This is a genomic window from Pseudomonas sp. WS 5079 (genome assembly GCF_012985465.1).
Classification (GTDB): Bacteria; Pseudomonadota; Gammaproteobacteria; order Pseudomonadales; family Pseudomonadaceae; genus Aquipseudomonas.
The window spans coordinates 115,344-173,014 of the sequence record NZ_JAAQWN010000011.1 but is presented as its reverse complement, the minus strand read 5'-3'; the positions used below and the strand labels follow the sequence as shown (position 1 = coordinate 173,014).

The 57,671-nt window shown below is 63.1% G+C and carries 46 protein-coding genes (2 of these 46 cut by a window edge); 18 read left to right on the top strand and 28 right to left on the bottom strand.

The features are described 5' to 3' along the window. The 4 genes in view from HBO05_RS25200 to HBO05_RS25185 are tightly spaced (at most 23 nt apart) and all read right to left on the bottom strand, a layout consistent with a single transcriptional unit that may run on beyond the window. On the bottom strand, positions 1-399 hold the 5' portion of the coding sequence (locus HBO05_RS25200) for an MATE family efflux transporter (RefSeq protein ID WP_172314524.1). The gene continues 993 nt to the left of window position 1, outside the view; only the first 399 of its 1,392 coding nucleotides appear in the window; it begins with the start codon at positions 397-399; the stop codon falls past the left edge of the window. Next, the gene (locus tag HBO05_RS25195) at positions 387-1,391 is read right to left on the bottom strand and encodes a hypothetical protein (protein ID WP_222932572.1); all 1,005 of its coding nucleotides are present in this window, start codon (positions 1,389-1,391) and stop codon (positions 387-389) included. The genes HBO05_RS25200 and HBO05_RS25195 overlap by 13 nt, the downstream gene beginning before the upstream one ends. Positions 1,392-1,414: 23 nt before the next feature. Next, positions 1,415-2,761, bottom strand: coding sequence for an alanine racemase (locus HBO05_RS25190; RefSeq protein ID WP_172314522.1), 1,347 nt, complete (start codon positions 2,759-2,761; stop codon positions 1,415-1,417). A gap of 4 nt (positions 2,762-2,765) precedes the next feature. Continuing rightward, a complete protein-coding gene (locus HBO05_RS25185; RefSeq protein WP_172314520.1) occupies positions 2,766-4,928 on the bottom strand; it encodes a TonB-dependent siderophore receptor in 2,163 nt (720 codons plus the stop codon). A gap of 174 nt (positions 4,929-5,102) precedes the next feature. Here HBO05_RS25185 and HBO05_RS25180 point away from each other — a divergent pair, with 174 nt between their 5' ends. After that, positions 5,103-5,471: a cupin domain-containing protein gene (locus HBO05_RS25180; protein WP_169954798.1), complete on the top strand. Its 369-nt coding sequence runs from the start codon at positions 5,103-5,105 to the stop codon at positions 5,469-5,471. On the opposite strand, the gene HBO05_RS25175 is transcribed toward HBO05_RS25180, so the two are convergent. Then, on the bottom strand, positions 5,468-6,031 hold the full coding sequence (locus tag HBO05_RS25175; protein WP_169954712.1) for an XRE family transcriptional regulator: 564 nt from the start codon (positions 6,029-6,031) through the stop codon (positions 5,468-5,470). The two genes, HBO05_RS25180 and HBO05_RS25175, sit on opposite strands and share 4 nt — an antisense overlap. Positions 6,032-6,123: 92 nt before the next feature. Here HBO05_RS25175 and HBO05_RS25170 point away from each other — a divergent pair, with 92 nt between their 5' ends. The 7 genes from HBO05_RS25170 to HBO05_RS25140 all read left to right on the top strand — a co-directional run bounded on the left by HBO05_RS25170 (position 6,124) and on the right by HBO05_RS25140 (position 13,229). Then, positions 6,124-7,023, top strand: a complete 900-nt coding sequence (locus HBO05_RS25170; RefSeq protein ID WP_170058431.1) for a DMT family transporter — start codon at positions 6,124-6,126, stop codon at positions 7,021-7,023. A gap of 130 nt (positions 7,024-7,153) precedes the next feature. After that, complete coding sequence (locus HBO05_RS25165) at positions 7,154-10,081, top strand: monovalent cation/H+ antiporter subunit A (protein WP_172314518.1); 2,928 nt, start codon at positions 7,154-7,156, stop codon at positions 10,079-10,081. Further along, complete coding sequence (locus tag HBO05_RS25160; protein ID WP_005789164.1) at positions 10,081-10,425, top strand: Na+/H+ antiporter subunit C; 345 nt, start codon at positions 10,081-10,083, stop codon at positions 10,423-10,425. Before HBO05_RS25165 ends, HBO05_RS25160 begins: the two co-directional genes overlap by 1 nt. After that, on the top strand, positions 10,422-12,104 hold the full coding sequence (locus HBO05_RS25155) for a monovalent cation/H+ antiporter subunit D (protein ID WP_169954715.1): 1,683 nt from the start codon (positions 10,422-10,424) through the stop codon (positions 12,102-12,104). Before HBO05_RS25160 ends, HBO05_RS25155 begins: the two co-directional genes overlap by 4 nt. Beyond that, on the top strand, positions 12,101-12,589 hold the full coding sequence (locus HBO05_RS25150) for a Na+/H+ antiporter subunit E (protein ID WP_170043741.1): 489 nt from the start codon (positions 12,101-12,103) through the stop codon (positions 12,587-12,589). The genes HBO05_RS25155 and HBO05_RS25150 overlap by 4 nt, the downstream gene beginning before the upstream one ends. Continuing rightward, positions 12,586-12,864, top strand: a complete 279-nt coding sequence (locus HBO05_RS25145; protein ID WP_038440496.1) for a K+/H+ antiporter subunit F — start codon at positions 12,586-12,588, stop codon at positions 12,862-12,864. The genes HBO05_RS25150 and HBO05_RS25145 overlap by 4 nt, the downstream gene beginning before the upstream one ends. Continuing rightward, complete coding sequence (locus HBO05_RS25140; protein WP_169954717.1) at positions 12,861-13,229, top strand: Na+/H+ antiporter subunit G; 369 nt, start codon at positions 12,861-12,863, stop codon at positions 13,227-13,229. Before HBO05_RS25145 ends, HBO05_RS25140 begins: the two co-directional genes overlap by 4 nt. Before the next feature lie 152 nt (positions 13,230-13,381). Here the strand turns inward: HBO05_RS25140 and HBO05_RS25135 are convergent, their stop codons facing one another. Continuing rightward, positions 13,382-13,819 (bottom strand): DUF3995 domain-containing protein, encoded by a 438-nt coding sequence (locus HBO05_RS25135; RefSeq protein WP_169954718.1) that lies wholly within the window; start codon positions 13,817-13,819, stop codon positions 13,382-13,384. 90 nt (positions 13,820-13,909) lie between these two features. Here HBO05_RS25135 and HBO05_RS25130 point away from each other — a divergent pair, with 90 nt between their 5' ends. Together HBO05_RS25130 and HBO05_RS25125 are read left to right on the top strand one after the other, a co-directional pair. Then, complete coding sequence (locus HBO05_RS25130; RefSeq protein WP_170043739.1) at positions 13,910-14,299, top strand: DUF2946 domain-containing protein; 390 nt, start codon at positions 13,910-13,912, stop codon at positions 14,297-14,299. Between the two features lie 95 nt (positions 14,300-14,394). Continuing rightward, positions 14,395-16,509: a TonB-dependent receptor gene (locus HBO05_RS25125; RefSeq protein ID WP_172314516.1), complete on the top strand. Its 2,115-nt coding sequence runs from the start codon at positions 14,395-14,397 to the stop codon at positions 16,507-16,509. A gap of 137 nt (positions 16,510-16,646) precedes the next feature. Here the strand turns inward: HBO05_RS25125 and HBO05_RS25120 are convergent, their stop codons facing one another. Both HBO05_RS25120 and HBO05_RS25115 read right to left on the bottom strand, forming a co-directional pair. Then, positions 16,647-17,663, bottom strand: a complete 1,017-nt coding sequence (locus tag HBO05_RS25120; protein WP_172314514.1) for an ABC transporter substrate-binding protein — start codon at positions 17,661-17,663, stop codon at positions 16,647-16,649. Between the two features lie 121 nt (positions 17,664-17,784). Continuing rightward, positions 17,785-18,234, bottom strand: a complete 450-nt coding sequence (locus HBO05_RS25115; RefSeq protein WP_057439059.1) for a hypothetical protein — start codon at positions 18,232-18,234, stop codon at positions 17,785-17,787. Positions 18,235-18,621: 387 nt separating this feature from the next. On the opposite strand from HBO05_RS25115, the gene HBO05_RS25110 reads away from it, so the two are divergent. Beyond that, on the top strand, positions 18,622-18,876 hold the full coding sequence (locus HBO05_RS25110; protein ID WP_169954704.1) for a hypothetical protein: 255 nt from the start codon (positions 18,622-18,624) through the stop codon (positions 18,874-18,876). A gap of 81 nt (positions 18,877-18,957) precedes the next feature. Continuing rightward, positions 18,958-19,194, top strand: a complete 237-nt coding sequence (locus tag HBO05_RS25105; RefSeq protein ID WP_169954722.1) for a DUF2789 domain-containing protein — start codon at positions 18,958-18,960, stop codon at positions 19,192-19,194. Between the two features lie 7 nt (positions 19,195-19,201). Here the strand turns inward: HBO05_RS25105 and HBO05_RS25100 are convergent, their stop codons facing one another. The 12 genes from HBO05_RS25100 to iolC all read right to left on the bottom strand — a co-directional run bounded on the left by HBO05_RS25100 (position 19,202) and on the right by iolC (position 34,019). Continuing rightward, positions 19,202-19,405: a hypothetical protein gene (locus HBO05_RS25100; RefSeq protein WP_032861075.1), complete on the bottom strand. Its 204-nt coding sequence runs from the start codon at positions 19,403-19,405 to the stop codon at positions 19,202-19,204. Positions 19,406-19,530: 125 nt separating this feature from the next. Further along, entirely contained in the window at positions 19,531-21,126 is a 1,596-nt protein-coding gene (locus tag HBO05_RS25095; RefSeq protein WP_170043736.1) for a methyl-accepting chemotaxis protein, read from the bottom strand. A 228-nt stretch (positions 21,127-21,354) separates the two neighbouring features. After that, a complete protein-coding gene (locus HBO05_RS25090) occupies positions 21,355-21,759 on the bottom strand; it encodes a TraR/DksA C4-type zinc finger protein (protein ID WP_010173153.1) in 405 nt (134 codons plus the stop codon). A gap of 416 nt (positions 21,760-22,175) precedes the next feature. Beyond that, positions 22,176-23,213, bottom strand: a complete 1,038-nt coding sequence (locus tag HBO05_RS25085) for an ABC transporter permease (RefSeq protein ID WP_169954724.1) — start codon at positions 23,211-23,213, stop codon at positions 22,176-22,178. A gap of 22 nt (positions 23,214-23,235) precedes the next feature. Next, positions 23,236-24,774: a sugar ABC transporter ATP-binding protein gene (locus tag HBO05_RS25080; RefSeq protein WP_169954725.1), complete on the bottom strand. Its 1,539-nt coding sequence runs from the start codon at positions 24,772-24,774 to the stop codon at positions 23,236-23,238. A gap of 62 nt (positions 24,775-24,836) precedes the next feature. Beyond that, positions 24,837-25,772: a sugar ABC transporter substrate-binding protein gene (locus tag HBO05_RS25075; RefSeq protein WP_169954726.1), complete on the bottom strand. Its 936-nt coding sequence runs from the start codon at positions 25,770-25,772 to the stop codon at positions 24,837-24,839. 367 nt (positions 25,773-26,139) lie between these two features. After that, a complete protein-coding gene (locus HBO05_RS25070; RefSeq protein ID WP_172314512.1) occupies positions 26,140-27,186 on the bottom strand; it encodes a Gfo/Idh/MocA family oxidoreductase in 1,047 nt (348 codons plus the stop codon). Positions 27,187-27,322: 136 nt separating this feature from the next. Further along, positions 27,323-28,333 carry a Gfo/Idh/MocA family oxidoreductase gene (locus HBO05_RS25065; RefSeq protein WP_169954728.1) on the bottom strand — a complete coding sequence of 337 codons (1,011 nt, stop codon included), beginning with the start codon at positions 28,331-28,333 and terminating at the stop codon, positions 27,323-27,325. A 19-nt stretch (positions 28,334-28,352) separates the two neighbouring features. Further along, complete coding sequence (gene iolD / locus HBO05_RS25060) at positions 28,353-30,284, bottom strand: 3D-(3,5/4)-trihydroxycyclohexane-1,2-dione acylhydrolase (decyclizing) (protein WP_172314510.1); 1,932 nt, start codon at positions 30,282-30,284, stop codon at positions 28,353-28,355. Positions 30,285-30,309: 25 nt separating this feature from the next. Next, on the bottom strand, positions 30,310-31,104 hold the full coding sequence (gene iolB / locus HBO05_RS25055; RefSeq protein ID WP_169954730.1) for a 5-deoxy-glucuronate isomerase: 795 nt from the start codon (positions 31,102-31,104) through the stop codon (positions 30,310-30,312). Next, positions 31,101-31,994: a myo-inosose-2 dehydratase gene (iolE, locus tag HBO05_RS25050; protein WP_169954731.1), complete on the bottom strand. Its 894-nt coding sequence runs from the start codon at positions 31,992-31,994 to the stop codon at positions 31,101-31,103. Before iolE ends, iolB begins: the two co-directional genes overlap by 4 nt. Positions 31,995-32,081: 87 nt before the next feature. Further along, the gene (gene iolC, locus HBO05_RS25045; protein ID WP_172314508.1) at positions 32,082-34,019 is read right to left on the bottom strand and encodes a 5-dehydro-2-deoxygluconokinase; all 1,938 of its coding nucleotides are present in this window, start codon (positions 34,017-34,019) and stop codon (positions 32,082-32,084) included. Positions 34,020-34,260: 241 nt separating this feature from the next. Here iolC and HBO05_RS25040 point away from each other — a divergent pair, with 241 nt between their 5' ends. Then, positions 34,261-35,166: a MurR/RpiR family transcriptional regulator gene (locus HBO05_RS25040; protein ID WP_169954733.1), complete on the top strand. Its 906-nt coding sequence runs from the start codon at positions 34,261-34,263 to the stop codon at positions 35,164-35,166. Between the two features lie 144 nt (positions 35,167-35,310). On the opposite strand, the gene HBO05_RS25035 is transcribed toward HBO05_RS25040, so the two are convergent. Then, positions 35,311-36,198, bottom strand: coding sequence for a hypothetical protein (locus HBO05_RS25035; protein WP_169954734.1), 888 nt, complete (start codon positions 36,196-36,198; stop codon positions 35,311-35,313). A gap of 394 nt (positions 36,199-36,592) precedes the next feature. Between HBO05_RS25035 and HBO05_RS25030 the strand changes: the two genes are divergently transcribed. Then, positions 36,593-37,276 (top strand): response regulator transcription factor, encoded by a 684-nt coding sequence (locus HBO05_RS25030; protein WP_169954735.1) that lies wholly within the window; start codon positions 36,593-36,595, stop codon positions 37,274-37,276. After that, positions 37,254-38,642, top strand: a complete 1,389-nt coding sequence (locus HBO05_RS25025) for a HAMP domain-containing sensor histidine kinase (protein WP_172314506.1) — start codon at positions 37,254-37,256, stop codon at positions 38,640-38,642. Before HBO05_RS25030 ends, HBO05_RS25025 begins: the two co-directional genes overlap by 23 nt. Positions 38,643-38,670: 28 nt before the next feature. Here HBO05_RS25025 and HBO05_RS25020 read toward each other — a convergent pair whose 3' ends face one another. The 4 genes from HBO05_RS25020 to HBO05_RS25005 all read right to left on the bottom strand — a co-directional run bounded on the left by HBO05_RS25020 (position 38,671) and on the right by HBO05_RS25005 (position 40,364). Then, entirely contained in the window at positions 38,671-39,087 is a 417-nt protein-coding gene (locus HBO05_RS25020; RefSeq protein WP_172314504.1) for an SRPBCC family protein, read from the bottom strand. A gap of 70 nt (positions 39,088-39,157) precedes the next feature. Continuing rightward, the gene (locus tag HBO05_RS25015; RefSeq protein ID WP_169954738.1) at positions 39,158-39,328 is read right to left on the bottom strand and encodes a metallothionein; all 171 of its coding nucleotides are present in this window, start codon (positions 39,326-39,328) and stop codon (positions 39,158-39,160) included. A gap of 90 nt (positions 39,329-39,418) precedes the next feature. Then, positions 39,419-39,874, bottom strand: coding sequence for a DMT family transporter (locus tag HBO05_RS25010; RefSeq protein WP_169954739.1), 456 nt, complete (start codon positions 39,872-39,874; stop codon positions 39,419-39,421). Between the two features lie 4 nt (positions 39,875-39,878). Continuing rightward, a complete protein-coding gene (locus HBO05_RS25005) occupies positions 39,879-40,364 on the bottom strand; it encodes a DMT family transporter (RefSeq protein WP_169954740.1) in 486 nt (161 codons plus the stop codon). Positions 40,365-40,479: 115 nt separating this feature from the next. Here HBO05_RS25005 and HBO05_RS25000 point away from each other — a divergent pair, with 115 nt between their 5' ends. Next, positions 40,480-41,412 (top strand): LysR family transcriptional regulator, encoded by a 933-nt coding sequence (locus HBO05_RS25000; protein WP_170043730.1) that lies wholly within the window; start codon positions 40,480-40,482, stop codon positions 41,410-41,412. 1 nt (position 41,413) lies between these two features. Here HBO05_RS25000 and HBO05_RS24995 read toward each other — a convergent pair whose 3' ends face one another. The 3 genes from HBO05_RS24995 to HBO05_RS24985 all read right to left on the bottom strand — a co-directional run bounded on the left by HBO05_RS24995 (position 41,414) and on the right by HBO05_RS24985 (position 55,357). Then, the gene (locus HBO05_RS24995) at positions 41,414-42,733 is read right to left on the bottom strand and encodes an Nramp family divalent metal transporter (protein ID WP_172314502.1); all 1,320 of its coding nucleotides are present in this window, start codon (positions 42,731-42,733) and stop codon (positions 41,414-41,416) included. A 38-nt stretch (positions 42,734-42,771) separates the two neighbouring features. Continuing rightward, positions 42,772-44,328: a DUF726 domain-containing protein gene (locus tag HBO05_RS24990; RefSeq protein WP_172314500.1), complete on the bottom strand. Its 1,557-nt coding sequence runs from the start codon at positions 44,326-44,328 to the stop codon at positions 42,772-42,774. Positions 44,329-44,464: 136 nt separating this feature from the next. Continuing rightward, positions 44,465-55,357 (bottom strand): autotransporter-associated beta strand repeat-containing protein, encoded by a 10,893-nt coding sequence (locus tag HBO05_RS24985; RefSeq protein ID WP_346343166.1) that lies wholly within the window; start codon positions 55,355-55,357, stop codon positions 44,465-44,467. A 317-nt stretch (positions 55,358-55,674) separates the two neighbouring features. Here HBO05_RS24985 and HBO05_RS24980 point away from each other — a divergent pair, with 317 nt between their 5' ends. Together HBO05_RS24980 and HBO05_RS24975 are read left to right on the top strand one after the other, a co-directional pair. Next, the gene (locus HBO05_RS24980; protein ID WP_169954745.1) at positions 55,675-57,483 is read left to right on the top strand and encodes a monovalent cation:proton antiporter-2 (CPA2) family protein; all 1,809 of its coding nucleotides are present in this window, start codon (positions 55,675-55,677) and stop codon (positions 57,481-57,483) included. Between the two features lie 73 nt (positions 57,484-57,556). After that, positions 57,557-57,671 carry the start of a hypothetical protein gene (locus tag HBO05_RS24975; RefSeq protein WP_169954746.1) on the top strand. It continues 470 nt past the right edge of the window, so 115 of the gene's 585 nt are visible here — the first part of the coding sequence; it begins with the start codon at positions 57,557-57,559; its stop codon lies beyond the right edge, outside the window.

The window sequence follows — 57,671 nt, the reverse complement described above, 5'->3', positions numbered from 1 at the left end:
ATTGGCTACCACGCTGGCATCCTGGCCCAGCCAGGTCAGCGGCTGGCGCAACCCCAGCAACACCCCCATAAACACCAGGCCACTGACGGTCGCCCAGAACAGCCCCGCCACCAACAGCGCCCGCACCCGGGCTTCATCGCCCTGGGCATTGGCCTGGGCCACCAGGTTGCTGACGCCGGTGACCAGGCCGGTGCCGGTGGTGCGCAACTGGTTGAACAGCGCGATGGCCAGGCCACCGGCGGCCAGCTCCTTGGCACCCAGCATGCCGAGCACCACGATGTCGATGGTGGTCAGGGCCACGTAGGCCAGGTTGGTCAGGATCAGCGGCAACGCCAGCAACAGCAGGGCCCGGCTGTCGGCGCGCCAGGCGCCGGGTTGTGCGGCAGTCAGGCCGACCATAGTTGGACCCTCTGCCCACGGTTCTGCGCCAGGGCGCGGTCGGCCATCAGGCGGCCGAGGGCGACGTCAGTCACCACCATGCCGCTGTTGTAGGCGAACACCACATCGCTTGGATCGCGACGTGCGGGCGCCAGGCCCAGGAGAATGTCCGGCAGTTCGGCGTCTACCTCGGGCAGGCTGCCGTCGGCGGCGGCCAGGTCGGCGCTGGTGACTTGCATCTGCGCGGTGTCGGTGGCGATTAGGTAATCGGCGCCGTGCAGCACGTCGGCGTCGATGCCATAGCCGACCAGCACCGCCACGGCGCCCGGCTTGAGCCACGCCCGCTGCACTTGCTGGCGTGCCGAAAGCCCGGCCACGCCAAGGATGATATCGGCCTCGCCCGCCGCCGCCGGCAGGTCATCGACCACGATCACCTCGCGCAGCGGGTAGTGTTTGCGCAGGGTGTCCTGCACCGCGCGCAGGCCCTCGGCGTAGTGCCCGTAGACATACAAACGCTCCAGGTCCGGCATGGCCGCGAGCAACATGGGCAACGCCACCTGGCCCTGCACGCCGGTACCGACCACCAGGGCACTGCGGGCATCCGGGCAGGCGGCCCGGGCCATCAGCGCCGAGGTGGCCGAGGTGCGCAGCGGGCCGAGCTTGACCACGTCCATCAAGGCAATCGGGCGGCCGGTGCGGTCATCACACAGGAAGATAAACGAGTGGAACTGATAGGCGTCGCGAGCGCGCTGCGGGTCATGCTCGTAGACCACCTTGAAGCCCACGGTGTGGCTGGCGCCATCGCGGCCGACCATCGAGTAGCTGATGGAGTGGCGGTCCGCAGGTTCGACAATGGTCTTGAGCGGGTTCTGCGAGTCGCCGCTGCGCAAGGCCTTGTACGCCTGCTCGACCACCTGCAGCACTTCACGGTAACTCACCCCCAGGTCTTCGAGCGCAGCCTGGGGCAGCACCCATAGGTCGGCGGGGGCTGCGGGTTTATTCAAACTGTTCACTCGGGGCTCCTTGTTGAATGCGCTCAAGCCAGGCTGTCCAGCTTCCAGCGCAGGTAGGGGTTACGCAGCTCCAGCACCACTTTGTGTGGCAATGGCGCTTCGTGAAACGGCGACTCGTTGGAATCCATCTGATAGCCGGCGGTATTGAGGTAGATAAGCAAGTCACCCGCCTGGATCGGGTAGTCGAAGGCGACTTTGCGCCAGGTCAGCATGTCCGACTCCAGGCAGGTGGACCCGCCAATACACGCGACAAACGGCGACCGCGGCCGTGGCGAGGCCGGCACCAGCAGCGGGTCGGGCAAGAATTCGCTGTTGAACCACTGCTCGGAGAGGTTGAAGCTGCTGCCCTGCACGGTGACCTGGGCATAGCCGTCGCAGGCCGTGCGGTCCTTGACGCCCTGCACGCGGAACACGCTGATACCGGCCTGGTCGAGCAAGGCGCGGCCGGGTTCGATGATCAGCCGCACGCCCTGTTCGATGACCTTTTGCGCCAGGCTCAGGCCGGGGCCCACGGGCGTGGCGAGGACATCGTCAAGGGCCTCGGCGCCGGCGCGTGGCGCACCATAGGGATAGAAGCCGGCGAAGCCCTTGTCGCTGTGGTAGCGCTCGGCGCAGTCCTCGGCCATAAACGCCTGCCACTGCGCCGGGTCGACATAGCGCACGGCAAAGCCACCGCCCAGGTTGACCGTGCGGCAGTCGTCCAGCTCACTGGCCTGGCACAGGTCGACCAAGTGGCTGGCGACGTGCGCACGCTGCGCGGTGTCGTAGCCACCAAGGTGAAAGGAAAAGCCTTGCAGATCCAGGTTCGCCACATGCTTGCGGCAAAACACCAGGGCCTGGTCACACTCCCGTGGATTAAGGCCGAAGCGGCTGTGGAGCTGGCTGGCAGGGCAATAGCGCAACAACAGGCGCGCCCGTTGGCGCAGGGATAACGCCAATTGCTGGATACGCAGCAACTCCTCCAGCGAATCCACCGCCAGCAGGCACTGGTGACTCAAACTCAACCCAAGCAATTGATCGCTTTTACGCGGCCCGGACACGCCGATCTCACGGCCGGCCACCCCGCCCGCCAGGGCCTTTTGCAGCTCGCCGACGCTGGCCACATCCAAGCCAATCGCACATTGCGCGCAGGCCTGGGTAAAGCAGTTGGCCTTGTTGGCCTTTTTGGCAAACAGCAGGCTGCCGCGCACCTGGGCCTGGGTAAAGCTGTGCTGGAAGGCTTCGACATTGGCGTGAAATACCTGCGGGCACAGCAAGTGCAGCGGCGAGCCAAGGCCATCGACCAACTCGGTCAAGGTACCCGCGTGCCGCTCAAGCAGGCGCTCGACCCACAGGTGGCGCAGGCCGGGCAATGAGCTGGAATACGTCATGGTTCTAGAACTCGAACTTGGCCGACAGGAATACTTCGCGCTCGCGCCCCACATCCAGCCCGCCCTGGTAATAGGCGCTGGCGTAGTAGTACTTGTTGGTCAGGTTCTTGCCGTGCAGGCGGTAGATCACCGGGGTATCCGCCAGTTTCGAGCGGTAGCTGATACCGGCGTCGAGCAAGGTGTAGCTGGGGATGTAGCCGCTGTTCTGCGCATCCACCGGGCGGCTGCCGACGTAGCTGACGGTGCTGTCCAACGACAGGCCGGGCACAGCGGCCACGGTGTACAAGGCACCGACCGCGCCTTTCCACTTGGGCACGCTTTCGGTGCGTTTGCCGTCCACGGTGACGTCATCCACATCTTCCATGCGCGTGGCCAGGTAGGCGGCGTTGGCGCTGAGGGTCAGGGCGTCGGTGACGCGATTGGACAGGGTCAGCTCGGCGCCACGGTGGTGGAATTCACCGTTGCTCACATAAGTGTTGCTGGTGTTCAGGTAACTGGCCTTGCGCCGGATATCGAACACCGCCAGGCCCAGGTTCAGGCGATCATTGAGGTCCAGCTTCAGGCCCACCTCGTATTGCTGGGACTCGATGGCGTCGGTGGGCTGGTTGGCGTTGGTCGCGTTATAGGGGGCGTAGTCACCTTTTTCAAAGCCTTTGGAGTAGCTGACGTAAGTCATCACGCTGTCCCAGGGCCGGTAGATCAGCGCAGCGCTGGGCACGAATACGTTATGGCTTTGCGAAGGTGCGATGGCCGAGAGTTGATCCGCGCGGTACCAGATATAACGCCCGCCGAGCATCACCTGGAATTGCTCGGTGAGGGAAATCAGGTCGCTGGCAAAGACCGAGGTTTCCTTGATGGAAGACACAAAATCGGTGGGCCGTTCCGGGCCGAAATGCCACTTGGGCGGATTGACCGGGTGGCGGATATTGCCCACCGATACATCACCGATGCCGATGCCGGGAGTGCCGCTGTCCACCGAATCCCAGAACGGGCTGACGTCCTTGAACTGCTTGTAGCCGGTGCCGAAGAACACGTCGTGATAGATGTTGCCGGTGGCGAATTTGCCGGCCAGGTACGACTGCAGCGACCAGGTGCTGAACACTTCGCCACGGGACACGTAAAAGTCGGCCGAGCCGATATCGCCGTTGGGCTTGATCCCGAACAGGTCGTTATAGCCGCCGTGGCGCTCGACCCGCGAGTAGTTGCCCTGGGTCACGGAGGTCCAGTTGTCGTCCAGTTCGTACTCGAACTTGGCGTCGAGGTTAGCGCCTTCGGTCTGGTGGCGGAACCAGGAGCCGGTCAACAGATCGCGGCGATTGACCTTGGGCGGCAGCACATAGCTGGACGGGTCCAGCGGGTTGGCGCGACCACTCTGGTCGGCACGCAGCAACGGGTCGGAGACCGTGGACTTGCGCGACCAGTCGGCATTCAGTTGCAACAACGCGCGGTCGCTCAGACGCAAGTCGGTGGCCAGGCCGATAAACTTGCGCTCCATGTCGCGGGCATGGTCGAAGTCGCCGTTTTTCTCGTAGCCGGCATTCAGGCGATAACCAAAGGCGCCATCGTTGAACGAGTCGCTGGTATCAATCGCCACGTAGCGGCCGAGCAACGAGGAGCCTTGCACGCTGACATTGAGCAGCGGCTCCAGGGTCGGGCGCTTGAGGATGTAGTTGATGGTGCCGCCCGGTGAATTGAAACCGTAGAGGAAACCCGACGGGCCCTTGAGCACGTCGATGCGCTCGACGTTTTCCAGGGGCACGTCGTGGTGCGGGGCCAGGGTCAGGCCATCGCGGCGGATGGTGTTGAAGTTGTCCATGGCAAAGCCGCGCAGGCGGAAGTTGTCAAAGCCGCTGCCGCCCGACGAACTGAGCACCGAAGGGTCGAGGCTCAGCACATCCACGGCGGTGCGTGCGGAGCTGTCGACGATGGTCTTGCTGGAGTAGCTCTGGATGGCCAGGGGGATCTCCATGGCATCCTTGGCGCCGAAGCCACCGGCGTTGACTTCCAGGGCCTTGTTCAGCGGCGCACTGACCCGCGTGGCTTCAAGCTCGGTGACCGACTCTTCACGTTCCAGCGCCGCGACGGCGGGCAAGCCGGTGAGCGAGGACATCAGGCCTACTGCCAACAACGTCGAAAACCCTGGAGCTACACCGTGCAACTGGTTCATCTGCAATCCCTTGAGCCGAAAAAAAACGTATCGACCTCAAGCCCGGCAACACTTGAGAATCGATCTCAAGGGATACAATATAACGTTTCTTTTAACCTGACAATCGCACGATCATTCAATACCCGCTCTCACGTGGCACTTAATGTCAGGCTTCGATCACCTGAGATGACTGCCATGCCCTCCTACACCGCCATCAACTTTGCGCAAAAATACAGCCTGTTCAGCGAGCAATGGACACCCAAGGTCATCGCGCAGATGAACGACTACCAATTCAAGGTGGTGAAGATCGAGGGGGATTTTATCTGGCACAGCCACGCGGACACCGACGAGACCTTTATCGTCCTCGAAGGCGCGCTGCGCATTGATTTTCGCGATGGCGCGGTACAGATCGGCACCGGCGAGATGTTTGTGGTGCCCAGGGGCGTCGAGCACAAACCGTATGCCGACGGCGAGGTGAAGTTGCTGCTGGTCGAACCCTGCGGCGTGTTGAACACCGGCAATCAGGGCGGCGAGCGGACCCAGCAGAATGATGTGTGGATCTAGATCACCACGTTGCGGATAAAGCGCACCGCCACTGGGCCCTCATTGCGATAGGCATGGGGCTGGTGGCTGGGAAACATAAAGAACTCGCCGGCGGCGATGGTGGTTTCGACGTCATCCACTACCAGGGTCAGGCTGCCCTCGAACACGAACAACTGCTCGCTCCAGCCTTCCAGGTCTGGGTCCGGGCAATAGCGATCGCCCGGTTCCAGGCGCCATTCCCATAGCTCCACCTCACGCCGGGCGGTGGCCTTGGCCAGCAATACGGCCTTGCTGCCATCGATCTCACCGGCCCAGGCCAGTTCGTTGATGCGGCTGTGGTCACGGGCGTCGGGGGCCTGGATCAGGTCGCTGAAGGCCACGTCCAGGGCTTCGGCCACGCGGTCGAGGGTGGACAGGCTGACGTTCTTTTCACCCGCCTCGATGGCCACCAGCATGCGCCGGCTGACCCCGGACTTTTCTGCCAGGGCTGTCTGGCTCAGTTCGGCGGCGTGGCGCAGGCGTCGAACGTTCTGGCTGACGTGCTGCAGGACCGAGGCCCGTTGCGGATTTTCTTTGTGCACTATATTGCTCACTTGGTGGGGTTGCGCAGTATACTGCCCAGCTGCGGCGCATTGTGCGTTCCGCGCCCTTCCTGTGCAAGACCAGAGCCGCCATGACCACCTCGACCGCCTCCCCATTGTTTTCCCGCTTCAGCAAAGCCGAATGCGTGCTGGTGCTGATCACCATGATCTGGGGCGGCACGTTTATCCTGGTGCAACATGCCATGACCGTCAGCGGGCCGATGTTCTTCGTCGGCTTGCGCTTTGCCGCGGCGGCACTGGTGGTCGGCTTGTTTTCCCTGCGCAACCTGTGTGGCCTGACACGTTTTGAGCTCAAGGCCGGCGTGTTTATCGGCACCGCGATCATGTTTGGCTACGGCCTGCAAACCATTGGCCTGCAGACCATCCTCAGCAGCCAGTCGGCGTTTATCACCGCGCTCTACGTGCCCTTTGTACCGCTGCTGCAATGGCTGGTGCTGGGACGGCGCCCGGGGTTGATGCCGAGCATTGGCATCATGCTGGCCTTCGCCGGCCTGATGCTTTTGACCGGACCGGCCGGCGCATCGTTGAATTTCAGCCCCGGCGAAATCGCCACCTTGATCGGTGCTATCGCAATTGCCGCCGAAATCATCCTGATCAGCGCCTATGCCGGCCAGGTGGATGTGCGCCGGGTGACCGTGGTGCAACTGGCCACCGCCTCGTTGCTGTCGTTCCTGCTGGTAGTGCCCACGGGCGAGGCATTGCCGGACTTTTCCTGGGTACTGCTGTTCAGCGCCGTGGGCCTGGGCCTGACCAGCGCGGTGATTCAACTGGCGATGAACTGGGCGCAGAAAAGCGTCTCGCCCACCCGCGCCACCCTGATCTATGCCGGTGAACCGGTGTGGGCCGGGATAATCGGGCGGATTGCCGGCGAGCGTTTCCCGCCGATTGCCATGCTCGGCGCGGTGTTGATTGTGGCGGCGGTGATTGTCAGCGAGATAAAGACGCGGGAGCAAAAGCCCGTTTCCCTATAGGAGCCGGCTCCTACAGCGCGACAGATAGGGGTTTTCGGTCCATCTTGTAGGATCCTGCCACAGGTTGCCGTTTGGTAATCCGGTTTCCGGCACGTATGATGCATCCCAAACCACCGCAGATTAGAAGCCTATGTCCCTGATAGTTCTACTGCTTCTGCCTTTCATCGGCAGCTGTCTGGCGGCCTTGCTGCCGCATAACGCACGTAATACTGAATCCCTGCTGGCCGGCCTTGTGGCTCTGGTCGGTACCGTACAAGTCGCCCTGCTCTACCCCCAGATCGCCGACGGTGGCGTGATCCGCGAAGAATTTTCCTGGCTGCCCAGCCTGGGCCTGGACTTTGTGTTGCGCATGGATGGCTTTGCCTGGCTGTTCTCGATGCTGGTACTGGGCATCGGTAGCCTGGTGTCTTTGTACGCCCGCTATTACATGTCGCCGGATGATCCGGTGCCGCGTTTCTTCGCGTTTTTTCTGGCGTTCATGGGCGCGATGCTCGGGTTGGTGATCTCCGGCAACCTGATCCAGATCGTGTTTTTCTGGGAACTGACCAGCCTGTTCTCGTTCCTGTTGATCGGCTATTGGCACCACCGCTCCGATGCGCGCCGGGGGGCCTATATGGCGCTGATGGTCACCGGTGCAGGCGGGTTGTGCCTGCTGGCGGGGGTCATGCTGCTCGGCCATGTCGTCGGCAGTTACGATCTGGACCAGGTGCTCGCCGCCGGTGACCAGATCCGTGCCCACTCCCTCTACCCCATCCTGCTGACGCTGATCCTGATCGGTGCCCTGAGCAAAAGCGCGCAATTCCCCTTCCACTTCTGGCTCCCCCACGCCATGGCCGCACCGACACCCGTGTCGGCCTACCTGCACTCGGCCACGATGGTGAAGGCCGGCGTGTTCCTGCTGGCCCGCCTGTGGCCCTCGTTGTCGGGCAGCGAAGAGTGGTTCTGGATGGTCGGCGGTGCCGGCGCCCTGACCCTGTTGCTCGGCGCGTATTGCGCGATGTTCCAGAACGATCTCAAGGGCCTGCTGGCCTACTCCACTATCAGTCACCTGGGCCTGATCACCCTGCTGCTGGGCCTCAACAGCCCGCTGGCCGCCGTCGCCGCCGTGTTCCATATCCTCAACCACGCTACGTTCAAGGCCTCGCTGTTCATGGCCGCGGGCATCATCGACCACGAAAGCGGCACCCGCGATATCCGCAAGCTCAGCGGCCTGGTGCGCCTGATCCCGTTTACCGCGACCCTGGCCATGGTCGCCAGCGCCTCCATGGCCGGGGTGCCGTTGCTCAACGGCTTCCTGTCCAAGGAAATGTTCTTCGCCGAGACGGTATTCATCTCCTCGACCCAGTGGGTGGAAATCGCCCTGCCGGTGATCGCGACCATCGCCGGCACCTTCAGCGTGGCCTATGCCTTGCGCTTCACCGTGGATGTGTTCTTCGGCCCGGCCGCCACCGACCTGCCGCACACGCCCCACGAACCGCCACGCTGGATGCGCGCACCGGTCGAGTTGCTGGTGTTTACCTGCCTGCTGGTGGGGATCTTCCCGGCCCAGGTGGTCGGTTCGATCCTCGCCGCTGCCGCCCTGCCGGTGGTCGGCGGCGTGTTGCCCCAGTACAGCCTGGCGATCTGGCACGGCTGGAACGCCCCGATGATCATGAGCCTGGTGGCCATGACCGGCGGCGTGGTCCTGTACCTGCTGCTGCGCAAGCAACTCAAGCGCGGACGCTTCAAGTACCCGCCGATCATCAGCTACTTCAACGGCAAGCGCATGTTCGAGCGCTGCCTGGTGGTGATGATGCGTGGCGTGCGCAAGGTCGAGAAACGCATCAGCACCAAGCGCCTGCAGACCCAATTGTTCCTGCTGGTGCTGGTGGCGGTGATCGCCGGGATGATCCCCATGTTGGGCACCAGCCTGAGCTGGGGCGACCGGCCGAAGATCCCTGGCTCCATCGTGTTCGTCACCCTGTGGCTGCTGGCGATTGCCTGCGCCCTGGGCGCCGCCTGGCAAGCCAAGTACCACCGGCTGGCGGCCCTGACCATGGTCAGCGTGTGCGGCCTGATGACCTGCGTGACTTTTGTCTGGTTCTCCGCGCCGGACCTGGCGCTGACGCAACTGGTGGTCGAGGTGGTGACGACGGTATTGATCCTGCTGGGCCTGCGCTGGCTGCCACGGCGGATCGAAGAGGTCTCGCCACTCCCCAGTTCGTTGCGCAAGGCGCGCATTCGCCGCTTGCGCGACTTGCTGCTGTCGACCGTGGTCGGTGGCGGCATGGCGCTGTTGTCCTATGCGATGCTCACCCGCCAGACCCCCAACGATATTTCCTCGTTCTACCTCAGCCGCGCCCTGCCTGAAGGCGGCGGCAGCAATGTGGTGAATGTGATGCTCGTGGACTTCCGGGGCTTCGATACCCTGGGCGAAATCACCGTGCTCGGCGCCGTGGCCTTGACGGTGTATGCGCTGCTACGGCGCTTCCGCCCGCCCAAGGAAAGCGAGCAACTGCCCGCGCAACAGCGGCTGTTGGCGCCGGACGTGGACACCGACCTGGTCAACCCACGCCAGGCCAGCGACACCGCCCTGGGCTTTATGATGGTGCCCGCGGTGCTGGTGCGCCTGCTGCTGCCGATTGCCCTGGTGGTGTCGTTCTACCTGTTCATGCGCGGCCACAATCAGCCGGGCGGCGGTTTTGTCGCCGGGCTGGTGATGTCGGTGGCGTTTATCCTGCAATACATGGTCGCCGGTACCCAGTGGGTCGAGGCGCAGATGAACCTGCGGCCGATGCGCTGGATGGGCTTCGGCCTGTTGTCGGCAACCTTGACCGGGCTTGGCGCGCTGTTCTTCGGCTACCCGTTCCTCACCACCAGCACCCTGCACCTCAGCTTGCCGGTGCTGGGCGACATCCATATCGCCAGCGCGCTGTTTTTTGACGTGGGTGTGTACGCCATGGTGGTCGGCTCGACCCTGCTGATGCTCACCGCCCTTGGCCACCAATCGGTGCGGGCCCATAAACCCGGCAACCAGGCGAAAGCCGCCGCCACGCCACCACAAGGAGCTGCTGCCTGATGGAAGAAGTCATCGCAATTGCCATTGGGGTCCTGGCGGCCTCCGGCGTCTGGCTGGTGCTGCGGCCACGGACGTTCCAGGTGGTGATGGGCCTGTGCCTGTTGTCCTATGGGGTCAACCTGTTCATCTTCAGCATGGGGAGCCTGTTTATCGGCAAGGAACCGATCATCAAGGACGGTGTGCCCCAGGACCTGCTCAATTACACCGATCCCCTGCCCCAGGCCCTGGTGCTGACGGCGATTGTGATCAGCTTCGCCATGACCGCGCTGTTCCTGGTGGTGCTGCTGGCGTCCCGGGGACTGACCGGCACTGACCATGTGGACGGCCGGGAGCCCAAGGAATGAGCTGGATGAACCAACTGATCATCGCGCCGATCCTGCTGCCGTTGCTGACCGCTGCGCTGATGATGATGCTGGGCGAGAAACACCGCCCGCTCAAGGCCAAGATCAACCTGCTGTCGAGCATGACCGGCCTGGGCATCGCGATGTTGATGCTGTACTGGACGCAACAAGGCGGCCCCGCCTCCATCGGCGTCTACCTGCCGGGCAACTGGCAGGTGCCGTTCGGCATCGTGCTGGTGGTGGATCAACTGTCGGCCCTGATGCTGGTGCTCACCGGGATCATCGGCGTCAGCGCCCTGCTGTTCGCCATGGCCCGCTGGGACCGCGCCGGCACCAGTTTCCATGCGCTGTTCCAGATCCAGTTGATGGGCCTCTACGGTGCCTTCCTCACCGCCGACCTGTTCAACCTGTTCGTGTTCTTCGAGGTGCTGCTGGCCGCGTCCTACGGCTTGATGTTGCACGGTTCGGGCCGGGCGCGGGTGTCGTCGGGGCTGCATTACATCTCGATCAACCTGCTGGCTTCGTCGCTGTTCCTGATTGGTGCGGCGCTGATCTACGGGGTCACCGGCACCCTGAATTTCGCTGACCTGGCGCTCAAGATCCCGCTGGTCCCGCAAGCCGATCGCGGCCTGCTGCATGCCGGCGCGGCGATCCTCGCCACCGCGTTCCTGGCCAAGGCCGGCATGTGGCCTTTGAACTTCTGGCTGGCGCCGGCCTACTCCTCGGCCAGCGCGCCGGTAGCGGCGATGTTTGCGATCATGACCAAGGTCGGCGTGTACACCGTGTTGCGCCTGTGGACCCTACTGTTTTCCGGGCAAGCCGGCGCCTCGGCGCTGTTTGGCGGCGACTGGCTGGTGTACGGCGGCATGGCCACCATCCTCTGCGCCGCCCTGGCGATGCTCGCCGCCCAGCGCCTGGAGCGCATGGCGAGCCTGAGCATCCTGGTCTCGGCGGGCATCCTGCTGTCGGCGGTAGGCTTCGCCCAGCCCAGCCTGACGGCCGGCGCGCTGTTCTATCTGGTCAGCTCGACCCTGGCGTTGAGCGCGCTGTTCCTGCTGGCCGAACTGGTCGAACGCTCGCGCTCGGCCAACGAGCTGCCCCTGGACGATGAAATCGAAGTGTTGCCACGGCCAGTCGAATCCCTGCACCCGCCCAAGGGCACCAACCTGGACGATGAGCAAAAGGCCGTGGTCGGCCAGGTCATCCCGTGGACCATGGCGTTCCTGGGCCTGAGCTTTATTGCCTGCGCCCTGCTGATCATCGGCATGCCGCCGCTGTCGGGGTTTATCGGCAAGCTCAGCCTGCTCAGCGCGCTGATCAACCCGCTGGGCCTGGGCCAGGCCGTGGATGCGCCGATTCGCCCGGCAGCCTGGGGCCTGGTGGCGTTGTTGATCTTCTCGGGCCTGGCCTCGCTGATCGCTTTTGCGCGCCTGGGCATCCAGCGCTTCTGGACCCCAGAAGAGCGGCCCTCGCCGCTGCTGCGCCGCTTTGAGTGCATCCCGATCTTCGTCTTGCTTGGCCTGGCGATTGGCCTGACCTTCAAGGCAGAAATGCTCATGCGCTTTACCCAGGACACTGCCGCCAGCCTGAACAACCCCGAGCACTACGTCATGGCCGTCATGGCCACGCGCCCGGTGCTCAGCCCGCAAGCCCAGGCCGCCGCCGTGGAGGTGCAGCCATGAAGCGCCTGTTCCCTGCCCCGTTACTGTCATTGGCGTTGTGGGTGCTGTGGCTGGTGCTGAACCTGTCGATCAGCCCCGGCAACCTGCTGCTGGGGGCGCTCCTGGGCCTGCTCGCGCCGCTGATGATGGCGCCGCTGCGCCCACTGCCGGTGCGTATCCGCCGCCCCGGGGTGATCATTGGCCTGTTCTTCCTGGTCGGGCGCGATGTGATCATCTCCAACCTGCACGTGGCGTGGGGCGTCTTGACCTGCGGTACACGGCCGCCGCGCTCGCGCTTTGTCAAAATCCCCCTGGACCTGCGTGACGCCAACGGCCTGGCGGTGCTGTCGATGATCACCAGCGTGACCCCCGGCACCGTGTGGTCGGAACTGGCCCTGGACCGCAGCATCCTGTTGCTGCACGTGTTCGACCTGGATGACGAAGCGCAGTTTATCGAGCACTTCAAGCAGGCCTACGAACGGCCCCTGATGGAGATCTTCGAATGAGTGCCCTGCTCGCCAATGCGATCCTGTTGAGCCTGTTCCTGTTTTCCCTGGCCATGGTCCTGACCCTGGTGCGCCTGTTCAAGGGCCCCTCGGCCCAGGACCGGGTCCTGGCCCTGGACTACCTGTATATCCTGGCGATGCTGATGATGCTGGTGCTGGGCATTCGCTATGCCAGTGATACCTACTTCGAGGCGGCGCTGCTGATTGCGCTGTTCGGCTTTGTCGGCTCGTTTGCCTTGGCCAAATTCCTGCTGCGTGGTGAGGTGATCGAATGATCAATGTCAGTGAACTGCCACTGTGGGTGGAAATTATCGTGGCGATCCTGCTGCTGCTCAGCAGCCTGTTTGCGTTGATTGGTGCGCTCGGGCTGTTGCGGATGAAGGATTTTTTCCAGCGCATGCACCCACCGGCGCTGGCTTCGACCCTCGGCGCGTGGTGCGTGGCGCTGGCGTCGATTATCTACTTCTCGACCCTCAAGTCCGGGCCGGTGCTGCATGGCTGGTTGATCCCGATTTTGCTGTCGATCACCGTGCCGGTAACCACCCTGTTGCTGGCGCGCACGTCGTTGTTTCGCAAGCGCATGGCGGGGGAAAATGTACCGGCCGAGGTCAGCAGCCGCAGGGCTGACAGCGGTAGCTGATCCCTCTGAATGTACGCGGTAAACAATGTGGGAGCGGGCTTGCTCGCGAAAGCCGTGGGTCAGTCAACATCAATGTTTGCTGGGTCGACGTCTTCGCGGCGATGCGGCGATCCGACAAGCCCGCTCCCACATTTGGCCCTGCATACCGTCAGTCAGGTCCAGGCGACGACCAGCAACCCCGTCCCCAACACCAGGCACAGTGGCGAATAGAAAAACGTATCCAACCGCGCGAACCGTGACCCGCCGACTTTCTTGAAAAACCCCACCAGCTCCGAATCACCAATCGCCCGCCCAAACATGATCAGGGCAATCGCGCTGATCCCCCATTGCAGGGCCTGATGCCCCACCGGCTGGAAGAACAGCCCCGCCCGCAGGCACACCAACACGGCAATCAGCACCAGCCCCACGGCCACCAGGAACGTACCCAGCGCCGACGCCTTGAACGCCGGCCGTGGCCCGCTGGCGAATTCGCCGGGCAGTTGCGGGATCGCTACGCTGCTGCCCAGCTTGCCGCCTGCGGCCCAGTACACATGGATCATGCTGATAAACGCAAATACCCCGACGACCCACCTCGCAATGACAAAGCTCATGGTTGGATACCCCTGGAAAAGTGCGAAAGAGGATAGTCCTTTTCAGATTTTTTGCAGGCATTTAGTCGTCTGGTGATAAAGTGCCGCCCCATGAAACTCGCCCGTGCCGACCGCTCGTTGATTGCCTGGATGCTCTATGGCTGCGTCCTGTTCAACGTGTTCGCCTGCAGTATTGGCCATGGGCAAATGGTCGGCATGCAGCTCAACGGCATTGGCGGCCAGTTCTGTACCGTAGACCCCCGCACCCAGGCGCCAGCCCCCGTAAACACCGGCGATCAGTCGCTGCCCACGCTGTCCAAGGCCTTCGGTTGCCCGCTGTGCTCCACCGGCGGCATGGGCCCGGCGCTCAACTCCAGCCTTAACGTTGCGGTACTGCCCCAGCCTCACGCACCACCGCCGGCGGTGGTACTCACCGCTGACATTCCCACCCGCTTCACCTGGCCTGCGGCTAATCCGCGCGCCCCGCCTACCTACGCCTGATACCTGCGCTTTTTGATCCGCACACCGCGCGGCTTCCCCAGGGAAGCGCGGGCGGCTGTGCGTTGCTTTCAAGCCCTGCTTTTCAGGATTTATCGATGAAACATTTACCTCTATTGGCGGGCCTGTTCGGCTGCCTGCCTTTTTGCGCCTGGGCCCTTGAGCTGGCCCCCACCACCATCGACGGCGCCGCCGCCAACGAGCCGGGCCTGGCCCTGGACCAATTCAGCGGCATGGCCTCGCGCCTGGGCCTGAGCGTGCGGGAAACCCCGGCCTCGGTCAGCATCGCCGACCGCCACGATATCGAGCGCCGTGGCGCCAAGACCTTCCAGGATGCGGCCAACACCCTGCCCGGGGTCAACGCCAGTGCGCCGCCGGGGTTTGGCGGGTTTATTTCCTATCGGGGCTTTACTAGCAGCCAGATCACCCAGATGTTCAATGGCATCAACGTCGCCGGTGGCCTGGCACGGCCCGTGGACGCATGGATTTATGACCGGGTGGAGCTGGTGGGCGGTCCCTCCTCGTTGATCAACGGCGCCGGCTCCGTGGGCGGCTCGCTGAACTACGTGACCAAGCTGGCCACCCGCGAGGAGCAGGCCGTCGAAGGCCAGATCAACTACGGCAGCTACGACACCACCGGCATCGCCCTGGGCCTCAACCACGCCCTGACCGAGCCCGGTGCCGAGGTCCAGCACTACGCGCGCCTGGATGTCAGCCGCAACACCAACCATACCCATATCGACCGCCAGCAACGCGATGCCTGGAGCGTGGCCTTTTCCCTGCTCAGCGACCTCACGCCCAACCTGTCCCATACCCTGGCCCTGGAGTACCAGGACGAACACGAGGACAGCCCATACTGGGGCACCCCGGTGCTCAATCCCAAGGCCGGCGAGCTGAAAATCGACAGGCACAACCGCTTCAACAACTACAACGTCGCCGATGGCCGCTACGAACAACGCACGATCTGGGCCCGGTCGATCATCGATTACCGGATCAACGACAGCACCACCCTGCGCAACACCCTCTATCACCTGGACAGCCAGCGCGACTACCGCAACCTGGAGACCTACCAGTACAACGCCGATAACAGCCTGGTGAACCGTTCGACGGCCTATCAGGTGCGCCATCAGGGCGAGCAGGACGGCAACCAGTTCGAGCTGCGCCATGACAGCAGCGTGTTCGGCCTGGCCAGCACCTGGTCCGGCGGTTTCGAATACAAGGTCAACAGCACCACCGCCAGCCCGCTGAACGTGTCGGCCAAGAACGCAGTGGACCCCAACCACTACGATCCGGGGCATTTCTACGACCTGCCAGGCACCAAGCCGGGATTTATCAAGGACAAGACCACCGAAGTGACGACCAAGGCGCTGTTTGTCGAGAACCGCCTGGGCCTGACCGACAAGCTGTCGCTGCTGAGCGGCCTGCGTTATGACGCCATCGACCTGGACGTGACCAGCCACCGCGACAACCTGGGTAACGTCAAGCGCCGTTGGGAGCCGGTGACCGGGCGCGTGGGCCTGACCTATCAGTTCATCCCGGCGGCCAATGTCTATGTGCAATACAGCACCGCAGCCGAACAGCCCACCAGCACCACCCAGGTGTTTGATGTCTCCACCGGCAAGCAATGGGAAGTGGGCAGCAAGTTCGATTACCTGGACGGGCGCGGTTCAGCCACCGTGGCCGCCTACCACATCGAGCGCAAGGACTTTGCCGTGACCGACCCACAAGACCCCACCCGCAGTATTGCGGTGGGTGCGCAGTCGTCCAAGGGCATCGAGCTGGCCAGCTCGTTGCGCATTACCCCCAGGCTGTTGGCCGAAGGCAATTTCGCCTGGGTCGATGCGCAATACGATGATTTCAACGAGAAAATCGCCAGCGGCGCAGTGGTATCGCGCAAGGGCAACACGCCGACCAACGTGCCCAAGCGCGTAGGCAACCTGTGGCTGACTTATGACATCGCCCCGGCCTGGCAAGGTGGCGTGGATGCGCGGTATGTGGCGCAGGTGTACGCCGATAATGCCAACACGCTGACAGTGCCGGCGTACACCTTGTTTGGCACGTTCCTGACCTACAAGGTCGATCAACACACCTCGGTCACGGGCCGGGTGCGTAACCTGACCAACGAGGTATATGCGCAGTTTGCCCATGTGTCGCCGGCGTATTACCTGGGGTCGCCGCGTACCTTTGAATTGGCGGTGCAAACCAAGTTTTAAGGGGAGCGCAATCAAAACTGTGGGAGCGGGCTTGCCCGCGATGGCGGTGTATCAGGTTAGAAATACTTGACTGACACACCGCTATCGCGGGCAAGCCCGCTCCCACAGTTGGATCGTCGTTTGCAGTGACGGCGTGGCTATTTCAGGCTGGCTTGGACCTTTGTAGCCACATCCTCCGTCAACCAGGCCTTCCACACTTGCGGATGCTCTTTGAGAAACGCCTGTGCCACTTCGCGCGGCGAGGTGTGCTTTTCGCTCATGGTTGCCAGGGCTTCGTTCAACGGTCCAATTGGAAACTCGACCTTTTCGAAGAACCCGGCAATCTGCGGATATTCCTTCTGGAACGGCGTGGACACGCCAATGCTCAGTTTGGACGCCAACGAACGCGTCGGCTTGGGGTTGGGGTTGTCGGCATCCGTCAGGGTCTTCCAGGCCTCGGCGTCGAAGGCAGGTTCCTCCAACTGGATCAACTTGTAGCGCCCCATCAGTGGGGTCGGCGACCAGTAGTAAAACAGGATTGGCTTGCCACGGCGGATCGACGAGGCTATCTCGGCATCCAGCGCCGCGCCCGAACCGCTACGAAAGTTGACGTAGCTGTCCTCCAGGCCATAAGCCTTGAGCTTCTGCTTATTGACCACCTCCGAAGTCCAGCCGATAGGGCTGTTGAGGAACCGTCCCTTGCCGGGGGCCTCCGGGTCCTTGAACACATCTTTATAGCGCGCCAGGTCCTGTACGCTGCGCAGCTCAGGGGCCAGTGGCTTGATCCCTTTGTCCGGGTCGCCCTTGATCACGTATTCCGGGACCCACCAGCCTTCGGTCGCGCCCTTGACGGTATCGCCCAGGCCAACCACCTTGCCTTCAGCCTCAGCCTTGACCCACACCGGGCTGCGGCCCGCCCATTCCTCGCCGATCACCTGGATATCATTCTTGGCCAGGGCGGTTTCCAGGGTGATGGTGGTACCGGGCAGGGTATCGGTGGGCAAGTCGTAGCCCTTCTCGACAATAAAGCGCAGTACTTCGGTGATCAGGCTGCCACTTTCCCAATTCAGGTCGGCAAAATGAATGGGCGCCTGGGCAGCCGCTACCGGTGCGGCCGCCATCGACAGGCCCAAGGTGGTAAGGGAAGCTGCCAACAGCGCTCGTATTGCTTTCATGCCTTTGAACCTCGCGTTTACACAGCCATGGCGGATGGCTTTGCTGTCATGCGAAAGCCCTGAATAATTAAGTCCACCCAACTGTAGTAGAGGTTCAACCGATTGCCGGTGCGCTCGCTTATTACTCGCTGGCCTTGAAAGTCACCAGTTCACCCTTGCGCCACTTGGCGGCCTTGCCGGTCACGGCCTTGAGGGTCTTGCTCAGGCCTTCTTGCAGTTGTTCATTGGCGGCGAACACCAGCATCACGCTGTGACCTTCCTTGAACACAATGCCCTCGCCCTGCGCCGTGGAAACAAACGCGTAGTCACCCAGGCCATAGACCGTCAACTTGATATCGCGAAACTTCAGCTCGAACTTGCCACCTTCACGGCTGGGCAGGACTGCGGCGCGAAAGTGATCGCCGACCTTGAGCTCCAGGCGAGGTTTGTCATCGACCACCAACGCTGTTTCGGTATCGATTTCAGCAATGTAAATGCCTTCCGGGGTTTGTTCCGTGATGTAAACAAACCGCGACTGAAACTGCTTAACCAACTTCGCGCGCAAATCACCCAGCACGAACAATGCGTGCATATCCAGATTACTAACTGCCAAGGAAACGCCCCCACATCTAAAAAAGCGCCGCCCGCCCAGGGCAGACAGCACAAAAAAGGCCGATACGGCACGGTACATTAAAAAACTGAAGTTGATTCCCGCCAGACTCGTACAGCCGTGCCTGACAGCCCTTGTACAAGGTCGTCAGGCGGTGCAGGAAATCACAGGTTTATCGGCCAGAGAATACTGGACGCCCCACTTCAGAGAATACCCCATTTGAAAGGGTGGTTTTCCGACAGCCAAAAACCAAGGAAAAACGTTGGATGGAACCGAACGCGGGCTGCCGACAACAATATTAGAACAGCAACGCGGCTTAAAACCACCCGAAATGCTGCAAGCAGGTCAACAGATCAACAGGAGCTCGCCATGCAAAGACTTCATCGCGAACCGACACTGACTCGCGACACCTTATCGCGCAAGGATAGCGCGCTATTCTACAGCGTGTACGCCCACAACGCGTGCCCGGATTTCGCCCTGTATCGGGTCGTCCCGGCGGGCAAGAATTTTTTCCATATCCTGGAAGTGCCCAGCGGTCGGATCAAGGGCTTTCGCAGTGACCATAACAAGGCCTGCGCCCTGGCCAAGGAGTTGGAAGCTCTCCTGTGCATCAATGCCCGTTGACACGCGACTCAAGCAAAATCGAACTATGCGCGCTGGCACGCCTCCCATGGGAGTAGAGACTTAACTATCGTGGAGAATGACATGGACGCGCCAACGCATACCTTGCAAGACCTGTTCGAACAGTTGGGGTTGGAGGCCTCGCCTGCTGCCATCGACACGTTTATCGGTGAACATCCCCTGGCAGAGACTGTGAAGCTGATCGACGCGCCCTTCTGGACCCCGCAACAGGCGCAGTTCCTCAAGGAAGAACTGCGCGAAGACGCGGACTGGGCGATTGCCGTGGATGAGCTGAACCAGCGCCTGCACCAGAGCGTATAACCTGCAGTCAGTGCAGGCGGTCTGAGCGCTCCAGGTCCAGCAGCGCCTGCCAGGCCGCGCGGCATTCCTGGGCTTCGTCGCGACTGGCGAAGGCCGTGCCGCGCTGTTCACCGTTGAGCAACACCACCCAGCAGGCCCTCAGGCCCAGCGCACGCAGGGTCTGTGGCACACCGCTGCCAATCATCACCGCTACATCGACTTTGCTTTGCATGGAAGTTCTCCGCAGGATTAGTTAGCTAGCTAACAATGTGCAGCATCTTAAGCTGTTCCTCACGCCGGAAAAAGCTATCGGCGTAAAAGCTTCCTTGCATAACACGCAACAATCCGTGCCTGGGCCTAGTGCGCGCCAGCCTGCCCCTCAGGCTTATAGCCCAGGCGCAAGCCGCCCCAATGCCGGCCGCTGACCATGATCGGCACGGACAGATCGTGCATCAACTCGCCGGTATCACGGGTATAGGTCTGCAACAGCACAGCCTGCTGGTGGCTGCCGCAGCGGATGCCGGTGCGGTCTTCAAACTTGCGCTTGGTGCGATTGTTCACCGCGTCCACCTGAACATCGCCGGTAAGCGCCTGGGAAAACACCTTGTTGTGCGTCGGCACATAGCCCTGTGGCGTGCAGGCAATCGCGAACACCAGGCCTTCGTGCCGGGGCAGCAAGGCTTCCTGGATAGCGGGCAATACCTGGTCGGTGTAGCCGTCGAAACGGCTGTGGTACTTGGTCGGCTGGCTGTTGGCAATCGGTGTGTAGCTGCGATTGAACAAGTCATCGAGGCTGATGCGGTTCTGCTGGACATCCGCCTCGAACTGCGCGGCGATGCGGCTCGCGCCTTCGCGGGCGAGGTCGTAGATGCGCTGGTGATAATCGTCCAGGCCGACTTCGGCCAGGCGCTCGCTGATCGTTTCGGCCTGCCCTTCCATTTGTATGGCGGCCTCGGCCAACTGCTGGGTCTGCTGGTCGCTGACGGTCAGGTCGCTGCGCATCTGCTCCACCGCATGGAACAGACTGTCGAGCTGCACCCGATTGGTCTCGGTGCCCTGGGCAATCGCATTGACCTGGCCTTCCACCCCCGCCGCCAACGTGGCAATGCTCTCCAGTTGCTCGCCGGCGTGCTCCACTTGCTCGACGCCGGCCTGCAGATCCACGGACAACTGGCGGATTTGCTCCACCACCTGGGCGGTACGCTGCTGGATGTCCGCCACCATCACCCCGACTTCGTCGGTGGCAGTCGCCGTACGGCCGGCCAGGCCGCGCACCTCATCGGCCACCACGGCGAACCCGCGCCCATGCTCACCGGCCCGGGCGGCTTCAATGGCGGCATTCAAGGCCAGCAGGTTGGTCTGGCTGGCAATCGACTGAATCACCAGGGTCACGCGCTGGATCTCTTCGCTGCGCTGGCTCAGGGCCTCGATCAATTGCCGGCTGTCGCTGGCGCGCTGGCTGAGTTGATGCATGCGGCTGATGGACTCCCCGAGCACCGCGCGCCCCTCGGTGCTGCGCTGATGGGCCTGGCCCGCCGCGCCGAGGGCTTCACGACTGAGCTGGGACGTCAGTTGCTCAGTGCCAATCATCACTTCGGCACTGCTGACGATTTGCTGGGCGGCGCCCAATTGCGATTGCAGGCGGGCCGCCAGTTGCTTGACCGAATAGGCCACGCCGGCGGCTGACAGCGCGTTATGGCTGGTGGTGTAGGACAGGTCGCGGGTCAACGCGCCAATGGCATCCTCGACGACAGCCGGCGCAAGGCTGCGGGCCGGCTTTTTCAGCAGCGGTAGCCAGACCAGCAACAGGGCCACGGGCACGCAGAGGTACATCGACAGGTCGGCAAACGCCAGGCCCGACAATACCAGCACCAGGGCGATGCTTTGCAGGAACGGTGTGACCCAGCCAGGCAGTTGGCGGCTCACCGCGTGCGGCACCACGGCGGCGCCCATCAGAGATCCATCCCCAGCCATGCTTGTTACCCCACTGCTTGTCATTATTGTCTCTGCATTAAACGCCACTAATTGGCCATTATCTATGGGCCTTTGGTGTTAGGGCTTGCAGCAGATCAATAGACGGGGGGATGACACGCGCAGGATCACTGCAGGAGCCAGCTTGCTGGCGATAGCGGTGTTGATCGACCGCCTTCGCCAAGCCAGCTCCCTACACAATCAAACAGATCAGGCTTGGCGCTGATGCTTGTCGATTTGCTCGTGGCGCTCTTGCGCTTCGATGCAGTACTTGGTGGTCGGGCTGATCAGCAGGCGCTTGAGGCCGATAGGCTCGCCGCTGTCATCACACCAGCCAAAGGAATCTTCCTTGATACGGCCCAGGGCCTGTTCAAGTTGCGGCAGCATGCGCTGGTCGCGGTCGATGGCGTTGACCAGCCAGGTGCGCTCTTCTTCTACCGAAGCAGCGTCAGCAGGGTCAGCCGGGGTGTCCAGGCTTTCAATGGCGATGCGGTTCTGCTCAATGCGCTCGTGGTGCTCGACTTTCATGTCTTGCAACAACTGCTCGAAAAAAGCGTGCTGCTCGGCATTCATGTAGTCATCCGCCGGCATGGCCAGCAACTTTTCCTTTGTCATTGATTTCTCTATAAAAAATACGTGCATTAAGGCGAATAAGGGAGCGTTCCGGCCAACCTCTGCAGGTCGGGGAAAGACGCCGTCCATTCCAAGCGCCACCCGGCACTCAATTTACGAGGGGCGGCAGTCTACGGCTGACTTGAGGGCGCAGCAACTGAAATGACAGGCAATTTGTCCGACATTCCCCCAAAAGGCACCAGGACGGGCTCGGCAGGTGGTTATCGGAGTGCGTTTATAGCAAGAAATTCAGTGTTGTGGAGCTATATAGAAGACAAACGGTTGGCGGTGCACAAATGTAGGAGCGGGCTTGCCCGCGATAGCGGTGGGTCAGTTGATAGATATTTGACTGACCCATCGCTATCGCGGGCAAGCCCGCTCCCACCCAAACAAGCCCCACTTTTTGATTCAACTCTCGCTCAGCGCTTAAGCTTGCGCTTATTGCGATACTGGTCGATCACCACCGCCACCACGATGATCAGGCCCTTGATGATGTCCTGGATGTACGCATCCACCCCCACGAAGGTAAACCCGCTGGCCATCACCCCGAGGATCAGCGCGCCAATCACCGTGCCGGTGATGCGCCCTACCCCGCCCGCCAGGCTGGTGCCGCCGATCACCGCAGCGGCAATCGCGTCCAGCTCATAAGACATGCCCATCCCCGCCTGCCCGGTAGCCGCCCGAGCCGAGGCAACCACACCCGCCAACCCGGCCAGCAGCCCGGCAATGCTGTAGACGATGATCAGGTGCCGCTTGACGTTGATCCCCGAAGTGCGCGCCGCCTGCATATTGCCGCCGATGGCGTAGGTGTACTTGCCGTACTTGGTGTAGCGCAGGGCAATGTGGAAGATCACCGCCACCACCAGAAAGATGATCACCGGCATCGCGCCATGGCCGATGGCCGTGTAGGAATCCGAGAGCATGCTCACCGGCTGGCCTTCGGTGTAATAACGCGCCAGGCCACGGGCCGAGACCATCATGCCGAGGGTCGCAATAAACGGCGGGATGCCGGTAATGGCGATGATGCTGCCGTTGATCGCCCCCGCCAGCAGGCCCACGCCCAGGCCGGCCACCACCGGGATCCACACCGGCAAGTCCGTCAGCGATGGAAACACCGCGCGGGAAAAGTCCGAGGTTTGCGCCAGGCTCGCGGCAATCATTGCCGACAACGCCAGCACCGAGCCCGACGACAGGTCGATCCCCGTGGTAATGATCACCTGGGTCACGCCAATCGCCAGCAAGCCGATGATCGACACCTGCAGGATCATCAGCACCAGGCGCTGGGAGTTCATCAAAAAGCTCTGGTCACGCACGATCCAGCCAAACACTTCGAACACCAGGCCGATACCGATCAGCACCAGGAAAATGCTCAGCTCGGTAGGAAACCGCCGCCGGCTCTTGACCGGTGCCGCAGCGGGCTTTTTTTCCTCGGGTTTGCTTTCCAGTATTGCGTTCATTACCCGTCACCTTTTTTATTCGTTAGTGGACTGCCGTCATACCGGAAGCCAACTGCATGACTTTTTCCTGGGTGGCCTCGGCCCGGTCCAGGGTGCCCATCAACTCGCCTTCGTGCATCACCATCACCCGGTCACTCATGCCCAGCACTTCCGGCAGTTCCGAAGAGATCATGATCACCGCCATGCCCTCGCTGGCCAGAAAGGCAATCAGGCGATAGATCTCGGCCTTGGCCCCGACATCGATGCCACGGGTCGGCTCATCGAGGATCAACAGCCGTGGCTGGGTCATCAACCAACGGGCCAACAGGGCCTTTTGCTGATTGCCGCCCGACAGGGTGTCGATGCACTGCTCAAGGGAGGGGGTTTTTACCCGCAGCTTCTTGCACATGTCCTCGCACAAGGCCCGCAGGGCTTTTTGCTGGATAAAGCCCTTGCCCGAGTAATGGGGCAGCACGGCCATTTCCATGTTTTCCAGGACTGACAGGCACGGGAACAGGCCACTGAGCTTGCGGTCCTCGGTCAACAGCGCAAATCCCTGCTTGATCGCCATGTGCGGGTCGCTGATGCGCAGCACCTGGCCGTCGAGGCGGATCTCGCCGCCGTCGCTTGGGGTAATGCCGAAAATCGTTTCCGCCACATTGGTGCGGCCCGAGCCCATCAGCCCGGCAATGCCGAGGATCTCGCCGGCATGCAGGTCAAAGGACACGCCCTGGAACACGCCGTCCAGGCGCAGGTCGCGCACCGACAGCAGCAACTCGCCGATGGGTTTGTCGCGCACCGGGAACAGTTGGCTCAATTCGCGCCCGACCATCATCGAGATCAGGCTGTCGCTGTCCATGCTGTCGGCTCGCTGCAGGCCGATATAGGCGCCATCGCGAAACACCGCCACCTCATCGGCAATGGCAAACACTTCATTCATTTTATGGGTGATATAGATGATGCCTTTGCCCTGGGCCTTGAGGTCGGCAATGATCGAAAACAGGTGGGCCACTTCCTTGTCGGTAATCGCCGACGTCGGCTCATCCATGATCAGGATGTCGGAGTCGTAGGACACCGCCTTGGCAATCTCCACCATCTGCCGCTCGGCAATGCTCAAGTTGCCAACCTGCTCCTCGGGGTCAAGGTTGATCCGCAGCCGCGCCAGCAACTGCGCAGTGCAACGGTGCATGGCCCGGTGATTGACCAGGCGCAGGCCATTGAGCTGCTCGCGGCCGATCCAGATGTTCTCGGCGATGCTCATATGGGGCATCAGGTTGAGTTCCTGGTGGATCATCGCGATGCCCGACTGCAAGGCGGCCAGGGGTGTATCAAACACCACCGGCTTGCCCCGTAGGCGGATTTGGCCGGCGTCGGGCTGGTAGATGCCGGCGATGATTTTCATCAGCGTCGACTTGCCGGCACCGTTTTCTCCCATCAGCGCCAGGACCGAGCCGGGGCGCACCCGCAGTTGCACATCGTCCAGGGCCACGACGCCGGGAAAACCTTTGCTGATATGGGCGATTTCCAGCAGGTAAGGCTCTTCTAGACCTGCGGGCTGCAAAGCAGTCGCTTGAGCGAGCATATCGGGGCTCCATCGGCAGGGCGATTGCGACCGCCCTGCGGGCTTATTGTTGTTATTGAACGCTACTTGAACGACGCGACATTGTCCGGGGTGATCAACTGGAACGGCACCACGACGTTTTGCTCGACCGCCTCGCCCCTGGCCATTTTCACCGCCGCCTCCACCGAACCGACCGCCTGCCCCTTGGCATCCTGGAACACCGAGAGCGCCATCTCGCCCTTGGTAATCGCATTCAAGCCGTCGGGCGTGCCATCGACGCCGCCAATCAACACGCTGCCCGGTTTGACGCCCGCGGTTTTCAAGGCCATGGCCGCGCCAATCGCCATTTCGTCATTGTTGGCCACGACCGCATTGAACTCGCGGCCCTGGGTCAGCCAATCGTTCACCAGGGTCATGCCCTTGTCCCGCAGCCAGATCCCGGTCTGCTCCTGTTCAATCTTGATGTCCGGGTATTTGCCGAGGACCTCCTTGACGCCCTTGGTGCGATTGGTCGTCGAGTTGTTGGCCAGGTCACCCAGCAGAATCACGATTTTGCCTTTGCCGCCCAGTTTCTCGGCCAGGTACTGCATTTGCAGTTTGCCGGCCTCGACGTCATTGGACGTCACCGTCACCACCCCTTTGGGCAGGTCGGTCTGATCCGGGCGGCGGTTGACGTAGACCAGCGGGATACCGGCTGCCACCGCGGCCTTGGTAATGCGTGCGGTGGAGGCGGTGTCCACCGGGTTGACCACCATGGCATCGACTTTCTGGCTGATAAAGTTCTCGACCTGGCTCAGTTGCTTGACCACGTCGGCGCGGGCATCTTCGAACTGCAGTTGCACGCCGTCGCCCTTGGGGTAGGACTTGGCTTGCTTGTCCATATCCTCACGCAGGTAGGTGAGGAAGGTGTCGTCGAACTGCGACATGCTGACGCCAATCTTGATATCGGCGGCCGCGGCCACGCCGCTGGCAAGCAGCATCGACAAGGCCAGCGAGGCGAAACGGATCTGGGTCTTCATGAACGGTCTGTCTCCACTTTCTTGTTGGTTTTCTGGACGTAGCGTTTATCAGAGCGATGAGTTGGCAGCAGGCAGCCGTACCACGGGCGCCCCCGGAATGCAGCACACCAGGGCGCCCTTGCTTTCGATGCAAAGGACATTGAGAAAAGAGAAATAGAAGGGCCGTGCGCGGGGTGGGAAGGCAGTACGTAACACTCGCAGTACAGCGTTGAAGATTTTCATCTGACGGTACCTGGTTGTTTTTTTATCTTGTTTTTGTTGAGCCCACCGCGTCCTTTATAAAGGAAGGCCGGGACAGACTTTCAGCAACCTGGAAATGACTTTATTGGAAAATAATTTCCATATCAACTCATTTTAGAATTTTATTCTATTTCCACTCTACCCCTTCCAGCGTGGCCATCTCCACCACTTGCCGGCGCTCGGCGCTGAGCCTGGCGGCATCCAGCACGCAGGTGGCTTCCCAGGCATCCCTGGCCTGCACCGGCAGTTCGCCCTGGCCCTGGACTGCGCTTTGCAATTGGCGATAGAACTGGTTCCAGGCGCCCTTTTGCGAAGGGATCCGCTCGCGTTCCGCGCCTTGTTCGAACCAGCCCCAGCGGCGATGATCTTCGGCGCCCCAGTGTTCACCTTCGGTCTTCGGATTCTTGCCGGCCAGCAGCGCCTGTTCCTGGCCATCCAGGCCTTCGACGGTGTAGCAGCCCGCCGTGCCGTTCACTCGAAAACGCGGGGCCTGGCTGTTTTGCAGGGCGCTGCCCCACAGGTGGGAAATCACCCCGTTGGCGTGGGTCAGGCAGACAAAGAAGCCATGATCGACCGTGGGATGCTCGGCGCTGTACTGCAATTGCGCATACACCAGCTCTACCGGACCGAACAGCTGCAAGGCCTGGTCCACCAGATGGCTGCCCAGATCCCGCAGGAACCCGCCGCCGCTGGCGTTGCCCACCGCTTGCGGGCTGTAGCGCTCTACCCTGGATTCAAAGCGGGTGATAGTACCCAGGGCGCCAGCCTCGATCAGCTTGCGCAGGGTCAGGTAGTCCGAATCCCAGCGCCGGTTCTGGTAGACGCTGAGTTTTACCCCTTCACGTTCGGCGGCGCTAATCAGCGCCCGCGCCTGCTCGGCATTGGCGGCGAAGGGTTTGTCGCTGACCACCGCCACACCATATTCAATGGCCTCCAGCACCAGGGCCGGGCGGCCCTTGAGGGTGGTGGAGATCACCAGCACCTCCACCCCGGCTTCGACGATCTGCGCGATGCTGTCGAATGCCGGCACCCCGGGATGCTCCGTCGCCAGTTGCTGGCGGCGCTCGGGGGCGCGGGTCACCACGCCAACGAAGATTGCCCCGGGCAAAGTGGCGATCAGCGGGGCATGAAAAAAACGGCCACCGTGGCCGTATCCAACCAGTCCGATTCGCATGAACCAACTCCTCTCGTGATCTGCAAACCCAATCAAAATGTAGGAGCTGGCTTGCCTGCGATAGCGGTAGATCAGTCAAGTATTTCTAACCTGAACCACCGCCATCGCAGGCAAGCCAGCTCCTACATTGACCGCGCTAGCCGTAGAATGCCGGGCGCTGCGGCAAGCTGACCGCAACGATCTGCCCACTGCCCTGGGCCTCGATACACGCATCCGCCGCCACCGCCGCCGCAAAACCATCCCAGGCCGAAGGTCCCCCCACCTGACCGGCGCGCACGCCATCGATAAAGGCCTGCAACTCCACGTCATAAGCGCCAATAAAACGGTCTTTCCAATCCATCAGAATTGCATTCGATAGCTTGGCGCCGCTGCGCAGTTGCACCTGGGACGGTTCTGGCAATTTGGCAATGCCCGTCTCCCCCACCACTTCACACTGGATGTCGTAGCCGTACTGGCAGTTCACAAACACTTCCACATCGATCCGCGTACCCCTGGCGGTTTCCAGCAGCACGATCTGCGGGTCGCGCAAATGGCTCAGGGCCTTGCTGGTTTTACGCGGGAACACCACCTGCACTGACACATAGTCATCGGCCAGCAGCCAGCGCAGCACGTCCAGCTCGTGGATCAAAGTGTCGGTGATGGCCATGCCGGTGTTGTAGTTTTCCCCCACCGTCGGGTTGCGGTGGGCGCAGTGCAGCATCAACGGCTCGCCGATCTGGCCGCTGTCGATCACCGCCTTGAGCGCCTGGTAGCCCTGGTCATACGGGCGCATGAAACCGACCTGAACCAGGCGCTTGCCGTGGGCCACTTCCGCCTCGACGATCTTGCGACAGCCTTGGGCCGTGACAGCCAGGGGTTTTTCACAGAACACCGGTTTGCCAGCTGCGATAGCCGCCAGCACAAATTCCTCATGGCTGGGGCCCCAGGAGGTGACCAGCACCGCCTCGACCTGCGCCGAATGGATCAGCGCATGACCGTCGGCGTACACCTCGGCGTTCAGTTGCAGGTCAGCCACCACCTGGGCCGCCTGCTCAAGGTTGATATCGGTGACCGCCACCACCTGGCTGTTGAGCAAGGTCTGGCTGCACCGGCGGATATGGTCCCGGCCGATGGCGCCCGTACCGATCACACCCAGCTTCAAAGACATGGCAACGCTCCTCTTATGGTCAGTACTGCCGGGCCTTGGCCAGGCGTTCATTGAGTTGTCTGGCGCAGGCATTGGTGCGTTCGCTGGTGGACACCTGCGCCACGCCAACCCGCCACCACGACAGGTAGCCGTGGATCATGGTCTTGGGCAGCACCTTGATATCGATCAGCGTCGACACGCTCTGCGCGCGTGCATCGGCCAGCGCGGCGTGCAGCTGCGCAACCGTCGTGACCTTGTAGGTCTTGCAACCATAGGCCGCCGCGCTCATGGCGAAATCCACCGGCACCAGGCCGCCATCGAGCTTGCCGCTATCGGGGTTGCGGAAGCGGAACTCGGTGCCGAAGCTGTCCATGCCATTGCCCATCTGCAGGTTGTTGATGCAACCGAAGGCCATGTTGTCCAGCAGCAGCACGTTGATCTTGCGCCGCTCCTGGATCGAGGTAGCCAGCTCCGAATGCAGCATCATGTAGGAGCCATCGCCCACCAGGGCGTAGACCTCGCGCGCAGGCTCGGCCAGCTTCACCCCCAGGGCTGCGTTGATCTCGTAGCCCATGCACGAATAACCGTACTCGACGTGGTAGGTGTTGACCCCCTTGCTGCGCCAACTGCGCTGCAAATCCCCCGGCAGGCTGCCGGCGGCGGCCACAATCACCGCGTCGTCGGCCAGGGTCGCGTTAAGCACACCCAGTACCTGGCTCTGGGTCAGGCAGGAGCCGGTCAGCTCGATGAATTCGCGTAGCACCGCCGCATCCATGTGGTCGTTGATCTCGGGGCTGAAGTCGGCGTCGGTGTAGCGCGCCTGATAGACCCGGTCCACTTCGGCATCCCCCTGTGCACGGGCCTGGCGGGGCTGCTCGCCCCATTGCGTGGCGTAATCGCCCAGCGCGTCGGCCAATGCCAGCAGCCCGACCTTGGCATCTGCCAGCACCTGGACACCGTCGAGCTTCAGCACATCGCCAGGGCTGATATTGAGGTTGAGAAACTGCACCTCGGGATGTTGGAACAGCGATTTCGACGAGGTGGTGAAGTCGCTGTAGCGCGTGCCGATGCCGATGATCAGGTCGGCGTCCCGGGCCAGCAGGTTGGCGGCCAGGCAGCCGGTTTCACCGATGCCGCCGACATTCAGCGGGTGGCTGGAGACGATGGCGCTCTTGCCGGCCTGGGTCTCGGCAAAGGGGATCTGAAAGCGCTCGGCAAACGCCTGCAGCGCGGCATTCGCGCCGGAGTACTTGACCCCGCCCCCGCAGATAATCAGCGGTTTGCGCTTGGACTTGAGCAGCGCGGCAGCGTCGCGCAGCATCGCTTCGGTGGCCGGGCGTCGGTCCAGGCGGTGCACGCGTTTTTGCAGGAAGTAATCGGGGTAATCCCAGGCCTCGGCCTGCACGTCCTGGGGCAAGGCCAGGGTCACGGCGCCGGTTTCGGCCGGGTCGGTCAGTACGCGCATGGCGTGGATCGCCGCACTCATCAACTGTTCAGGGCGGTTGATGCGATCCCAGTATTTGCTCACGGCGCGAAACGCATCGTTGGTGCTGATGCTCAGGTCATGGAATTGCTCGATCTGCTGCAACACCGGGTCGGGCTGGCGACAGGCATACACATCGCCGGGCAGCAGCAACAGCGGGATGCGGTTGGCGGTGGCGGTTGCCGCGGCGGTCAGCATATTCGCCGCGCCGGGGCCGACCGAAGCGCTGCAGGCGTAGACCTTGCGCCGCAGGTGCTGCTTGGCAAACCCAATCGCGGCATGGGCCATGCCCTGCTCGTTGCGGCCCTGATGCACCACGAGCTCGCCACTGTCTTGCTCCAGGGCCTGGCCCAGGCCCAGCACATTGCCGTGGCCAAAGATGGTGAACACGCCGGCGACAAACTTGCTCTGCACGCCATCGACTTCGATGTACTGGTTATCCAGGAACTTCACCAGGGCCTGGGCCATGGTCAATCGGGTTGTGCTCATGTTTGGCCCCCTCGGCGCCTACGGGTTAAAGATCCAGCAACCAACTGTGCTGCGGGTCATTGTGAAAGTGCCAGGCGCGCTTGGGGCCGGCCATCACGTTCAGGTAATACGATTCGTAGCCATAGGGCACGCTGACCGGGTGATAACCCTTGGGCACCACCACCAGGTCGTGGTTTTCCACGGCCATGGCCTGGTCGATGCTGCGGTCGTCGGTGTACACCCGCTGGAACACAAAGCCCTGGGAGGGGTTGATCTGGTGGTAATAGGTCTCTTCAAGAAAGCTCTGGTGCGGCAGATCATCGGTATCGTGCTTGTGCGGCGGGTAGCTCGATGAGTGCCCGGACGGCGTACGCACCTCCACCACCAGCAGCGAATGGGCCGGCTCGCTGTCGGGCAGGATGTCGCAGACGTAGCGGGTGTTGGCGCCCTTGCCGCGCACACTGCGCCGGCACTGCTCGGGGCGGATCAGCCGGGGCGCGAGACCGGCGGCAAGGGCGCCGGGCGCGGCGCAGACGGCGATCTGCACATCGCTCAGGGCTGTCACCTGGGCCCGCGTGCTGGGCGGCAGATAAGCTGCGAACGGCGACTTATCCTCGAACACCGACTGGCGATCCCCGAGGTTCTGCCAGCTGAAGCCCTCGCCTTCGATGGTCACCCGGCCGCTGAGCAGCACCAGGCACAGCTCGTCGTCGTTGGCGCTGACCGGCAGTGTTTGCCCCAGGCTCAGGCGGTAAGCGGCAAACCCTACATATTCCAGGCGCCCCTCTGGCAGCGCGACCATGGTTGGCCCGCGCGGGGTGCTTTTGACCAGCAGGCTCATTGTGCAGCCCTCGCATCCAGCAGCGCGCGCAAGGTATCAAAGCCTTTTTTTGCATAGATATAGCTGGGGGCCACGGCCGGGTCCTGCTCAGCCTCCACCACCAACCAGCCGCTGTAGCCAGCGCCCAGCAACACGTCCAGCAACTGGGCGAAGTCGATATCGCCATCGCCCGGCACCGTGAAGGTGCCGTTGACGATACAGTCGGGAAAGCTCCACAGCTGGTTGCGCGCCAGTTGCACCACCGGTTTGCGCACATCCTTGAAGTGCACATGGCAGATGCGGTCCAGATGCTTGCGCAGCACCTCGACCGGCTCGCCACCGCCCATGTAACAGTGCCCCGAATCGAACAACAGGCCGACCTCCGGGCCAGTGAGGCGCATCAGGGTGTCGATGTCCTCCGGGGACTCGACGTACGCGCCCATATGATGGTGGTAGGCCAGGCGCACGCCCTGGGACAGGGTAAAACGCGCAAGCTCAGTGAGCTTGTCGGCGTAGGCCTGCCATGCCTGTTCGCTGTGAAAGCGCGGGCGCTCGATCAGGCGGATCGGCGAGCCCTGGATCGAGTCGGCCACTTCACCGTAGACCAATACCGTGGCGCCGTTCTCGCGCAGCAGTTGCACATGGCTGGCGATGGCGTCGATTTCCTCGGCCACCGAGCGCCGGGCCAGGCGGCTGGAGTACCAGCCGGAGACCAGCGCCAGGTCGTAGGGGCGCAACACATCACCCACGCCCTTGGCGTCCTTGGGGAATTTGCCGTTGAGTTCGAAACCTTCGTAGCCGATGGCCTTGCCTTCGCTGAGCGCGGTGCTCAACGGCGTCTCGCCGCCCAGGGCCGGCAGGTCGTCGTTACTCCAGGAGATGGGGTTGATGCCAATACGGATTGCGGGCATGGCTGCACCTTTTATTGTTTTAACCTTGAGGCTGCTGAAATCTGCTTGTGTGGGAGCGGGCTTGCCGGCGCCCACATTTGAGCGTGTTTAAACTCTCGAGCTGCGCCAGGCCTGGATCAGTTGTTCGAAGGTCTGCTGTACCTGCTGGATCAGCGTTTCATCGTCGATTTCCCCTGCCATCCACGCCCTGCTCGGCTCCTGGAAGATCGTGCGGCCCACGGCAAACCCGCGGCAGGTCCGGCTCTGGCTGGCCTGCTGGAAGCCCTCGGCCAAAGATTGCGCCGGCGCATTCAGGCCCAGCAATACCACGCCCCGGCAATAGGGGTCGCGTTCCTCGATCAGTTCATCGAGCTGGTGCCACTGCTCGGCCGACTGCGCCTCAATCTTCCACCACGCCGGGTAGATACCCAGGTTGTACAGGCGCTTGAGGCTGCGATAGAGCACATCCGGGTAGGTCGAAGGGTGATCCTTGGGCGGCACCACTTCCAGCAGCAGTTCGTGGCCGCTGGCTTGCGCGGCTTGATACAGGCCCTTGAGCTGCGCTTCCTGTTCCAGGCGCAACAAGGGCTCGTCGTCGGGGTGAAACTGCACCAGGCACTTGATGATCTGCTCCTGGGGCCAGCCGATCAGGTTACTGCCGATCGAGCGCCCGTGTTCGAACGCCAGCGGCCGCGAACCCTGGACCTCTACCGGGCGCGCGACCCACCAGCCACGGCCGGTGGCGGCGTTCAGCGCGTCCTGGCCAAAGCGCTGGTCGGCCAAAATACCCACATCGGCCTCCACACCCTGCTCGTGCAGTTTGCCTTCTACGCGTTCTACCGCCTGGATAAACAGTTGCTTGATCGCACTGATCCGCGCCGGGTCCTGGCCGCCTTTTTGCGCCAGCTCCAGCAGTTGCCAGCGATGGTCGAAAGCAAACACAAACAGCTGCTTCCAGGCCTTGCGCGGCACGCTGACCTGATGCAAGCGCTGTAATACCGGGTCCTGGTCCGGGCGAGTGATGGGCACCGGGCTGCTGAACAGGTAGTGGAGTTCTGCAAGCGTCGGCATCGCCGGGGCGCAGGCATGGCGCGACACCACCAACCCGCCGCAGGCATTGGCCAGCTGGCAGCAGCGCGGGTCATCGGCCTCGTTCAACCAACCACTGAGAAAGCCGGCCATAAACGCATCGCCGGCCCCCAGCACGTTAAGCACCTCGACCCGCACCCCGGGATAGATCGCGCCGTCTTCCAGGCGCGCCGGGATCGCCCCGTGAATCACCGTGCAACCCTGCGGGCCGAGCTTGACCACCAGGGTCGCCGCCGTCAGTTGGCGCACCGTGCGCAAGGCGCTTTGCAGATCGTGGCTGGCGCCGGCAATCAGGAACTCTTCCTCGGTGCCGACAATCAGGTCAAAGCGCGGCAGGATCCCTTGCAGGTGCTGGCTGACGCTCTGGTCGGCGACAAAACGGGTCTCGCCGTCAGCCTTGCCCGCCAGGCCCCAGAGCACCGGGCGGTAGTCAATATCGAGCACGCGCTTGACCCCGTGTTGCTCGGCGTAATCCAGGGCCTGGAGGCTGGCCTGGTACACGCCGTCGGTGGAAAAGTGAGTGCCGGTGATCAGCAGCGCCTTGCTGCTGGCAATAAAGGCTTCGCTGATATCGGCGGCACACAGGGCCATATCGGCGCAGTTTTCGCGGTAGAACACCAGGGGGAAGGTTTCGCGGTCCTTGAGGCCCAGCAGCACCATGGCGGTCAGGCGCTGTGGGTCGACGGTGATGCCACTGACATCACAGCCCTCGCGCACCAGCGACTCCACCAGAAAGCGCCCCATGTGATCGTCACCGACCCGGCTCAACATCGCCGACTTGAGCCCCAACCGCGCAGTGCCGAAGGCGATGTTGGCGGAGGAGCCGCCCAGGTACTTGGCAAAACTGGCGACATCTTCCAGGCGCGCCCCGACTTGCTGCGCATAGAGATCGACGCCCAGGCGCCCAAGACAAATCAGATCCAATTGACGCCCACTGGCAAAACGAGTCTGGCCCATGCTGGCTCCTGTTATTTTTATCAGCCCGCGCCTGCCGTCGTGACGGCGACGCTCTTGGTGGATGCAGACTAGGACGTCCGGCGCCAGCAATCAATATTTATTCTATAAATATTTTATGTGGAATATATTTTCCATTAAGATATTTTTTGCCGCCTTCCCTGTAGACTTGCGCCCATCGACCTATTGTCATGGGCGAGGTGCGCCTCACCTGCCCTGTAAGAACAAGCCAAAAGGATTGCCTATGTCCCGCTCCGATCAGCAGGCTCCCGCCGAGATGCTCGCCAGCCCTCCGATCAATGCCGAGCGTCTGTTGCAGCTGATCACCGATGAATACGAAAGCCTGCCCCGCCAGCTCAAGCGCATCGCCAGCTACATGAGCCAGCAGAGCGATCGGATCATGGTCGACCGCATCAGCGACATCGCCCGGGAATGCGAAGTCCATCCTTCGGCCATCGTGCGGTTTTCCCAGCGCTTTGGGTTCAGCGGGTTCAGTGAGATGCAGGCGCTGTTTCGCGAGGCGTATACCCACAAGACCACGCCGGTGCAGAACTACCAGCAGCGCATCCGCAGCATGATCGCCAACAAGTCGCAGAAAGCCAGCGCTGGCGACCTCGCCCGTGAATGCGTGAATGCCACACTGTCCGGCATCGAGCGCTTGGGCCTGGAACTGGACGACGCAGCCTTCGAGAAAGCCGTGGACCTGGTGGTCAACGCCGACAATATCTACGTGGTCGGGGTGCGCCGCTCTTTTGCGGTGGCCGACTACCTGGTCTACAACCTGCAGCACACCAACAAGCGCATCCACCTGGTCTCGGGCCTGGGTGGCAGCTATCGCGAGCAGATGCGCAGCGTGCGCGCCAATGACCTGGTGATCGCCATCAGCTTCACGCCCTACGGCAAGGAAACCCAACACTGCCTGCGTATCGCCCAGCATCACCAGGCCAAGACGCTGATCATCACCGACAGCAACCTGTCACCGCTGGCCAAGCGCGCCAACACGGTGTTGCTGGTCAATGAAGGTTCCTCGTTTGCGTTCCGCTCGCTCAGTGCCACGCTGTGCCTGTGCCAGGCGCTGTTTATTGCGGTGGCGTACCGGCTGGAGTTGAAGGTCGATGAGATTCACGAACAGGTGGGGTTTGACGACTGATAAAAAGGCCGCCCCTGCCATGCAGGAGCGGCCTTGATCAAGCGGGTACGCGGGTTAGTGCATGAAGATCGCGATCAGGATAATGACCGGGATCGGCACACCGAGGAACCACAGCAGTAATGAGCGCATGACGTTCTCCTTGAATTAACGAATGGTTTCCAGATACACCACGGCATCCCGGCGGCGACCGCCGAAGGTCGCGGCGAAACTGGCGAAGAAGGCACCGAGCAACAGCGCGACGAAGGTCCACAGCGAGGTCACCGCGGCGATCTTGCTGGCGGTATCGGCGGCCTGTTTGGCCTTCAACTTGGCATCTTCCAGGGCTTTGCGGGCATCACCGTAGACCTGGTCGACACGCCGCTCGGCATCGGCCTGGCTGAGGTTGGTGCGCTGGCTGATCAACTGCGCCAGGTAAGTACGGTCTTGCGGCGCCAACTGGCCGTCGTTGCCCAGGGTGCGGGCGAAAATCCGCGCCACCACGCCATGCACCGCATCGTCACTGGCAGCGGCCGGGCGATCATCGCGGAACAGGCTGTCGACGTAGTAGCCGAAGTCATCGCCATTGGCCGCGTTGCCGGCAGCCTGGGTCAAGCCGCTGGCGGCACCCGAAACCACGCTCGCACCGGCCTGCACACCGCCGCCGACAATGCTGCTGACCGAGCCGACCACCAGGGTCGCGGTCACCAGCGTGGCCACGGCCCAGGACAGAAAGCCGTGGGCGGTGTCGCGAAAGTACACCTCATCGCCATGCATATTGGCCCATTTGACCCGCAGCCGGCCGGCGATATATCCGCCCAGCCCCGCCGCGACAATCTGGGTAAAGGCCAGCCAGACAATCGTGGAAATGCCCAGGCCCTTGGCGCTGATGCCGCTGTCGGCCCACGGCGACACCGCCGAAAACCCCAGGCCGAAGCCCAGCAACACCAGGACCAGGGATAACGCAGCGGCAGCTGCGGCCCCGGCAAAGATCGCCCCCCAGGAAACCCCGGAGAGCGTGCTCGACTCTTGCAAAGTGGATGAGGATGTCATCATTGTTGTTGTGCTCCAGGCATTGAAAAATGGTGTTACATCTGTCGGAAAGGACAGTGCAGGCGGCGTGCCAGTCGCCGTTAAAATAAAAACCTATTAATTTCAATGAGATAAGTAAGTTGAACTTCCTAGGATCATGCAACTTGCAAGAACGCAGGTTAAGTGGCGGGCGTTATGCATTCCCACGCCATCCGCCACCCATGTGGGAGCGGGCTTGCTCGCGAAGACGTCAGCCCAGCAAACATTGATGTTGACTGACCCACCGCTTTCGCGGCGATGCGGCGATCCGACAAGCCCGCTCCCACATTGACCGAGGCCTACATGAATTTTCTTTTAGAAACCTCGCTATCATTTCTTGGCAAAATGCCCCCCACTCCCGTGTGACCAGGTAACCCTTATGACCCGCATTTTGACTATCGAAGACGACGCCGTGACGGCTCGCGAGATCGTCGCCGAGCTGAGCAGTCATGGACTGGACGTGGACTGGGTCGACAACGGCCGCGAAGGCCTGACGCGGGCAGTCAGTGGCGACTACGACCTGATCACCCTCGACCGTATGCTCCCGGAGCTCGATGGCCTGGCCATCGTCACCACCTTGCGCACCCTCGGCGTGTCGACGCCGATCCTGATGATCAGCGCCCTCTCCGACGTGGATGAACGGGTGCGCGGCCTGCGGGCCGGTGGCGATGATTACTTGACCAAACCCTTTGCCTCCGACGAGATGGCCGCGCGGGTCGAGGTGCTGCTGCGCCGTAACAATGCGCTCAAGGCCGCGCAAACCGCGCTGCGCGTGGCCGACCTGGAACTGAACCTGATCAGTCGCGAAGCCAGTCGCGCCGACCAACCCCTGAGCCTGCTGCCCACCGAGTACAAGCTGCTGGAATTCCTGATGCGCAACACCGGGCAAATCCTCTCGCGGATGATGATCTTCGAGGAAGTCTGGGGTTATCACTTCGACCCGGGCACCAACCTGATCGACGTGCACATTGGCCGCCTGCGCAAAAAAATCGACCCGCCGGGCCTGACGCCACTGATCCGCACGGTACGAGGTTCGGGCTATGTCATTGCTGAACCCGTCTAACGGCTGGCGCTCGTCCAGCAGCCGCCTGCTGGCCCTGTACAGTTCGCTGTTCGTGGCCTGGAGTTGCATCCTCATGGGGGTGCTGTACTACGAAGTCTCGGGTTACCTGGGCGACCTGTCGCGCCATTCGCTGATGCAGCGCCAGCATCTGTTCCAGCGCTTCGAGGGCGCGCAACTGGATGAAGCCCTGGCCACCAGCATGACCTTCGATATGAAGGGCATTGACGCCTATGGCTTGTTCGATGGCCAACAGCGCCCCCTCAGCGGCCCGCTCCAGCAAATCCCCCCAGGCCTGCCCTTGGACGGGCGCATCCATGCCTTGGCCAACTGCATCGAATCGGATGACCCGAAACTGCCCCGGGGCAGTTGCGACGCGGTGGCGACCCATACCCAGGATGGCCGCTGGCTGGTGCTGGTGCGCGATAACGGTTCATTGCTGGGCGTGACAAGGATCATCCTGCAGGCCCTGCTCTGGGCAATCTCCCTGACCATCATCCCCGGCGTCGCCGGCTGGCATCTGCTACGCCGGCGCCCGTTGCGGCGGATTCGCGGGATCCAGGCCAGCGCCGAAGCCATCGTCGCCGGCGACCTGACCCACCGCCTGCCGCTGTCCAACCGCCGCGACGAACTGGACATGCTCGCCGCCATCGTCAACGCCATGCTTGAGCGCATTGAAAAACTGATGAACGAGGTCAAGGGCGTGTGCGACAACATTGCCCACGACCTGCGCACCCCACTGACCCGCTTGCGCGCGCAGTTGTACCGGATCAAGCAACAGGCCAGCGAGGAGTCCCCCCTGGCCCTGCAGCTCGATACAGTGATCAGCGAGACCGACACGCTGATGGCGCGTTTTCGCGGTTTGCTGCGTATTTCCGAGCTGGAGGACCGTCAACGACGCTCCGGCTTCCTGGTCTTCGATCCCCTGCCGTTGCTCCAGGAACTCCATGACTTCTACCTGCCCCTGGCGGAAGAAGGTCAGTTGGAACTGCTGCTGCAAGTCCCCGAAGCATTGCCACCGATTACCGGTGACCGGGCACTGCTGTTCGAGGCCCTGGCCAACCTGCTGAGTAATTCGATCAAGTTCACCCCGCCGGGCGGCGAGGTGATTCTGCGCGGGATCGACGTTGCTGGCAGCACGCGCATCGAAGTCCTGGACAGCGGCCCCGGGATTCCCGAAGCGGAACGGGCGGCGGTGTTCCAGCGTTTCTACCGGGTCGATGAGGTTAACCAACAGGGCAGCTTTGGCCTGGGCCTGTCGATTGTGGCGGCGATCATCAACCTGCATGGCTTCCGTCTGGAAGTTGGCAGCAGCGAGCGTGGGGGCGCGCGACTGACCCTGGACTGCCGCACACACACCCCACTGTAGGCGCCGGCTGGCCGGCGATAGTGGCCGATCAGGCCGGGAAGTTCTTGCGCAGCGCCTCGACGCCGCCGGTGTAGACGCCGCTGAACAGCTCTTCAACCTCGGCATCCGTCACGCCCGCAACCGGAGTGAACACACCCGACCAGGTGACCTTGGCCGAATGCTCATCCAGCGCTTCAACCTGCAATGTCGCCAGATACGCACTGACCGGAAACGGCGATTCGCTGAGGGTGTAGCTGTAGGTGCGCGCAACGTTATCGAAGGTCTGCAAGTGCTCGACCACCACCGCGCCATCCACGGTTTGCAGGTGACGCACGCGCCCGCCTTCGCCCGGCTCGCTCTTGGCAATCAGCGGCAGCCAATCGGGCAACGAGTTGAACCCACCGACCAGTTGCCAGACTTGATCGGCCGACACCGGGATTTCAATGACAGCAGCAGCTTTGGCCACGATATAACTCCACGACTGGAAAAAAGTCAGGCAGCTTACGCTGCCTGGCGGTGTTGGCGCTATTGGCCGCTCAGCCGTGGGCCGACTTGGCACACTCGCAGCCGGTGGCCGACTCGCACGGTTCACCATGGGCATGGTGATCGGCACAACCCTGGCAGCAATAGCCCTTGCCGTCTTTGGTCACAGCGTTCTGCCCCAGTACACATTTGCAATGCGGGCAGGCACAGGTTGGATCTGGCATGATCAGACTCCTTTTTTTTGGTCGTCCCGGTGCAGCGAATGCCGGCACCTTTAGCAGTGACTGCGGGCCGCTGCCCTTGGTTCAGCGCCGTTAATCAGCCTGGCGCGTGCTGCTGCGATACATGAACACCAGGGCCAGCACCAGGCACAGCATCGCCAGCACCCGGCTGCCGGACAGTTCGATGGCCGTGTTGCCCATCCAGCCGAAGTTGTCGATCAACATGCCCATGGCCAATTGGCCGACGATCACCGCCACCGTCGCCACCGCCGTGCCCACGATCGGCACCGCACCGACCATCACCATCATGTACACCACACCGAACAGCGCCCCGGTCAGCTGCCACTTGGGCACCTCGAGCAGGCTGACGGCCTGGGCCGGCTCAAAAAACAGGATCAGCAGGCCGGTCACCAGCGTGCCCACCGAGAACGTCACCAGGCTGCTGCGCAGCACGCCGACGGTTTGCCCCAGGCGCCCATTGATCGCCGCTTGCACACTCAACACCGCGCCGGCGGCAACCACCAGCACCAACAATGCAATCAGATTCATCGCCTTAACCTCGCGCAATCAAAACAAGGGCTATCACAATCAACAGCAGGGCAACCCAGCGTTCGCCATTGACCCGCTTGCGGGCGGTGCCGAACCAACCGAAGTGGTCGATCAGCACGCTCTTGCCGACCTGGCCGCAGAGGATCGCGATCATGGTCATGGCAATGCCGATATGGGGCGTGGCCAGGGTCAGCACCACCACATACATCGGCCCCAGGAAGCCCCCGATCAACTGCCAGCGCGGCAGTTCATTGAGGGCCGGACCTTTTTGCGGGCCGCTGAACAGCAGGAGCAGCAGCAAGATTGCCGTGCCCACCGCGAAGATGCTCAAGGTCGCCCATAAGTGCCCCACCTGGGCGCCCAGCGGCCCCAACAGGCCCGCCTCCACCGACAGGCCCATGCCTGCCAGGATCACCAGCGGCAACAGCAGCAGCCCCAGGCGGTTTTTCGGCCGGGCCTGGGCCGCGGCCTCGAGAGAAGAAGTTTGCATACACCACCTACACGTCAGATTAAACAATGACGCGCATTATCCGCTGGCCCATTTGTGCGATAAATGGGATCATGCAGACAACACCTTTGCGCAAATCGCACAGCACGGAGGGCTCATGCAGGGCTTCAATGAGTTGAGTTTCAAGGCGCTGCGCCTGTTCGTGGCGGTGCTGGACCACGGCAGTTTCTCCGAGGTCGCACGCCGTGAGGGCCTGGCGCCCTCTTCCATCTCCCGGCAGATCCAGTTGATGGAACAGGCCCTGAGCCAGCAATTGCTCTATCGACACACCCGCGCCGTCAGCCCCACGGAAGCCGGGCGCCTGCTCGGGCATCATGCGCGCCTGATGCTGCAACAACTGGAAGAGGCCGGGCAGGCCCTGCAAGAACAGGAAAGCGAACCCAGCGGCCTGGTGCGCATCAATGCGCCCATGGTGTTCGGCCAACGGCACCTATCGCCCTGGCTGGCCGAGTTGTGCCAGCGATACCCCAAGCTGCAACTGGACATCCAGCAGACCGACACCTACGTCGACCCCTTGCAGGAAGGCGCCGACCTGCTGTTCCGGATCGGTGTGCTCAACGATTCGGGAATGCAGGCGCGCATTTTCGCGCCCCAGCGCTACCGCATCGCCGCCAGCCCCGAGTACCTGGCGCGCTTTGGCACGCCGCGCCATCCCGATGAGCTGCGCAATCATCAGTGCCTGGCGTACAAGGGCGTGAACGGCCAGCAGCGTTGGTTCTTCCGCCGCGCCCAGGACGACTGGACGCCCTATACAGTCAAGGGCCCGATCACCGGCAACCACGCCGACACCCTGGCACGCGCCGCCGAACAAGGCCTGGGGTTCGTGGTGTTCCCCTCCTGGCTGATCGGCGACAGCCTGCGCGCCGGGCGCTTACAGGCGGTACTGAGCGATTACGAAGTGGCGACCACCCTGGAGCCGCAGCAGATTGCCGCGCTGTGGCCCGGCAGCCGGCGGTTGTCGGTGAAGGTGCGCACGGTCATCGACTTTTTTGTCGAGCGTTTTGGCAGCGTGCCCTACTGGGACCGCTGACTCAGAACAGCCACTGGCCGATCAGCCAGGCGTTGGCGCCGCTGATCACGGTGAACAGGCTCCAGGCCAGGATCCTGGTGGGCAGGCGATTGACGAATGACCCCATCAATTGCCGGTCGCCGGTCATGCGGATCAGCGGGTACAGGGCAAACGGCAGCTGCAGGCTGAGCACCACCTGGCTGAGGATCAGCAACTTGCCAATGGCCTGGTCACCCATCAACCACACCCCGAGGAACGCCGGGATCAGCGCCAGGCCACGGGTGATCAGGCGGCGTTGCCAGCAGGGAATGCGCAGGTTGAGGTAACCCTCCATGATCACCTGGCCGGCGATGGTACCGGTGAAGGTCGAGCTTTGCCCGGACGCCAGCAAGGCAATGCCGAACAGGATACTGGCGAAGGCACCGCCCACCAGCGGGTCCAGCAGGTGGTAGGCGTCCTGGATTTCCACGACCTCGGTATGACCGCTCTGGTGGAATGCCGCGGCGGCCAGCACCAGGATCGCGGCGTTGACCAGCAAGGCCAGGGCCAGGGAGCCGATGGTGTCGATACGCGCCAGCTTGACCGCGTCCTGGCGGCTGGCCAGGTCCTTGCCGAACAAGCGGGTCTGCACGATGGACGTGTGCAGGTACAGGTTATGCGGCATCACGGTGGCCCCGAGGATGCCGATGGCCAGGTACAGCGGCGCGGCATCGCTGATCGCCGAGAGCGACGGCGTGAAACCGCGCAAGACGTCTGGCCAATACGGTTTGATCAACACCAGCTCGACAAAAAAACACACACCGATGGTCGCCACCAGCGCCAGCATGATCGCTTCCAGGCGCCGGAAGCCGCGGTTTTGCAGGGCCAGGATCAGCAGCGTGTCAAACGCGGTGATGACAATCCCGGTGGTCAGCGATACCCCCAGCAGCAGATGGAACGCCAGGGCGCAGCCGAGGACTTCGGCGAGGTCGGTGGCAATGATCGAGATTTCCGCCAGCACCCATTGCGTGCGCGCTGAACGCCGGCTGTAGCGTTCGCGGCACAACTGCGCCAGGTCCTTGCCAGTGGCGATGCCCAGGCGCGAACACAGGCACTGCACCGCCATCCCCGCCAGGCTGGCGAGCAACACCACAAACAACAGGCTATAGCCATAGCGCGACCCGGCCTCGATGGCCGTGGCCCAGTTGCCGGGGTCCATGTAGCCGATGGAAATCAGCAGGCCGGGGCCGGCAAACTGCACGACCCGTTTGAAGAACGATGCGCGGGGATCGACGGGGATAGTGCCCGCCACTTCCGGTGGGCAGAACGGCGCGGTAGCAATTTTCGGCAGGCTGAATTTCACGCGGGGTACCAGGCAGACACACAGGACAAGCCCGCAGCTTAGCAGTCAGGCGAGACCGTGCGCATCAGCGTTTCACGGGGCAGATCGAACGCCTCGACCACCTGCACCACCAGGTCCATTTCCTGATTCAGCGCCTCGCGTTCCATGCGCTGGCGAATCACCCCCAGCACCAGCACCGCCAGGGTCGTGATGGAATACGCCGGCCCGGAAAACGCGCGCACCCCGCTCACCAGCAACATCGCCGCCGCCAACGCCTGCCCCACCACCGGAATCGCCGTGGCCGCGCCGCGCCGCACGATAAACCCGGTCAACCCGGCCAGCGCTGTACCGCTCAAGGCGGTGGTGGCCGAACGGCCGACATCGAAACGGTGGAAAAACCCCTGCTCCTTTTGCGCCGCCGCCCGCAGTTCAGCCTCGAACACCTGGCGGTCGGCCAGGCTGAGTTTGTCCTTGTACTGCTCGATCAGGGTCTCGGCGACCCGTTCTTCCAGGCTCACCAGGGCCACGCTGTCGAGGGGCTGGTCAAACTTGATGCCGACGCGCAAGGCCACGTCCTGGGCCAATTGGCGATAACTCACACCGTGCCCACGGGCCAGGTTCATGAAGCTGTCACCGCCCATGCGCTGCAACTCGATGGCCAACTGCAATGGGTCACGTACATCCGCAGCGATGGTCGCACTGCGCTTGGCGGCCATCAACTCGGCGAGGAACTGCAACTCCGGCGCCCGTGCCTGGAGCAGCACCGGGAACAGGTCCACGTCCTCTTCGGCAAAGCGCACCTCGGCACTGCGCTGGTCCGCACGGATCATGCCCCGGCGCTCGTGCAGCAAGTCGGTGTACTGCACCACCGTCTGCAACTGCGGCCAGTAGGCGGCGTGGTCGAAGGTGACCAGATGCACGTTGGTCACCTTGCCCTTGAGCGATGGGGTCAGGGGAATGGCATAGCGGCCGATGCAGCGTTCGGTATCCGGCTTGAGCGCCAGGGCCCAGTCCTTGCTGGAGTGGCAGTTGATCACCCGCCCCTTGAGCGGTGCCGACACCTGCACCCAGGGGCTGGACGTGCAAATCGCGCCGCCCATCAACAACAGGTGATTGAGCGGCAGCTCCCGGGCCAGCTCCGGGCTGGCCAGCAGGCTCTTGACCAGCAGGCGAGCGCCCAGGGAATGGCCGATCAGGTTGATCTGGCGCACCTCGATCGACTCGGCATGCAGGTAGTTGGCCAATTCCGCCAACAGCGTCCTGGCCACTTCGTCCACCCGCGCCTCGACACTTTTGTAGTGATCGAGAAAATAGCCCACCGCCTTGCCCAGGCCCACGGTCGCCGCGCCCAGGGTCCCGCCGCCGAGCATAGAGGCGATGATGTCCTTGAAGGGGGCGAACAGGTTTTCCAGGAAGTGCCCGGCCGGCCAGAACAGCATCACGTTGGTCGAACCGTCGATCCCCGCCAGTTGCGCCTGGAAATTGGCCAGTTGTTGCGGGTTGAAAAACGCAGAATAACCATGGACATAGAGATTGAGCACCGGCCCCTGGGGCGCGCCGCACAGTACGAACGAAGGCTTGCGGGTACGGTGCATTTGGTCCCACTGGTGTTGCATGAGGCGCTGGCTCCTGGTGAAAACGCAGCGCGATAGTAGCAAGAATCGGCGCGAGGCCGCGGGGGTCATGGGCACACACCCAGGTTTAATGCAAAAAAAACCGCCCTCGCGGGCGGCTTGAAGAACCCGGCCTTGATCAGAAGCCGAGGGAGAAACTGATGGTCATCCCATGGTCCTTGTCGTTGCGTGACAACTGGCCCGAGTAGCCCAGTCCCAGTTTGCCGTTAGGGCTGATCTGGTAATCGACGCCCGCCTCCACCACCGCGCTGTCCTTGGCAATCGGCACGCCTTGAGTGCTGAAGGACGCGCCGCCATTGATAAAGCTCAGGTCGGCATCCGGCTGGGTGTCACCAAAGGCATGGCGCCAACCGATGCTGCCCCGTGGGGTGATGCTCGAACCGTTGCCCAGGGCGATGGTTTTACCCAGGCGCACGCCAAGGGTGGAGAACGTGATGTCCTGGTCGGCATCCCCTTTGAGGGCGGCCGAACCGCCTTTTTCCTTGAGGGTGTCGCTTGCGTAGTTGACGTAGGCCAGGCCTGCGAACGGTTCCACGGCCAGGCCGCCGGCCTCCACGGTGTACCCGACTTCACCGAACACTTGCGCACTGCGCGCCTTGTAGTCGGCTTTCAGGCGCTGACCCTCGGTGCCCACGGCCACGTCACGTTTGCTTTCGATGTCGTGCCAGGTGTAACCCATGCCCATGCGTGCGGCGAAGGCCTCCTGCTGATACGCGGTGTAGGCCATCAGGTGGTAGCTGTCGATGTCGGCACTGGCGTTGCGGCGCTTGGCGTCCAGGTCACTGCGGGTATAGCCAGCAGCGATACCGGCGCGCCAGGCATCATCCAGTTGCTTGTCGGTGCCCAGCAGGAAGCCGCTGAGGTTGCGATCCAGGCGCGCGGTGTTGCTGTCGCCGCCCAGGTGGCCCCAGGTGCCGAGGACGCGCATCCAGCCGACCATTTCGCCGTGGCACCCGGCGCTGCTCAGGCGGTTTTCGCTGGGTGCCAGGCTGTTGCGTGGATCGTCCTGGCGGTAGCAGCCCGGTTGGCGCATGCGCTCGTTGACCGCGTCACGCACGTAGCGCGAATCCTCGAGCAAGGCGCTGGCGGTGCTGGCGTGGATTTCCCCCGACAGGCTGTCGAACGCTGCGCGGGCATTGGCTGCATCGCCGGTGAGCAAGGCGTTTTGTACGGCACTGCCGGCCACTGCCACGCCGCCGCCCAAGGCCGTGGCCACGGCCCGCTGGTTGCCGGTGGCCGCCACGCTGGCGAAGCTGGTGGTGTTGCGGCTCACGGCCAACGCTACCTGGTTCGGGCTGTAGTTGAGGGCCGTATCGAGGAACGCCAGGTTCTGCAGGTTGGTGTTGGTAAAGGTGCCGGTCACGCCACCGCCAGCCGTCAACAGGGTGTAGGTGGTGGGCCCGGTGTAGGGCACCAGGTTGAGCACATTCAGGCTGCCCGCCAGGTTCGCGCTACCGCCGACCGCCAGGGAACTGGCCACCGATGGGGTGATCACCAGGTTGAGAGTGCCGTCGGCAGCGTTGGTGAAGTTCCCAGCGACGCTGAGTTTGCCGCTGTCGGGAGTGACCACGCCATGGTTGACCAGCGAGCCGACACTGCCGTTGCCACTCAGGCCCGCGCCATTGGCCACAGTCACCTGGCCGCCGAGCACAGTCCCCGGGTTGCTGGCATTGCCCACTTGCAGCAGGCCCTGGTTGACGGCCACTGCACCGCTCAACGGCTGGTTGCCGGTCAGCAACAGGCTGCCGCTGCCCTGTTTGACCACAGTGCCGGTACCGGTCAGCGTGCCGTTGAACTGGCCATTGCTGTCTTGCTGGAACAGCAGGTTGGCGTTGTTGGTGATTGCCCCTTGCAGGCTGCCGGTGTTCCCGGCCAGCGTCCCCCCGCTGACGGTGGTCCCGCCGCTGTAGGTGTTGGCGCCGGTCAGCAACAAGGTGCCCGCGTCGGTTTTGTTGATCCCACCGCTACCCACCAGGGGCGCCGAGACCTCGGTGGTCACGCCGGCATTGATACGCACCGTCGCCTGGCTGCCGTCTGCGGCATTGGTGGGGCTGAGGCTGCCGCCCGTGCCGGCGACCAGCGTGTAGCCACTGTCCAACACTTGCAGGCCGGTGAAGCTCTGATTGCCCGCCACGGTGACGGTCCCGCCCTGCCCGCCGAACACGGCAAACTGATTGTTCGAGGCCTGGCCTTGGGTGCCGGTCGGGTCGGTCCAGTTGGTGCCGGGGCCCCAGGTGCCGCTACCGCCATGTACCGTGCCGTCAGGGCTGGTGGTGGTGCCGTTCCAGAACTGGATCTGCCCTGGCGCGGTTTGCACCAGCAGGTTGAGCTGGTTGGCCAGCGCCGTTTGCAGGCTCAGCGCGCCCGGCACAATCGCGCCTGGCAAGCTGCCCAGCAGCAGGCCGTTATCGGTCAGACTGCCACCGTAGCGGAACAGTTGGTAGACGCCAACGCCGAACCCTCCTGCGTCGCTGATGTTAAGGGTGCCATCCAGGGTCAGGTTGCCGGCCACGTTGACCACCGTGGTCGATGCGCCCGGTGCGCCGAGGGCGAAGTCCAGGCTGGTCCCCGCTGACAAGGCCAGGGCACCCACGGACAGCGGCGTCGCAGTTCCGGCCGTGAGGGTCGAGCCGTCAGCCATGCTCACCGCCCCCGCCAATTGCCCGCTACCGCCCAGGGAGGCGCCGCTGGCGACCTGGACGGCGGCACTGTTCAAGGTGCCGTTGACCAGCAGGCCACCGGCCGTGACGTTGGTGCTACCGGTGAAGCTGTTGTTGCCGGTCAGCAGCAGATCACCGCTGCCGGTCTTGGTCAGCGAGCCGCTACCAGTGAGGTTGCCGGTGTAGGTGCCATCGGCATTTTGCTCGAAGGTCAGCGCCGCGTTATTGGCTATCGCCCCTTGCAGGCTGCTGGTGCTGCCGGTGGTGCTGCCGCCATTGAGAATTGTCCCGCCGCCATAGCTGTTGCTGCCGGTGAGCAACAGCGCACCGTTGCCGTTTTTCACCAGGCTGGCGGTGCCGCTGAGCGCGCCACTCAAGGTCAGGTCATGGCTGCCCAACAGCGTCAACTGACCACCCAGGGCAATGGCATTGGCCAGTTGCAGGGCGCTGCTGCCATCCAACTGCGCCGCGCCGCCCACGCTCAGGGCGCCACTGCCCAGTGCCGCATTGTTGCCCAGCGTCAGTTGCCCGGCATTGAGGCTGGTGCCGCCGCTGTAGGTGTTGACGCCATTGAGGGTCAGGCTGGATGCGCCGGTTTTCACCAGGCTGCCATTGCCGCTGACCACGCCATCCAGGGTCAAGGCACTGGCCCCGCCCACGGTCATCGCACCGTTGAGCAGCGCGTTATTGCCCAGGGTCACAGCACTGTTGCTGGCCAGGGTGGTGCCGTTGGCGGCGGTCAATACGCCGCTGCCCAGGGCATTGTTGTTGCCCACCACCAGGGTGCCGCCGTTCAGAGCGGTACCCCCGGTGTAGCCATTGGCGGCGTTGAGCACCAGGGTGCCGCTGTCCAGTTTGGCCAGGGTGCCACTGCCATTGAGGCTTACACCGAGGGTGGCAGTGACGTTGGGGTCGACCCGCACGGCGGTGTTGCCAGTGCCGCCGTTCACCAGGTTCAACTGGCCAGAGGTACCGGCCACCAGGTTGTAACCGTCGCTGACGAACTGCATGCCCGTCAGGCTTTGGCTGCCGTCCACCGTGACCGTGCCAGCCGCGCCCTGGAACACCGCAAACTTGTCGTTCCAGCTCTGGTTGAGGCTGCCGTCGACATTCGCCCAATTGGTGCCGTTGCCCCAGGTGCCGTTGCCGCCGTCGATGGCGCCGTTGCCGATCAATTGGCCGCCGTCCCAGAACTGCACGGTGGTGTTGGGCGCGATGACCACCAGGTTGACCTTGTTGCTGATCGCGGTTTGCAGTTGCAGGTCATCGGCAGTCACGCTTGAGGGCAGAGTCCCGAGGGTCAGGCCGTTATTGGTCAGGGCCCCGGCGTAGTTGATGAGGTTGTAGACCCCAGTGCCGAAACCGCCGAGATCACTGACATTGAGGTTGCCATCCAGGACCAGGTCACCGCCGACATTCAGCAGCCCGCTGCCGCCACCGACTACCGGTACGCCAAGGCCGACGTCCAGGTTGGCATTGCCCCCCAGCACCAGCGAACCCACGGTCAGCGCACTGGCGCTGCTCAGGCCCAGGTGGCCGCCATCGGCCACCGTCACCGCACCGGCCAAGCTGCCGCCGCCGCTCAAGGTCGCGCCGTTGTTGACCGTCACGCTGCTGCTGGCCAGGCTGCCCGCCACGTTGAGCGTGCCGCCCGTGACGCTGGTAGCGCCGGTCAGGCCGCTGTTGCCGGTGAGGTTGAGGGTGCCGGTGCCGACTTTATCCAGGGCACCGCTGCCGCCCAGGCTACCGCCGAAGGTGTTAGTGCCGCCGACGGTCAGCGTATTGCCCGCCGCCACTTGCAGTGCACCGTTGCCGGCCAAGGTGTTGAGTGTGGCGCTGCTGCCCAGGTTGAGGGTGGCGCCGCTGCCCACGGTGACCCCAGAGGTGTTGCCCAAGGCGCCGGAGCCGACGGTGGTCAGGCTGCCCCCCAGCACCGTCAACGGGCCGCTCAGCAGGTTATTGCCGCTGAGGGTCAGGCCCGCCGTGCCGTTTTTGATCAGTGCGCCATTGCCGGCCACTACGCCGGCCAGATTCAGGTCGTGGCTACCGGCGACGGTGAGGTCGGCATTGAGGTCAATGGCATTGGCCAGCACCAGCGGTGCGCTGTTATCCAGGGTGGCCGCACCGCCCACGCTCAGGGTACCGCTGCCCAGCGCAGTGTTGCTGCCGAGGGTGAGCGTACCGGCGTTGAGCAACGTACCGCCGCCGTAGCTGTTGGCCCCATTGAGGCTGAGGTTGGCCCCGCCGTTCTTGATCAACTGCGCGGCGCCGTCGACGATCCCGCCGAGGGTCAGGCCGTTGCTGCCGGCCACTGTCAGCGCGCTATTGAGGGTCAGCGCATTGCCCAGGGTCACATTCGCGCTGCTGTCCAGGGTCGCCGGGCCGTTGACCAGCAAGGCGCCTGCGCCCAGGGCGCTGCCCGTACCGACGGTCAGGCTGCCGGCGTTGAGTTGGGTACCGCCGACATAGCTGTTGCCGCCGGCGAGGGTCAGGTTGCCGCTACCGCTTTTGATCAGCCCGCCGGCACCGTTGACCGGGCCATTGAGGGTCAGGTCCGACGTGCCGAGGATACCCAGGTTGCCGCTCAGGTTCAGAGCATTGGCGAGGGTCACTGCAGCGGTGGTGTCGAGGGTGGTCCCGGCGCTGCTGTTCAACGCGCCTGCGCCCAGGGCGCTGCTGGAGGCCAGGATCAAACCGCCGGCATTCAGGGTGGTAGGCCCCTGGTAGGTATTACTGCCACTCAAGGTCAGGCTGGCGATGCCGTTTTTGATCAGGCTGCCGGCGCCGCTGACAGTGCCCGCCAGGGTCAGGGCATTGCTGCCGCCAATGGCCAGGCTGCCATTGAGAACCACGTCATTGGTCAGCGCGAGCGCTGTGTTGCTGTCCAGGGTGGTGCCGTTGGCGGCAGTCAATACGCCGCTGCCCAGGGCATTGTTGTTGCCCACCACCAGGCTGCCGCCGTTCAGCGCCGTGCCGCCGGTGAAGGTGTTGCTGCCATTGAGCACCAGGGTGCCGCTGTCCAGCTTGGCCAGGGTGCCGCCGCCGCTGAGGTTCACATCCAGGGTTGCGGTGACAGTGGGGTCGACCCGCACTGCGGTGTTGCCGCCGGCCCCATTGAACAGGGTCAGGCCGCCTGCCGTACCGCCCACCAGGTTGTAGCCATCGGTGACAAATTGCAGGCCCGTGACCGCCTGCGCGCCGTCCACGGTGACGGTGCCCGCCGTGCCCTGGAACACCGCCAGGCTGTTGGGTGCCCAGCCCAGGTTGAAGCTACCGTTGAGCTCGGTCCAATTGCTCGACGCCGCGTTCCAGGTGCCGTTGCCGCCTTCGATGGTGCCGTTGCCCACCAGTTGGCTGCCATCCCAGAACTGCACGTTGGTGTTGCCATTGACCAGCAGGTTGATCTGGTTGCCAATCGCCGTTTGCAGGTCGAGGCTGCCAGGCAGGACGCCACCGGGCAGGCTGCCCAGGAGCACGCCATTGTTGGTCAACACGCCGGTGTAGTTGATCAGGCGATAGATCCCGGCGCCAAAGCCACCGGTATCACTGATGTTGAGGGTGCCATCCAGGGTCAGGTTGCCCAACACCCGCAGCAGCTCGGTGCCGCCCGTGGACGGTGCGCCGAGGCCGGCATCCAGGTTGGCGTTGGCCCCCAGCACCAGGGCGCCGGTGGTCAGTACGCTGCCGGACTTCACGGCCAGGTGGCCGCCATCGGCAACATTCACCGTGCCCAGCAAGGTCCCGCTGCCGCCGAGGGTCGCGCCGCTGTTCACATTGACCCCAGCACTGGCCAGTTGGCCGTTGACGTTCAAGGTACCCGCGCTGACCTGGGTATTGCCTGCCAGCGTACTGACCCCGGCCAGGGTGAGCGTGCCGTTGCCAAGTTTGTCGATGTTGCCCAGGCCGGCAAGAACCCCACCAAAAGTGCCGTTCCCATTGTTGGCGCCCAGGCTCAAGGTATTGCCGAGGCCGACCAGCGCAGTACCGGCGCCGGTGAGGTTGCCCAGGCTGGCGGAACTGCCCAGGTTCAAGGCAGTGCCGGTCGCCAGGTTGATCGCGCTGTTGGTACCCAGCGCACCGTTGCCGACGGTGGTGAGGCTGCCCGCCTGGATATCCAGCAGGCCGCTGAAGGTGTTGTTGCCCGTCAGCGTCAGGTCTGAAGTACCGGTCTTGATCAGGCTGCCATTGCCCGCCAGCACACCAGCCAGCGTCAGGTTATTGCTGGCGCCCACGCTCAGGCCGGCGTTGACGGTCAAGTCGTTGGCCAAGACCAGTGGCGTGCTGCTGGCCAGGGTCGAATTGCCCGTCACGGTCAGCCCGCCCGTACCCAGTGCCGCCGCAGTGCCCAGGGTCAGGGTGCCCGCATTGAGGGTGAGGCCGCCCTGGTAGTTGTTGAGGCCATTGAGGGTCAGGTTGGCCGCGCCCTCCTTGGTCAGGCTGCCGCTGCCACTGATCACCCCGCCCAGGGTCAAGTCGGCGCTACCGCCAATGCTCAGGTTGCCTCCCAGGTCAAGGGCATTGCCGACACTGACCGCGGTGCTGCTGTCCAGGGTCGTGCCGCCCGCCGCATTCAACGCACCATTGCCCAAGGCGCCGCTGTTCGCCAGGATCAGGCCACCGGCGTTCAGCGCGGTGGGCCCGAGGTAGGTGTTCACACCGCCCAACGTGAGCTGCGAGGTGCCGCTCTTGACCAGGCCGCCGGCGCCACTGATCACGCCATTCAAGGCCAGGGCATTGCTGCCAGTGACGTTGAGGTTGCCAGCCAGGGCCAGGTCATTGCCCAGGGCCACGGTTTTATTGCTGGAGAGTGTGGTGCCCGCGGCCGTGCTCAGCAGGCCGACGCCCAGCGCGGTGTTACTGCCCACCACCAGCGCCCCACGCTCAAGGGCAGTGCCGCCGGTGTAGCTGTTGTTGCCATTGAGCACCAGGGTGCCACTGTCGAGCTTGGCCAGTTTGCCGGCGCCGTCGATATTCACGCCCAGGGTCGCGGTGAGGGTTGGATCGACACGGATCGCCGTATTGCCGGCGCTGCCGTTGACCGCCGTCAGTTGCCCCGCAGCACCGCCCACGACGTTGTAGCCGTCGCTGGCAAATTGCAGGCCGGTGAACTGCTGCGTGCCGTCCACGCTGACCGTCCCCGCAGTCCCTGTGAACACTGCAAAGCCGCCGGCCCAGGCCGAGTTGGGCGTGCCGCCGATGGCGGTCCAGTTGCTGGCGCCAACGCTCCAGGTGCCATTGCCACCTTCGACCGTGCCGTTGCCGGTGGTCTGGCTGCCGTCCCAGAACAGCATGTTGGCCACCGACACCACCACGTTCACCTGATTGGCCGTGGCGATATCTACCAGCACATCGCCCAGGTTGAAGCCCTGGGGCACGCCCGTCACTGTCAGGCCCTGCCCGGCCAGGCTGCCGGTGTAGTTGATCAAACGGTAGATACCGGCACCAAAGGCCCCGCCATTGCTGACATTCAGGTTGCCATCCAGGCTCACACTGCCATTGACGCTGAGCAGCGGCGTCGGGGACGGCGCACCAAGGCTGACGTCGAGGTTGGCACCGCTGCCCACCACTAGCGAGCCGGTAGACAGCGTATCCGCGCTGTTCAAGGCCAAGTGGCCGCCGCTGTTGATGTTCAGCGCTCCCAGCAGCGATCCGCCGCCGGTCAGGGTGCCCCCGGCATTCACGTCGACAATGGCGCTGCCCAGGGTATTGCTCACCTTCAAGATGCCGGCGTTGACCTGGGTATTGCCGCTGAGGCTGTTGATGCCGGTCAGCTCGAGCTGGCCGCCGCCGACTTTGATCAAACTGCCGCTGCCTGTGAGGCTGCCGCCAAATGTGCTGCTGGTATTGGCACCGCCTACGGTGAGGCTGTTGTTCAAGCCCACGTCGATAACGCCAGCACCGCTCAAGCCGCCGAGCACGCCATTGCCGGCCAGGTTGAGGCTGGCGCCGGCGCCAATGTTCAGCCCGCTGTTGCCACCGAGGGCCGCGGCGCTGCTGGCGAACACGCTACCGCCAAGGATGTTCAGTGCGCCGGTAAAGGTGTTGTTGCCGCTCAGGGTCAGGTCGGCCGTGCCATTTTTGGTCAGGCCACCGGCGCCACTGATCACCCCGCCCAGGGTCAGGTTATTGGTGCCGGCCAGGGCCAGGTCGGCATTGAGGGTGATGTTATTGCCCAAGGTAAACGCCGCGCTGTTGTCCAGGCTCGCCGCGCCACCCACGGTCAACGCACCGCCGCCCAGGGCTGCGGCATTCCCCAGGGTCAGGCGACCGCCATTGAGCAGCGTGCCCGCCTGGAACGTGTTGATCCCATTGAGGGTCAGGTTGGCCGTGCCCGCTTTGGTCAGCGTGCCGGTGCCGCTGAGCGCACCGTCCAGGGTCAGGGCGTTGCTGCCCGCCACGGTCAAGCCGGCGTTGAGCACAATGTTATTGACCAGGGCCACAGCGGCACTGCTGTCCAGGCTCGAGGCGCCACTCACGGTCAAATTGCCCGACCCCAGCGCTGTATTGCTGCCCACTTTCAACGTACCAGCGTTGAGGTTCAGGCCACCGAGGAAAAGGTTGTTGCCGGAGAGGTTCAGGGTGGCGCCGCCATTCTTGGTCAGGCTGCCGCCCCCGATAATCGGCCCGGTGAGCGTCAAATCTGCGGTCCCGCCCACGGTCACCGCGCCGTTGAGACTGATCTGGTTGGTCAGGCTCGCCGTGGCATTGGCATCCAGAGTGGTGCCGGCGGCGGCGCTCAACGCTCCAGCGCCCAGTGCACCGTCGGCACCCACCACCAATTTGCCGAGGTTCAGCACCGTGTTGCCCTGGTAGCTGTTGGTGCCGCTGATAATCAGGTCGCCGCTGCCTTCCTTGACCAGGCCGCCGCTGCCACCGATCACCCCGCCCAGGGTCAGCGCATTGCTGCCAATCACGGTCAGGTTGCCCAGCAGGTCGATGCCATTGGCCAGGGCAATCGCCGCGCCCAGCAGCGGACCGGTGCTCAGGTTGGTCCCGGCGCTGGCGGTCAGGATGCCCGAGCCCAGCGCGTCCGTGGCCCCAAGCACCAGAGTGCCGGCGTTCAACTGGGTGCCACCGCTGTAGGTATTGGTGGTGTTGAGGGTCAGGTCCGCCGTACCGTTTTTGCGCAAGGCCCCCGTGCCGCTAAGGTTGCCGCCAAAGGCAAAAGCGTTGGTGCCCTGCACCGTGAGCCCACCGGCACCGATCACCACGTTGTTGGCCACGTTCAGGTTACCGGTGCTGGCCGCCAGGGTCCCGCCATTGACGTTCAGCACGCCGCTGCCGAACGCGGCGCTATTGTCAAATTGCACAAGGGCGCTATTGAGTATCGTCGACCCGTTGACCAGCGCCCCTTGCAGGGTCCAGGTCCCGCCATTGATCAGCAGTTTGTTGAAGTTGATGTATTGACTGCTGGATGCGGTGCCGGTCTGGATAACAGCATTCACCCCGGCCAGTTGGTTATCCAGGACCAGGGTATTGTTGGTCCCCCCCACGCCGCCATCGACCTTGCCGGAGGGCGCGAACGACAGATTGACGTTGACCAGTCCACCCAGGCTGATCCCGGTACCGGCATTCACCACAGACCCGGTGACCGCGGTAAATGTATTGCCCCCACGCCCGGCGCCCAGGGACACCCCACCATTGAGCGTGCCTGCGTTGATAAACGAGTTGCCAACCCCGCCGGCGGCACCCGAGGCTTCAAAGCCTATCCGGCCGGTGACCGTGCCGCTGTTGGTCATATTGACCCGGGAGCCGCCCTGCACCACCACCACAGGGGCTTCGTCAGGTTGCAGCACCGATACGCCAATGCTCGAAGCGCCGATAGTGCCGCTGTTGTAGATGCTGGTGGTGAAGTTTGCGCCATTGGTGATATTGAGCGCCGCGCCGCCCAGCAGCGAGGCCACATCCAGCAATGGGATGGTGCCTCTGATCGTGCCGCTGTTGGTCACCGATACGTTGCCTGAGGTTGAAGCGTTGCCAATCACCACGCCACTGGTCAAGGCGCTGAGGGGCAACAGGAACGCCGGATCAATCACCCCCAGGTTAGTCAGCGTTATACCGCTACCCGTCAAGCTCAATACCGTGCCCAGCACAGTGTTCATCCGCGCTGCGGCATCGACGGTGACCTGCAGGCCATTGGTCGAACTGGAAAAGTTGTTGACCGGCGTCAGGGGCAGGCTTGGCGCCCCGGTACAGGTAACCACCGCGTTTACGCCCGGGTTCGCCGGCGAGCACGCCGCCAACGCCTCGGGGCTCGCCAGGCCTGCCACCAGCCCGAGGACACCCAGACGAATCGCAAGAGAGAGAGGAGAAACATGGGTTTTGGCGCCAGCAACAATTCTTCTTTCCACGGGCAACAACTCCTTCGTGGTCCAAGCCTTTCGTCCGTGAATGCGTAGAAGCCCCATGCAACAGATCCAACACGCATCGAAAGCGAATTACCTGACCGTGATGACAACAATCCTGTTGTCAGAACCGTAGCTGACGCGCGTTAAAGTCATTGAAATAAATGGTATTAATACTTTCGTAAGTGCCTTGTAGGATTTGGACGACATCCAACAGGCGCCGGCGTACAGCGCCCTACCTCGGCAAAAATTCAGATTCAACCGCATAAAAGCGCGCTCTAATAGCGCCCTGTCGATTCGCCTCAAAGATCCTGGAGTAAGCGATGCCCCATGAAGGCAACCTGTTACAAGCGGCCGTGGTGTTCCTGCTAGCGGCGGTGCTCACCGTACCCCTGGCCAAGCACCTGAAACTGGGCGCGGTGCTGGGCTATCTGTTCGCCGGTGTGATCATCGGCCCCTCGGTGCTGGGGTTGGTGGGCAACCCGCAAAGCGTCGCGCAGTTCTCTGAGCTTGGGGTGGTGTTGTTGCTGTTCATCATCGGCCTGGAGCTGTCGCCCAAACGCCTGTGGGTGATGCGCAAGGCCGTGTTTGGCGTGGGCCTGGCGCAAGTGCTGTTGACTGCCATGGTGATGGGCGCCGTGGCACTCTGGGCGTTTGGCCAGTCGTGGAACAGCGCGATTGTGCTGGGCCTGGGCCTGGCGCTGTCTTCCACCGCCTTCGGTCTGCAAAGCCTGGCCGAACGCAAGGAACTGAACAGCCCCCACGGGCGCCTGGCGTTTGCCATCCTGTTGTTCCAGGACATCGCGGCGATCCCGCTGATCGCCATGGTGCCGCTGCTGGCCGGCAGCGACCACACCACCACCGCCGCCCAGGACCTGAACCACGGTTTGCAGGTATTGGGCAGCATCGCCGTGGTGATCATCGGCGGTCGCTACCTGTTGCGGCCGGTGTTTCGGATCGTCGCCAAGACCGGCCTGCGCGAAGTGTCCACCGCCACCGCGCTGCTGGTGGTGATTGGCACCGCCTGGCTGATGGAACTGGTGGGCGTGTCCATGGCCCTGGGCGCGTTCCTCGCCGGCCTGCTGTTGGCCGACTCGGAATACCGCCACGAGCTGGAATCGCAGATCGAGCCGTTCAAGGGCCTGTTGCTGGGGCTGTTCTTTATCAGCGTGGGCATGGGCGCCAATATCGGCCTGTTGTTCAGCACGCCCTTTGTGGTGCTGGGGCTGACCCTGCTGCTGATCGCCATCAAGTTGCCGCTGCTGTACGCGGTCGGGCAGATGGTCGGCGAACTCAACCGCGAGAGCGCAGTACGCCTGGGCGTAGTGCTGGCGGCCGGCGGTGAATTTGCCTTTGTGGTGTTCAAGATCGGCCGCGACCAGGGCCTGTTCGCCCCGCAGCTGTACGACGTGCTGGTGTTGACTATCACCCTGTCGATGGCCCTCACTCCGCTGCTGTTACTGCTGTGCCCGAAGCTGTTTCGGCCCAAGGCCAAGCCGGTGGAAGTGCCGGAAGAATACCGCGCCATCGAGAGCGATGCGCCACGGGTGGTGATCGCCGGCATGGGCCGCATGGGGCAGATCGTGGCGCGGATCCTGCGGGCGCAGAACATCTCGTTTATCGCCCTCGACACCTCGGTCGAAACCATCGAGCTGACCCGCAGTTTCGGCGGTATGCCGGTGTTCTACGGCGACCCCCAGCGACCCGAAATCCTGCATGCGGCGAAGGTCGACCAGGCCGAATATTTCGTGATCGCCATGGATGATCCAGAGATCAACATCAAGACCGCCGAACTGGTGCGCAACCTCTACCCGCACATGAAAATCATCGCCCGCGCCCGTAACCGCCAGCACGTGCATCGCCTGGTGGACCTGGACGCGTCACCGGTGCGCGAAACGTTCTATTCCAGCCTGGAAATGAGCCGCCGCACCCTGGTCGGCCTGGGCCTGAGCGAGGCCCAGGCCGATGCGCGGATCAACCGTTTCAAGCATCACGACCTGCAACTGCTGACAGCGCAGCACGCGGTGTACGACGATGCGGCCAAGGTGATGCAGTCGGCCCAGGAAGCCCGTGCGGAACTGGCGCGGTTGTTTGAAATGGACCGCCTCGAAGAAGAGTCCGGAAAGGTCTGAGGATGGATCTGAACGATATTGCGAATTTTCTGACAGAATACAGCGCAATTTCGTTCATCCATTGGAAGACCTCATGCTCACCCTCAGCAAAACCGCCGCCCGCCTGGCCCTGGCGCTGACTGTCAGCCTGGGCGCCAGCCCGCTGTTCGCGGCTGCCAAGCCGGCCGCCGCGCCGCCGGACGACTTCC

What these genes read in the sequence shown, in the direction of transcription:
- HBO05_RS25100 (WP_032861075.1), bottom strand. Translation starts at nt 19,405, where the DNA reads ATGCAAAGCAAAGTCGATGTAGCGGTGATGATTGGCAGCGGTGTGCCA.
- HBO05_RS25035 (WP_169954734.1), bottom strand. Translation starts at nt 36,198, where the DNA reads ATGATGACATCCTCATCCACTTTGCAAGAGTCGAGCACGCTCTCCGGG.
- HBO05_RS25145 (WP_038440496.1), top strand. Translation starts at nt 12,586, where the DNA reads ATGAGTGCCCTGCTCGCCAATGCGATCCTGTTGAGCCTGTTCCTGTTT.
- HBO05_RS25110 (WP_169954704.1), top strand. Translation starts at nt 18,622, where the DNA reads ATGCAAAGACTTCATCGCGAACCGACACTGACTCGCGACACCTTATCG.
- HBO05_RS25140 (WP_169954717.1), top strand. Translation starts at nt 12,861, where the DNA reads ATGATCAATGTCAGTGAACTGCCACTGTGGGTGGAAATTATCGTGGCG.
- HBO05_RS25155 (WP_169954715.1), top strand. Translation starts at nt 10,422, where the DNA reads ATGAGCTGGATGAACCAACTGATCATCGCGCCGATCCTGCTGCCGTTG.
- iolE (WP_169954731.1), bottom strand. Translation starts at nt 31,994, where the DNA reads ATGCCCGCAATCCGTATTGGCATCAACCCCATCTCCTGGAGTAACGAC.
- HBO05_RS25005 (WP_169954740.1), bottom strand. Translation starts at nt 40,364, where the DNA reads ATGCAAACTTCTTCTCTCGAGGCCGCGGCCCAGGCCCGGCCGAAAAAC.
- HBO05_RS25030 (WP_169954735.1), top strand. Translation starts at nt 36,593, where the DNA reads ATGACCCGCATTTTGACTATCGAAGACGACGCCGTGACGGCTCGCGAG.
- HBO05_RS25080 (WP_169954725.1), bottom strand. Translation starts at nt 24,774, where the DNA reads ATGCTCGCTCAAGCGACTGCTTTGCAGCCCGCAGGTCTAGAAGAGCCT.
- HBO05_RS25150 (WP_170043741.1), top strand. Translation starts at nt 12,101, where the DNA reads ATGAAGCGCCTGTTCCCTGCCCCGTTACTGTCATTGGCGTTGTGGGTG.
- HBO05_RS25015 (WP_169954738.1), bottom strand. Translation starts at nt 39,328, where the DNA reads ATGCCAGATCCAACCTGTGCCTGCCCGCATTGCAAATGTGTACTGGGG.
- HBO05_RS25190 (WP_172314522.1), bottom strand. Translation starts at nt 2,761, where the DNA reads ATGACGTATTCCAGCTCATTGCCCGGCCTGCGCCACCTGTGGGTCGAG.
- HBO05_RS25105 (WP_169954722.1), top strand. Translation starts at nt 18,958, where the DNA reads ATGGACGCGCCAACGCATACCTTGCAAGACCTGTTCGAACAGTTGGGG.
- HBO05_RS25085 (WP_169954724.1), bottom strand. Translation starts at nt 23,213, where the DNA reads ATGAACGCAATACTGGAAAGCAAACCCGAGGAAAAAAAGCCCGCTGCG.
- HBO05_RS25025 (WP_172314506.1), top strand. Translation starts at nt 37,254, where the DNA reads ATGTCATTGCTGAACCCGTCTAACGGCTGGCGCTCGTCCAGCAGCCGC.
- HBO05_RS25090 (WP_010173153.1), bottom strand. Translation starts at nt 21,759, where the DNA reads ATGACAAAGGAAAAGTTGCTGGCCATGCCGGCGGATGACTACATGAAT.
- HBO05_RS25000 (WP_170043730.1), top strand. Translation starts at nt 40,480, where the DNA reads ATGCAGGGCTTCAATGAGTTGAGTTTCAAGGCGCTGCGCCTGTTCGTG.
- HBO05_RS25125 (WP_172314516.1), top strand. Translation starts at nt 14,395, where the DNA reads ATGAAACATTTACCTCTATTGGCGGGCCTGTTCGGCTGCCTGCCTTTT.
- HBO05_RS25185 (WP_172314520.1), bottom strand. Translation starts at nt 4,928, where the DNA reads ATGAACCAGTTGCACGGTGTAGCTCCAGGGTTTTCGACGTTGTTGGCA.
- HBO05_RS25070 (WP_172314512.1), bottom strand. Translation starts at nt 27,186, where the DNA reads ATGCGAATCGGACTGGTTGGATACGGCCACGGTGGCCGTTTTTTTCAT.
- HBO05_RS25040 (WP_169954733.1), top strand. Translation starts at nt 34,261, where the DNA reads ATGTCCCGCTCCGATCAGCAGGCTCCCGCCGAGATGCTCGCCAGCCCT.
- HBO05_RS25135 (WP_169954718.1), bottom strand. Translation starts at nt 13,819, where the DNA reads ATGAGCTTTGTCATTGCGAGGTGGGTCGTCGGGGTATTTGCGTTTATC.
- HBO05_RS25095 (WP_170043736.1), bottom strand. Translation starts at nt 21,126, where the DNA reads ATGGGCGCCGCCGTGGTGCCGCACGCGGTGAGCCGCCAACTGCCTGGC.
- HBO05_RS25165 (WP_172314518.1), top strand. Translation starts at nt 7,154, where the DNA reads ATGTCCCTGATAGTTCTACTGCTTCTGCCTTTCATCGGCAGCTGTCTG.
- iolB (WP_169954730.1), bottom strand. Translation starts at nt 31,104, where the DNA reads ATGAGCCTGCTGGTCAAAAGCACCCCGCGCGGGCCAACCATGGTCGCG.
- HBO05_RS25075 (WP_169954726.1), bottom strand. Translation starts at nt 25,772, where the DNA reads ATGAAGACCCAGATCCGTTTCGCCTCGCTGGCCTTGTCGATGCTGCTT.
- HBO05_RS25115 (WP_057439059.1), bottom strand. Translation starts at nt 18,234, where the DNA reads ATGCACGCATTGTTCGTGCTGGGTGATTTGCGCGCGAAGTTGGTTAAG.
- HBO05_RS24990 (WP_172314500.1), bottom strand. Translation starts at nt 44,328, where the DNA reads ATGCAACACCAGTGGGACCAAATGCACCGTACCCGCAAGCCTTCGTTC.
- HBO05_RS24980 (WP_169954745.1), top strand. Translation starts at nt 55,675, where the DNA reads ATGCCCCATGAAGGCAACCTGTTACAAGCGGCCGTGGTGTTCCTGCTA.
- HBO05_RS25160 (WP_005789164.1), top strand. Translation starts at nt 10,081, where the DNA reads ATGGAAGAAGTCATCGCAATTGCCATTGGGGTCCTGGCGGCCTCCGGC.
- HBO05_RS25120 (WP_172314514.1), bottom strand. Translation starts at nt 17,663, where the DNA reads ATGAAAGCAATACGAGCGCTGTTGGCAGCTTCCCTTACCACCTTGGGC.
- HBO05_RS25130 (WP_170043739.1), top strand. Translation starts at nt 13,910, where the DNA reads ATGAAACTCGCCCGTGCCGACCGCTCGTTGATTGCCTGGATGCTCTAT.
- HBO05_RS25170 (WP_170058431.1), top strand. Translation starts at nt 6,124, where the DNA reads ATGACCACCTCGACCGCCTCCCCATTGTTTTCCCGCTTCAGCAAAGCC.
- iolC (WP_172314508.1), bottom strand. Translation starts at nt 34,019, where the DNA reads ATGGGCCAGACTCGTTTTGCCAGTGGGCGTCAATTGGATCTGATTTGT.
- HBO05_RS25065 (WP_169954728.1), bottom strand. Translation starts at nt 28,333, where the DNA reads ATGTCTTTGAAGCTGGGTGTGATCGGTACGGGCGCCATCGGCCGGGAC.
- HBO05_RS25180 (WP_169954798.1), top strand. Translation starts at nt 5,103, where the DNA reads ATGCCCTCCTACACCGCCATCAACTTTGCGCAAAAATACAGCCTGTTC.
- iolD (WP_172314510.1), bottom strand. Translation starts at nt 30,284, where the DNA reads ATGAGCACAACCCGATTGACCATGGCCCAGGCCCTGGTGAAGTTCCTG.
- HBO05_RS25010 (WP_169954739.1), bottom strand. Translation starts at nt 39,874, where the DNA reads ATGAATCTGATTGCATTGTTGGTGCTGGTGGTTGCCGCCGGCGCGGTG.